Origin of the sequence: Streptomyces sp. NPDC001822 (assembly GCF_042892135.1) — a bacterium.
In the GTDB taxonomy this organism is placed as follows: domain Bacteria; phylum Actinomycetota; class Actinomycetes; order Streptomycetales; family Streptomycetaceae; genus Streptomyces.
In genome coordinates this window covers 491871-547029 of record NZ_JBIATW010000001.1, presented here as the reverse complement: position 1 = coordinate 547029, position 55159 = coordinate 491871, and the positions used below count along the sequence as shown (strand labels likewise).

The following is a 55159-nucleotide window of genomic DNA, read 5'->3' as shown; positions in this document are numbered from 1 at the left end:
ACCGGGTCGAAGAAGCTGAACTCGGTGTCCAGGACGATGGGACGCCACGGGCGGTCCGCAGGTTCGCCGGGGTGGAACCAGTAACCGATCCAGCCCTTTCCGCCCTTCGCCACGAGTCCGACGTACGTCGCCGTCTCCGTGGCAGCGGAGTCGATCGCCTGCGTCTCCGGGTCCGCGAGCTCCTCCTCGGTCGGACAGCTGGTGTCCAGGAGCGGGTGTGTCTCTCCCGCCTCCAGGACGTCGGGGTCGAGAAGACGGGTGAAGTCGGTAGGGCCGGGGCGGTTCGGCCGCCCGGGACCGACCTCGCGCGCCCAGGTCTGCATCCAGCGCGCCGGGGCACACGGGTTCCAACCGACTAAGGAGCTACGTCATGCTGGCAATCGCAGCGGCAGTACTGTTCTTCATCTCGTTCCTCATCAACGCAGCCGACATCACCACCAACGATGTCTTCTCCTCGGTCAACGTGATGCTGATCGGGCTGGGTCTACTGGCTCTCCACGTCGCCGGCATCGGCCATGGACGTCGAGTCGGCAGACGGTGATATCCGCCTGAACCCGATCGAGTCGGACGGTCTCCGCGCGTTCGCGCACAGCCCGGGTGGGGCTTGCGGGAATCGCCTCGGGGACTGTCCGACTCGTCGGCGTCCGGGGACGGTGGGACCGGCGTCACGCGACGGCCGGGTGGTCGGGCCTCTGGACGTCGCTACGCCGGGCATCGGCGACGGCATCGACCTGCATCGGCCGCCACGTCCTGAGGCGCCGCATCCGTCTCCCGGAACACGTGGCCCGCCGTTCGTCAGTGGCGCGGCGCCGGGTACGCCTTGGGGAGGCGCATGCCGCGGTCGGCCATGATGTCCCGTACGCGGTTCGGGTAGTCGGTGATGATTCCGTCGATGCCCATGTCCATGAGCGCCTCGATGGTCGCGGGGTCGTCACACGTCCACGGGATGACCTTGAGTCCGCGCCGGTGGGCGTCGGAAATCATCTTCTTGTCCGGGTAGAACCGGAAGTCCGGGTCCGCGACGGTCCCGTTCTGGGGGAAGCCGTAGTTGGGGGACAGCGCGGTGACTCCGCTGATCGATGCGGCCGCCTTCACGAAGTCGCCGTCGTAGTCGTCGGCGTCGATGCCGCCGAGCCAGGGTGACGCTCCGGGCTTGCCCACCTGCAGGAAGTCGTAGTTCGTCAGGGCCACCAGGGGGTAGCGGGGCGCGAGCTTGTGCATCGCCTTGAGCGCCCCCCAGTCGAAGGACTGGATGGTGACCTGCTTCTCGATGCCCGAGCGGTGGATCTCCTCGAAGACGCGTCGCACGAAGAGCTCGCGGGGCGCGGTCTGCTCGGGCGCCCCGGCCTCCACCTTGGTCTCGATGTTCAGCTTGATGTGCTTCGCACGGTAGTGCTTGACCAGGTTGAGCACGTCCTTGAGCTCCACCATGCGGAAGCCCTTGATCTGCTCCTGCTCGGGGAAGCCGGGCAGTTGCTGGTAGCCGCAGTCCATGCTCTTGATCTGCTCGAGCGTCAGGTCCTTGATGTACTTGCGGACGTAGGGGTACATGGGGTCACCGGGGGTGACCGGACCGGTGTCCTGGCACTTCTGGGCACTGATCTGACGGTCGTGGTTCACCACGACCTTCTGGTCCTTGGTGATCTGGGTGTCCAGCTCCAGGGTGCTGACCCCCAGGCGTATCGCCTTCCCGAAGCCTTCGAGCGACTCCTCGGTGGTCAGCCCGAGCCCTCCTCGGTGGGCCTGGAGGTCGAATGAGGCTCCGCGAGGCGGTTTGTGATCGTGGTGCTGCGTGTCCGCCTGGGCAACCGCCGGAACGGCGAGTGCGGGAAGAAGGGCCAGGACGGTCGCTGTGTGCCTCAGGGACATGTGTGCCTCGTTACGTTCGTCTTACCGGACGCCGGGAAGCCAATCCGGGGAGGTCGACCACGACACAGACCGGACATGAGAACGGCGTGAACGCCCGCGAAACGGTAACGTCCGAGCAACCCCGGGGCGATCCCTGCCCGCACACCACCGCCCGGCCTCCTGCGGCCTCGGCGGGATGCGGCATCATGGGGGCATGCGGACCCGACCTGTGCTCGTCTACGACGGAGACTGCGCCTTCTGCACGTCCTCGGTCCATTTCGCAGAACGCCGTCTGCGGCCACGCTGCGAGATCACACCCTGGCAGTTCGCGGATCTGGAGTCCCTGGGGGTCACACAGGAGCGGGCCGAGTACGAACTCCTGTGGTGCACCCCGACCGGTTCGGTGTACGGCGGCGCCCAGGCCGTCGCCAAGCTGCTGCTGAGCGCCGGCGCGGTGTGGAGCGTCCTGGGCGCACTGCTCACGCTGCCTCCGGTCCGATGGCTCGCCCACGGCGTCTACCGGCTCGTGGCCGATCACCGCGACAGCATGCCGGGCGGCACACCGGCATGCGCGGTGCCCGCGGCGCAGCGGCAGGGCACCCACGGCACGGAACCGCATAACCTCCACTGACGTACCGTCACCGTTGCGTCTCGAAATGCCGATTGGCCGGATCCGTCCCCGTCGCCCCTGGATGAAAGCACCTCCGCCCGGGGAGCAACACGTCGGACGCCATTCGACGGGAGGCACGCATGGGGACGGCACTGACGGTGGCGCTCGTCGCCGGGGTCTGCTCGGCCGTCGTCACGCGGCTGGTGCGGGCGGGACGGCGCGAGGCGACGGCGGAGGCGGCCAGGCGCTCCGAGGACGCACGGCGCCGGGCCCGGCGGTCACTGGACTCGGTCTGGGAGATGAACGACCGCGAGTTCGAAGAGTACGTCGCGGAGTTGTGCCGCCGTGACGGTTGCACCGGCGTCCGACGGGTCGGCGGGTCCGGCGATCTGGGTGCGGATGTCATCGGTTTCCTGCCGGACGGCAGGAAACTGGTCGTCCAGTGCAAGCGTTATGCGAAGCACCGGGCGGTGGGAAGCAGGGACATCCAGACGTTCAATGGCACCGCACGCGCACATCACGGTGCCGACGTGCCCCTTTTCGTCGCCTCCTGCGTCTTCACCGCCCCCGCCCGCACGTTCGCCGACACCCAACGTCTGACCCTGGTCGACGTCGACCTGCTCGGCTTCTGGAACAGCGGTACCGCGCTCTCCACCTTCCTGAACCTGGACATCGGCCGGTCCGGGACCAATCGCCGGCTGCGCCCGGACCACGACTGAACGGTTGCGGCCGTCGTGCGGACGGCGCGCGGCACGTGACGCCCGCGTGCACCCGAGTCCCCCGCACACCGCCCGGAACCACGATGTGAAATTTTAATTGCGCAAATTATCTTTCATACTTACGCTGGCACCATGCAGCCGAAGCCCTCGCCCGAACAGATCACGGATCTCTCCCGCCTGAAGGCCTTCACGAACCCCCTGAGGATGCAGCTCTACCGCCTCCTCTACGCCGCCGGGACAGCAACCGCCTCACAGCTGGCGGAACAGGTCGATCAGGCCCCGTCCCTGGTCAGCTATCACCTGCGCAAGCTGGCGGAACACGGCTTCGTCGCGGGCGCGACGGGCGACAGCACCGACGGGAGGGAGCGGTGGTGGCAGGTGGCGTCCGAGGAGGGCTGGGGCTTCCGGGACTCGGACTTCAGACAGACGCCCGAGGGGGCCGCCGTCCTCGGCGCGGTGACCCGAAGCATCATGGACAGCCGTACGGCCCTGCACCGGACGTATCTGGACCAGGCGGGCGCCTGGGGCGAGGAGTGGTCCGACGCCGCCTTCAACTCGGAGTATCTGTTCGCTCTCACACCCTCCGAACTTGCAGAGATGAACGGCGAGTTGATGGAGCTGTCCCGACGCTGGCGCGAACGCGGCAAGGCCGCGGAGGCTGCGGGCGAGACGGACGGGCGCGAGCGCGTCGCCGTGCACATGTACGGCTTTCCGTTCCGCCCCTGAACCTCCCCCGCCCCTATTCACGGGAGAAGCCGATGACTTCCCTGGACAAGGCCGCCCACGAAAGACCCGCCGGACTGCGGCCCGCGTACCGCGACGGCAACGTCCTTCGATGGCTGACGGCGTTCACACTTTCCCTCGTCGGCGACGGCGTGTACTTCGTGGCGCTCGGCTGGTCGGCGCAGAAGGCGGCGGGTCCGACCGAGGTCGGACTGGTCATGGCCGCAGGCGCCCTGCCGAGAGCCCTGCTCATGCTGGGCGGCGGGGTGATGGCCGACCGATGGGGTCTGCGCCGGGTCGTGATCGCCGCTGACGCCGTGCGGTGCCTGTTCATCCTTCTGGTCGCGGCCTTCGTGGCGATGACGGCGCCGACGGTGTGGATCCTGGTGACGCTGGCCCTGGTGTTCGGTGCGGTCGACGCGCTGTTCGTGCCGGCGGTGGGGGCGCTTCCGCCGCGGATGACCACACCGGACCAGCTCGCACGCCTGACCGGCATGAGATCCCTGTCGATGCGGTTCAGCCAGATCGTGGGACCACCGGTCGGCGGTCTCGCCATGGGATTCGGAGGCACGGCCGTCACCTTCGCCGTCGCCGGACTGCTCTTCGCGCTCTCGCTGCCCCTCCTCGTGACGATGCGGCTCCGTCCGCTCGTCAGCCGCGACGACGAGGAGGCCCCGTCGAGCACCAGCAGGGGCACCGGCCTCGTCGACGGCCTGCGCTATGTGCGCCGCCATCGCCTGATCGGCCCCCTCGTGGTGGTCACCGCCGTCAGTGAACTGGGGCTCATCGGGACGCTGAACGTCGGCATGGTGCTGCTCAACAGCGAGCGTGGCTGGGGGCCTTCGGGCTACGGATGGATCGTCAGCGGTTTCGGGGCGGGCGCGGCGGCCGGCGCGGCTCTGCTCACGATCGCCGGACGACTGCCGCGCGCGGGGATGCTCTTCGCCGCGACGCTACCGGTGGGCTGCGTGGGCGGAGCGGCCATCGCACTGGTTCCGAGTCTGCCGCTCGCCGTGACACTGGCCACGACCGTGGGCGCGGCCATGGGCATCTGCGGGGGCCTGGGCAGCGCCCTCGTACAGACCGCCGCGGACCCCGCCTACCTGGGCCGGGTGACTTCGGTCGTGATGCTCAGCGTCCTCGGCCTGGCACCGCTGAGCTACCCCCTGGTCGGTGCGGCCATCGGGGCCTGGGGGGCCGCTCCCGTCTTCGTGGGGTGCGGCGCGTTCGCCGGTATCGGCGCACTTGTCGCCCTCGGCTCGACCGCGGTACGCCGGGCCGAACTGCCGCGGGCCGAGCCCACATCGACGTGAGTGACGCGGCGGGCACGTGCACGCAGGGGCAGGCGGCGTCCGCCCGACAACGGTCGGCCGCCCACGGCGTCGGTGGTGGGGTCAGGTCGGTACCACCTCGGAACCACGTCGCACCGGCCGGGCACCGGAGTCACGGGCGATAGCGCAGTGGATGATCCGCGGGTACTTCGGTCAGGACGATGCGATGCGCGTCCGGGTCCGCGATCCACATCTCGATCAGGCCCCAGGGTTCCTGGACCGGCGGGCGGAGGATGTGCGCCCCGTCCCGTGACAGTTCCTCGTGCGCCGCGGCGCAGTCGGCAACCTGCAGCCACAGCCGCAGGGAGTCGGTGGGCGGGGTGTCCGAACGACCCGACACCTCGAGAAAGCCGCCGCCGAGGAAGTACACGGTCCCGCGTTCCGGCCCGGTGCCGAACTCCCGGTAGACCGCGAGTCCGAGTGTGCCACCGTAGAACTCGCGGGAGAGGTCCGGATCACGGGGTCTCAGCAGGATGCGACTGCTCAGTACATGCATGGTGACGACCCTACGTCGGCCGGGCTTCTGCCCTGCGGGCCTGAGCGTCCATGGGGCTCATGACGCCTCCACAGCCGCCTTGATCCGCTGTCCGAACGCGGGGGCGTCCTTGCGCGCGGCCGAAGCGGCGAAGCCGACCAGGAGCTTGCCCAGACCGTGCCCTTCCAGATCATTGAAAATTCGCACCTTCGTTCGACCATCCGCCATGGATTCGAGGTCGTAGCCGCCCTCCTTGGCGATCACGAGGTTCGACGACTGTTCCTGCCAGCGGATCCGCGTCGGCGCGACGAGTTCGCTGATCCGGAACTCCCGCTGCGTCGTCATGCCCGCGTCCTTCACGGTGCTCCGGAAGACGGTGCCCACCGCCGTCGGGCCGGCCGGTGTCTTGGAGATGCTCTGCACACGCGGGCTGAACTTCCTGTCGTTCTCGCCGTCGGCGAGAAAGGCGTATACCTCTCCGACAGGGCGGTCGATCTCCACCGTCGCCTCGAACCGGGCCATGGGCTCTCCTTCCACAGGACGGGTGCGGACGCGGCGCGGCCGACCCGTGATGGCACTGCCTCCCACAATCCGTGCTCAGCGGCGTCCCGGCAGCCGGTCAGGCGTATTGATCGTGCAATCGGGTGTCTCCGGCCCGGCTCCGGCCACCGCGGTCCGGTCCCCGCCGCCCTTCGGGGGCGGCGGCCGGGCCGGGCGTGCCCGATGCGCAGACCCTCGCGACCGCGGCTCCCCTCAGTGCGCGATGCCGTCGATCAGCTCACGTGCCCCCTGGCGCAGCAGGGCGACGGCCACGGAGGTGCCGAGCGTGGCGGGATCGAGCGGACCGGCCCACTCGTGCGCGTTGAGCACGGTCTTGCCGTCCGGCGTGAACACACAGGCCCGCAGGGAGAGGTCGCCGTTGCGGTGGGCGGTGGCGTAGCCCGCGATCGGGGAGTTGCAGTGCCCCTGGAGCACGTGGAGGAACATGCGCTCGGCCGTGATCTCCCGGTAGGTACCGGGATGGTTCAGCTCGCTCACGGCGTCGATCGTCGCCGTGTCGTCCTCCCGGCACTGCAGGGCGAGGACTCCCGCCCCGATCGGCGGACACATCGTCTCGGCGTCGAGGATCTCGCTGATCACGTCGGGGCGGCCGATGCGGTGCAGGCCGGCCGCCGCCAGGAGAAGCGCGTCGACCTCGCCCTCCGCGAGCTTCGCCAGCCGGCGGTTGGCGTTTCCGCGGAACGGGACGCACTCCAGATGCGGGTGGGAGGCGGCCAGTTGGGCCACGCGGCGGACGGAGGAGGTGCCGATCCGCGTGCCGTCGGGAAGCTGGTCGAGCGTGAGGCCTCCGGGGTGGATCAGGGCGTCGCGGATGTCGTCGCGCTCCAGGAAGGCGGCGAACGTCGTCCCGGCCGGCAGCGGACGGTCGGCGGGGATGTCCTTGACGCAGTGGACGGCGAGGTCCGCGTCCCCGGCGAGCAGCGCCGCGTCGACCTCCTTGGTGAAGGCCCCCTTGCCCTCGACCTTCGAGAGGTCGCCGAGCCACTTGTCGCCGGTGGTCCGGACGGGCACGACCTCCGTGACGATGGCGGGGTGGACGGCGGCCAGCTCGGCCCGGACACGCTCCACCTGGGCCAGGGCCATGGGTGAGTCGCGCGACACGATACGGATCAGCTCAGGGGCGGACATGGTGTCCACGATAGTGCGCCTGGCTCGAGCGCCGATCGTCCGACGCGGACCGGAGGGCCGCCCTCGGCCGCACGGGACAGCGCCGGAAGGATCGCTTACGTCGATTTCCGGCCGCGTTGGACGTGCGTCCCGAAGGCCGCCGCCGGGCCGCCGCATCTCGCATCCCGTACGGCAAAAGACCTTCTATCAGGCAGAGTTGCCGGGCCGTCGCCCCGGGAACCACTCCCGCCCCTTCCTTCCGCACCGGTTGTCCGGATCCAGCGGGTGTCCCGCACGCCTCCCGGCTGGCTGATTCCCCGCCCTGTGGTCTTGCCTCACTCCCCGTGGGCTGTCAGCCGCTCGACGGGGTACCTAGCATGGGCGCTCACGGACACCGAATTCTTCTCTTTGAACCGCGAGGGGCTGGATGAGCAACGGGGACACCTCCATTCCGAAGAACATCGATGTGAACGTGCCGAGCGTCGCGCGGATGTACGACTACTACCTGGGCGGAAAGGACAACTACCCCGCCGACCGGGTCGCGTGCGAGCAGCTGCTCGAGGTGGTGCCGAGCACCAAGGTCCTCGCGGTGAACAACCGGCGGTTCCTGCGCCGTGTCGTGCACCATCTGGCCGCCGAATACGGGATCCGCCAGTTCATCGACCACGGATCAGGCCTGCCGACCCAGGACAACGTCCACCAGGTCGCCCAGCTCGTGGATCCGGGAGCCCGGGTCGTCTACATCGACAGCGACCCCATCGTCCTGGCCCACGGCAGGGCCATACTGGAGGAGAACGACCGGACTGCGGTCATCCAGGCGGACATGCGTGACACCGAGGGGATCCTCGGCCACCCCGAGGTGACCCGACTGATCGACTTCGACGAGCCGGTGGCCGCGCTCTTCGTGTCCGTGCTGCACTGCATCCCGGACGAGGACGATCCGGCCGGACTCATCCGCAGGGTGGCGGACCGCCTCGCGCCGGGAAGCTTCCTGGTGGTGTGTCAGCTCGTGAGCGAGGACGCGGCGACTCGCGACTTCGTCACGGACTTCATGGCCAAGAGCACCGGGAACCAGTGGGGACGCGTCCGCCGCGAGGACGACGTACGGGGATTCCTCGAAGGCCTGGACGTGCTGGAACCGGGCCTGGTCGAAGTCTCCACGTGGCGGCCGGACTCGGACCTCGCGCCGAAGCAGGCGACCCGGGAGTGGATCGAGTACGGCGGCGTCGGCCGCAAGTGGTGACGTACCCCCGGACGACGCGCCGCGGCTGAGGCGGGCGCTCAGGTGTAACGCTCGAGCGCCCGCCTCAGCAGTTCTCTGCTCATCGCCGGACTCGGAGACTGAGCGCTCAGGGAGTCCAGGATCCACCGGTACTCGTCCGTGCTCTCCTGCTTGTTGACGGACGTGGCATTGGTCAGGTGCTCGATGTAGGCGACATCGGGGAGCCCTTCCATCGCGAAGCGCAGATAGGTGATTCCGTTGCCCGGAGAGGTGTGGGCGGTCACGTCGAAGGGGGCCACCTGCACGATCACGTGCGGCAGCTCCGTCATCTCCAGAAGATGGACCAACTGCTCCCGCATCACGGCGGCGCCGCCCGTGGGGCGCATCAGCACCGCCTCGTCCAGCAGCACCCAGAGCTTCGGGGCATCCCGCCGGTGCAGCAACTCCTGCCTTCTGAGGCGAAGTTCCACCCTGCGCCGGGTGACCTCCTCGGATTCGAGGGCGTGTCCGGAGCGCACCACGGCGTGAGCGTAGGCGGCGGTCTGCAGGAGACCCGGAATGTAGTGGCCCTCGTACGTACGGATGGACGCCGCGGCCTCTTCCAGGCCGACCAGGGGCTCGAACCAGTCGGGGAGCACATCGGCGTAGGTACGCCACCACCCGCGCTGTCCGGCCCTGCGGACGAGGTCGATGAACTCGTCGGTCATGGCCGGGTCGGTCACGCCGTAGAGTGCCAGGAGATCGACCGCGTCGCGTTCCTTGCACGGCGAGTGCCCGGTCTCCATGCGGCTGATCTTGGCCGTGGAGCACCGGATGCGGCCCGCCGCGGCCTCGGGCGTGAGGCCCGCCTCGCCGCGCAGCCGCCGCAGCTGCGCTCCCAGAACCAGCCGCAGCGCGGTGGGACTCGCCCCCGGGGCCGGCGCGAGCGTGGGCCTCCGTGACGGCTGCAGCGGTTCGATGCCGGGCATGCGGGCTCCTGAAGGCGGACGTATGGCGCCAGTCTGCCATCAGGAGCCCCGGGAGGGGGCCGGTCGCGCGAAGTGCGGGTGATTTTCGGCCTGTCGGAGCTGTCGGGCTTCGGCCGATGGCTCGTGGGATCTTCCCCGCAGCCGATGAGCCGTCAGCCGGCCATGCCGTCGAAGTCACCGTCCCGCACGCCGGCGAGGAAGGCGCGCACTTCGTCACCGGTGTAGACGAGCGCGGGTCCCTCCGGGTGCCGGGAGTTGCGTACGGCGACCTCGCCGCCGGGCAGCAGGGCCATCTCCACGCAGTTCCCACTGGGGTTGCTGTGATGGCTCTTCCTCCACTCCACGCCGGTCAGGGAGTTGGCGGGAACGCCGTTGTCGATGTGCTGCATGCGGTTCATCCTTCTCGGCCGTCTGCTCGGTTCCTCGCTGGCGCGACTGTCGGCGCCTACCCGCGCGGGGTGAACAGATGTCTTCTGCTCACACCCTCGGGTGCAATTTCCGATGCAATTGCACGCGCTTACGCGGACGGCGAGGATACTAGTGGCCGCCGGGCCCCCACGGCACCTCGCACCGGCCTTCATCCGGAGGGTGATCAGCGCTCATGCGTGGCCGGGGCATGTGCATCGTCGATGCGCCGAGCAGCTCGTGGGCTGGTCCCGTCCGACCGGCGCGGGGCAGGACCGTGTGGGCCAGGATCCCCGTGCCCCTGGTGTCCGACGGTCACAGTCCTGCGAGCGCCACCCATGCCTCGGCCAGCAGCGCGTGCCCGAGCGGGGTCGGATGGACCCCGTCACCCGCGATGTGTTCGGGGCCGCCCGCCGCCCGCGCCGCCTGGTTGAGCAGTCCGTCGGCGGCCAGCAGCGACGCGTCGAACTCCTCCGCCAGCCTGCGGACCGTCTGAATCCTGGGATCGAGGTCACCGCGCCAGGCCCACTGCTCCTCCCGCACCGGGATCAGGAACGGCTCAATGAGGACGAGCTGGGTGTCCGGCCTCTCCCGCACCTGCGTGAGGACGGCACGATAGTCGTCCTCGAACGCCTGGTGGGTGCTGATCTCACCGGAGTCGTAGCGGCGCCAGGTGTCGTTCACGCCGATCAGGACGGACACCACGTCCGGCTCGAGGTCCGTCGCGTCCTCACGCCACCGGGCGCGCAGATCCGAGACACGATCGCCGGCGACGCCCCGGTTGAGGAAGGTGATGCCGTCGTCCGGGCGGGCGGAACGCACGAGGTCCGCCGCCGTGCGGACGTAACCGCGACCGAGGGTGTCGCCGGGCTCCGCCAGCCGGCCCACGTCGGTGATGCTGTCCCCCTGGAACAGGACGACTGCCGAACCGTGCAGGCTGATGGTCACGCGGCGCTCCGTACGGTGGGAACCAGTGGATACGCTTCTGATTCTGCCCGCCGCAGCCCGGACCAGGCCTAACGCGCGGCGGCCGGGACGCGCATCGTGCTGAAGTCGAGCACCCGGTCGACCTCCAGCAGGGTCTCCTCGGCCACCCGCCGCACCTCGGCCGGGACGTCGCCCTGCTCCTCCACCAGCCCGGCGTAGATCGGCGCGTCGGATGCCTCTGCGAAACTCACGTGAAACTGCCTATCGATCGGTTATGCCCGCCAATCAGCGGAAACGGGAGCCGAGTGTACGCGGCGGCCGCCGGCCGCCTCCGGGCGGACCCCCGGGCCGGTCCCCGGCCGGGCGAAAACCCGGTTGTCGTCGAAGGCGGCGACTGCGAGGCTGTGCGCACCGAAGGGGTGTAGCTCAGAGGCCAGAGCGCCGGTCTCCAAAACCGGATGCCGCAGGTTCGACTCCTGCCTCCCCTGCACGAACGGTTCCCCCCACCCGGGCCGGTGGGGGGAACGTGCTCCGCCGGTCGATCACTCGATGACGAGCTCGACCTCGATGTTGCCGCGCGTGGCCTTGGAGTAGGGGCAGAAGGCGTGCGTCGCCTCGACCAGACGGCGGCCGGTCTCGCCTTCGAGGGCCTCGGGCAGCTCGACCCGCATGACGACCGCGAGGCCGAATCCGGTCTCGTCCTTGCCGATCGAGACCTCGGCCGTCACGGAGACGTCCTTGGTGTCGACCTTCATCTCACGGGCGACCTCTTTCATCGCGCCGGCGAAGCAGGCCGCGTAACCGGCGGCGAAGAGCTGCTCCGGATTGGTGCCCTCGCCGTTGCCTCCGAGCGCCGGCGGCATCGCCAGCGCCAGGTCGATACGGCCGTCCGAGCTCACTGCCCGGCCTTCGCGGCCGTTCGCGGTTGCGGCGGCGGTGTACAGCGCGTCCATGGGGAGACCTCTCTCTTCTGCTGGTGACCGTGGGCCGGCCACCGGCAGAAGAGTGACACACAATTCAATTGCACACAACTGAATGACGGGCGACAAGCTATCCTGAGGACATGACGTCACCGCCCGTTCCCGCACCCGACCTGCCGGACACCGACATGCTGCGGCTGGACCACCAGGTGTGCTTCTCGCTGCACGCGGCCTCCCGCGCCTTCGGCGGCGTCTACCGGGACGCCCTGAAAGACCTGGGGCTCACGTATCCGCAGTACCTCGCGATGATGGTCCTGTGGGAGCACGGTCCGCTGCCGGTCAAGGCGATCGGTGAGCGGCTGCACCTGGACTCGGGCACGCTGTCGCCGCTGTTGAAGCGCCTGGAGTCGGCCGGGCTCGTCCGGCGCGAGCGCAGCGCCGAGGACGAGCGCTCCGTGACCGTCCACCTCACCGACGCCGGCGCCGCGCTGCGCGAGCGCGCGCTGCCCGTCCCCCGGTCGATCCTGCGGGCCACGGGCCTGTCGGTCCAGGAGGTGCTCGCACTGCAGGAGACCCTGGGGCGGCTCACAGAATCACTCGACCGCGAGGGCTGACCGCGCCACGATGCCGGGGCAGCGGCAGCACTCGCCGGACATTCGGTGCCGAAATATGATGCAGGGACTATCGCAACGCGGAGCGGCCCATGAACCGGCGTCGAACTCCCCGGTCGGCGAGCGCCGAGGACCTGCTCAGCACCCTGCAGCATCTGACTGCCCGTGCCCGGCAGGAAGTGGAACTGCACCAGGCCCGCGTCGAGCTGGCACAGGCCCTGCAGCGCAAGATGCTGCCCGCGACGCTCCCCTCCTTCCCCGGCCTCCGGACCGCCGCCCGCTACGCACCCGCCCGGGACGGGCTGGACATCGGCGGTGACTGGTACGACGGTTTCCTGCTGCCGGACGGGGCGCTCGGGCTCGCCATCGGCGACGTCCAGGGACATGACGTCGAGGCGGCCGCCTTCATGGGCCAGATCCGGATCGCCATGCGCGCCGTCGCCAGCTCGGCCCCGGATCCGGGTGAGGTCATGCGTCGCACGAACGACCTGATCATGTCCATGGATTCCACGCTCTTCGCCACGTGCTCGTTCCTCCGCCTCGACCCCGGCACGCGGGAGCTTTGCAGCGCCCGCGCCGGCCACGTCGCCTGTGTGTGGGCGACCGCCGACGGCCGTTCGGGAGTCACCGCGGACGCGGGGGGCCTGCCGCTGGGCATAGAGCCGCACCAGCACTACCCGGTGACCCGGCGCGACCTGACTGTGGACGGTGCGTTCGTCCTGCTCACCGACGGGGTCGTCGAGGGCCCGTCACTGACGATCGACGCCGGTCTGGACCGCGTCAGGCGCCTGGTGAGCGACCACGCGCTGGCCGACGCCGAGGAGCTGGCGGACCGCGTGCTGCAGGCGGCGGTGTTCACGGGTCACGAGGACGACGCGGCCGTCCTGGTGCTGCGGCACGGCGCCGCCACGGCCTGACAGGGCCGGCGACCGGCCGAGCGTGTCATGACGGCCTGCCGCTGCGCGCGGTGTCTGATGAGGTGCGTGATCCGCAGCGAGGAAACCAGACGCCGTGCCGTGATCGTCGCTCAGACGCTGGGCATCGCCGCCGTCTACTACGGGTCCGGACACATCGGGTTGCTCCGCCAGATCCAGGTGCACGACTCGGTGGTCACTCCGCTGTGGCCGCCGTCCGGAATCGCCGTCGCGGCGCTGCTGTACCTGGGTGTCCGCATCTGGCCCGGGATCGTTCTCGGTGCCCTCGTGACGGTGCTCTCGACGAGCGACGGCCCCACCTTCTGGGGTGTCGTCGTCGCGGCGGGCAGTGCTCTGGCTCCGCTGTGCTCGTTCCTGGCGTTGCGCGCCGTGGGGTTCCGCCCGGAGCTGGACCGCCTGCGTGACGGGGTCGCACTCGTCTTCCTCGGCGCCCTCGGCGGCATGGTCATCAGTGCCACGGTGGGCACGGGGGTCCAGTGGCTCAGTGGCGCTCTCCCGTTGGATCATTTCTGGCAGGTCTGGTCGGCCTGGTGGGCGGGCGACGCCATGGGTGTACTCACGGTCACTCCCCTGCTGCTGGTCCTGCGCAGGGTGCGACGGCCCCGGCTGGACGACAGATGGGCGGAGGCCGCCGCGCTCGCGGCAGTGGCGGTCGTCTCGACGGTCATCGCGACCATGAGCGCGTTGTCCATGCTCTATCTCGTCTTCCCGGTGCTCATCTGGGCCGCCCTGCGTTTCCAGCTGCCCGGCAGCGCCCCCTGCGCGCTCCTTGTCTCCGTCCTGGCCATCGTCGCCGGGACGGAGCGGGTGGGGCCGTTCATGAATCACTCAGTGCTGGAGATCATGTTCAACCTGTGCATCCTCAACGGCTGCGTGGCGCTCACCGCACTGCTGCTGGCCGCGATCGTCACGGAGCACAACAACATCCGGCACGAGACGGAGGTGGCGTGCGAGGAGCTGGCCGCCCTCGTGGAGGAACTCTCACCGAGGCCCGCGAGGGACGGCCGGCCGGACGCGCCGCCGGACCGGCCCGGCTGAACGCCGCCGGCACTCCGCCCGCGCGCTCAGGCGGTGCGGGGGAAGTGGCGCGCCAGGAAGTCGTTCCGGAACGTGCCGGCCGGGTCGAAACGGCCGGTCAGCCGCTCGAAGTCCGCATAGTGGCCGTAGAGCTCGCGCAGCGTGCCGGGCGGAGTCGTGAAGACCTTGCCCCAGTGCGGCCTGGCCCGGTAGGGAGCAAGGGCCTCCTCAATGATCCCCAGGACGGGCGTCACCGCGTCGGTGTCGGGCACCCAGGTGAAGTGGAAGGCCACCGAGTCCCGCCCCTCGGCCGGGCTGAGCCACAGGTCGTCGCGGGCCACGGTGCGTATCTCACCGATCTGCAGCAGGTGGGAGAAGTGGTCCCGGACCCGGTCCAGGGCCTCGTACGCCGCCACGGCGTCGCGCCGGTCGACGAAGTACTCGGACTGGAGTTCGTCGCCGTTGCTGGGGGTGAATTCGAGCCGGAAATGAGGAAGGCGCGCGTGCCAGGGGCCGGGGACGCCCTGCTGCTGGGTGCAGTGCCCGGCCGCCATACCGGGCACCGGGTGCCTGGGGCCCCCGGCGAGCTCCGCCCCGTGCCACGTCTGCGGGGCCGAGCGGGGCCCGCGGCCGTCGACCTGCCGCTTGAGCCACACCTGATCGATGGCCCCGCCGTGCCATCCGGTGAACAGGCTCACGCTGTAGGCCTCGGACATCACCTCGTCGAACCGGTCCAGGAGCCTGTCCTGCGGGAGGTCCTCGTACACCCACTGCTGGACATCGAACGCGGGCACGAGGTCGAGGGTCAGACGGGTCACCACCCCCAGCGCTCCCAGGGAGACCACGGCGCCGTCGAAGTCGGCGTCCCCTCGCTCCAGGGAGACGAGGCCGCCGTCGGCGGTGACGAGTTCCAGGGCTCTGACGGCACCGCCGAGGGCGCGGTTGCCCACCCCCGAGCCGTGCGTGCCGGTGGCGCATGCGCCGGCCACGGAGATGTGGGGCAGCGAGCCCAGGTTGTGCAGCGCGAACCCGCTGCGGTGCAGATCTCCCGTCAGCTCCCCGAAGCGCAGCCCGGCGCTCACCGTCGCCGTCGCGGCGTCCCGGTCGATCTCGACCGAGCGGGGCAGCCCGGCCACGGACACGAGGTCGCCCGTGGTGTCGGCGACCGTGTTGAAGGAGTGGCCCGTGCCCAGCGCGCGCACCGCGGTGCCGGCGGCCACGATGTCCTGGAGTTCGGCCACCGTGGCAGGTGTGTGCAGTCGCTTCGCACCGAAGGTGATGTTGCCGGCCCAGTTGGTCTGCCGGGCGGCCGGGGCGTGCGCCGATTGGTCGATCATGCCTCCGGAGCTTACGCTTCGCCGCTCGGGGGCCTCAGGGCGTGCGTCCTACCGCGCCGACAGCGTGACCGGCGGCGGGTCCGCCGGGGCGGCACCGCACGGACCCTTCACACACCTGCTCCGCGTGGAGCAGGTGTGTGAAGGGTATGGCGCGCGGTCAGTACGGCAGGGGCCGGCCGGACGGTGTGCGCAGGTCGAGCGGGGGCGGCCCCGTGGGGGGCTGCGGACGGCGGACGATCTGGATGCGGCCCACGGCCACCACCTCCTCCAGGTAACCCGGTATGTGCCCAGCCGGCGGCTCTTCACACGTCGGGGACCACTCGGGACCGCGTCGGCGGGCTCGCGGATGCGGGGCGGGCGATGTGCGGAGACCCTGGACGGGTGGGGGAAGCCGAGCCTAGGAGGATCCGCCATGTCCGCGATGGACAAGATCAAGAAGATGCTGAAGGGCCACGAGGACCAGGCCGGGAAGGGTGTCGACAAAACCGGCGACATGGTCGACGACCGGACCGGGGGCAAGTACGCCAAGCACGTCGACACCGGCCAGGACAAGCTCAAGCAGCAGCTCGGCAACGACTCCGGCCGGGAGAACCCGCCCCGCACCTGAACCGTTCCAGACCGGCCGAGGCGCCGCCCGCTCCTGCAGGGCGGCGCTTTCGCTGCCGGGGCACGGAGGGACCGGACGACGGCCGCCGGCTCACGGGGCCGGGCCGGGGGCCGTCGGGGCAGCGATCCGGGAGCGGATTTCGAGCGTGTGACCGGATTACTGTTATCGTCCCCGCCGCACAGCGTCTCCCGAGTGTGGGAAGTGACGGAACAGGACCCCGGAAGAGTGAGCACAGCATGGGCGAGGCACGCGAGACGGCGTTGATCAAGGCGGCGCAGAAGGGGGATCCACAGGCGCAGGACGCGCTCGTCGCGTCCTACCTGCCGCTCGTCTACAACATCGTGGGCCGTGCGCTCAATGGTCACGCCGACGTCGACGACGTGGTCCAGGAGAGCGTCCTGCGCATGCTCCACGGCCTGCCCTCGCTCCGCTCCCCCAAGAGCTTCCGTTCCTGGTTCGTTGCCATCACCATGAACGAGATACGCGGGCACTGGCGTCAGCGAAGGTCCGGGGACATGTCCGCGGACCCCATGGAGGACGCCTACGACGTCGTCGACCCCGCCGCCGACTTCGTCGAGCTGACGATCGTCCGGCTGGGCCTGACGGGGCAGCGCCGTGAGGCCGCCGAGGCCACCCGGTGGCTGGACGACGAGGACCGGGAGCTGGTGTCGCTCTGGTGGCTCGAGACGGCCGGCGAGCTGACCCGCGCCGAGGTCGCGGGCGCCCTCGACCTGTCGCCCCAGCACACCGCTGTGCGTGTGCAGCGGATGAAGGAGCGGCTCGAAGCCGCCCGGGTCGTGGTCCGCGCCCTCACGGCCGAGCCGGGCTGCGTCCTCCTGGAGGACCTGACGGCCCGGTGGGACGGGATTCCCTCCGCCCTCTGGCGCAAGCGTCTGGCCCGTCACGCACGTGAGTGCACGGTGTGCGCGGGGCACCGGTCGGGCCTGGTTCCGGCGGAGGGGCTTCTGGTCGGACTCGCGCTGGTGCCCGTGGCGGCGTCCGTCGCGGGCCCCGCGGCCGACATCCTGCCGACGGCCTTCCTGCCCGTCGCAGGAGCCACCGCTCTGTCGGGTCCCGGACGGGCCGAGCGGCGCCGCGACGGGGCACGGCGGCGCCGGCGCACCACCGTCGTCGCGGGACTGGTGGCGGTCGGCGTGCTCGGGGCGGGCGGGGCGGCCGTCCACCTCTACTCGGACGACGACGGTGAGGGGCCGGCGACCGCGGTCTCCCCGCTCGGTGGCCCGTCCGACGCGGCCACGGCTCCGGAATCCCCTTCGGCTTCCCCCTCACCATCGCCCTCGTCCGCCTCTCCGTCACCCTCACCGTCCGCGAAACCGTCGGCGACCAGGACCCCCAGCGCGTCGCCGACCCCCCGGAAAGTGCCGAAGCCCCGTACCCCCTCCTCCGCGCCGGCGGCCGCACCGAAGCCTCCCCCGGCCGCGCCCTCGGCCGCCGACGAGGTCATCGCACTGGTCAACACCGCACGCTCGAAGGCGGGCTGCTCCCCGGTGACCGGCAACAGCAAGCTCACGACGGCCGCGTCCCGGCACTCCGCCGACATGGTGGCGCGGGACTACTTCTCCCACACCTCTCCGGACGGCACGGACCCGGGCGCCCGCATCACCGCGGCCGGGTACCGGTGGAGTACGTACGGCGAGAACATCGCGAAGGGCCAGCAGACGCCGGAGTCGGTGATGGATGCCTGGATGAACAGCGAGGGGCACCGGGCCAACATCCTCAACTGCGCGTTCAAGGAGATCGGGATCGGCAGGGAGGACTCGTCGGGCGGCCCGGTCTGGACGCAGAACTTCGGCGCCGCGCTCTGACGCTCTGGGGGGACCAGCGAGCACGTACGACGTCGTCCCCTCGCACCCGGAAGGCGGGCGCACGCTTCCCTCTTCGTCCCGCACCGGGCGCCGGCCGCGGTGCGCCGGTCCGAGCCGCGATGTCATCCGGTCCGACACGGCGTCAACAGGTGGCCGGGCTGGATCACGGTGGCCTCGGCCGAAGTGGCACGGCCCGGACCGCTGTTGCGCACCGTCAGCGTGTAGCCGATGGAAGCCCGGCGCAGCAGCACGTCGGGCCCCGGCCTTGAGATACCTCGCGCCGCGGGCGCCCGGTGCGGAGCCGGGCGCCCGGGGCGCGGTGTCAGCGGCTGATGACCGTCAGCGCGGCGCAGGTCCCGCCCACCGCGCCGACGGTGAGGACGGACAGGGCCACGCAGCGGGCCCTGAGCCGGTCGTAGCGGGCGGTGTACTCGCCCCGCAGCTCGACTGCACGACCGGCGATCCTCGTGAGGGTGTCCCGGCAGAGCGCCACCCTGTCCGTGACGTAGACGCGTTCGACGTCCTCACGCTGGGCGGTGGTGAGCCAGGGCAGTGCGTCGGTGAAACGCCGGGCCTGCCGGCGCGCCTCGTCCACCTCGGCGTTCCAGAGGAGATAGCCCTCCACCTGGGCGAGGCCACGGGCCGTCTCCTTGTCGGGTTTCACACCGTCCTCCTCTCCACGGGCCGGAGCCCCGGTCTCTATTCCTGCTTGTCCCCGGGAGCGACCGTGACGGACTCGGAGGGGAGGTTCGTCGCGTCCTCGATGGCCCGGATCCCCGGGTAGTGCAGGTCGAACGCCGGTGATTCGGACCGGATCCGCGGAAGCGTCAGGAAGTTGTGACGCGGCGGCGGGCAGGACGTCGCCCATTCGAGGGAGCGGCCGAAGCCCCAGGGGTCGTCGACCTCGACCTGCTTGCCGTACTTGGCCGTCTTCCACACGTTGTAGAGGAAGGGCAGCATCGACAGGCCCAGCACGAACGAGGCGATCGTGGAGACCGTGTTCAGGGCGGTGAAGCCGTCGGCCGCGAGGTAGTCGGCGTACCGGCGCGGCATGCCCTCCGCACCGAGCCAGTGCTGCACCAGGAAGGTGCCGTGGAAGCCGATGAACAACGTCCAGAAGGTCATCTTGCCGAGCCGCTCGTCCAGCATCTTGCCGGTGAACTTCGGCCACCAGAAATGGAATCCGGCGAACATCGCGAAGACCACGGTGCCGAAGACGACGTAGTGGAAGTGCGCCACCACGAAGTACGAGTCCGAGACGTGGAAGTCGAGCGGGGGCGACGCGAGGATCACCCCGGTGAGACCGCCGAACAGGAAGGTCACCAGGAATCCGACCGACCAGAGCATCGGTGTCTCGAAGGACAGCGAGCCCTTCCACATGGTGCCGATCCAGTTGAAGAACTTCACACCGGTGGGCACCGCGATGAGGAAGGTCATGAAGGAGAAGAACGGCAGGAGCACGCCGCCCGTCACGTACATGTGGTGCGCCCAGACGGTGACGGAGAGTCCCGCGATGGCGATCGTGGCGCTGATCAGTCCGACGTAACCGAAAATGGGCTTGCGGCTGAAGACCGGGATGATCTCGGTGACGATCCCGAAGAACGGCAGCGCGATGATGTAGACCTCTGGATGGCCGAAGAACCAAAAGAGGTGCTGCCACAGCAGTGCCCCGCCGTTCGCGGCATCGAAGACGTGTGCGCCGAATTTACGGTCGACCTCAAGGGCGAAGAGCGCCGCGGCCAGGACCGGGAAGGCCAGCAGGACCAGAACAGCGGTCAGCAGGACGTTCCACACGAAGATCGGCATGCGGAACATCGTCATGCCGGGGGCGCGCATGCAGATGATCGTGGTCACGAAGTTGACCGAGCCGAGGATCGTGCCGAATCCCGAGAAGGCCAGACCCATGATCCACAGATCGGCGCCGATGCCGGGCGAGTGGACCGTGTCGGTGAGCGGTGAGTAGGCGAACCAGCCGAAGTCGGCAGCACCCTGGGGCGTCAGGAAGCCGGCCACCGCGATGAGCGAGCCGAAGAGGTACAGCCAGTACGCGAACATGTTCAGCCGCGGGAACGCCACGTCGGGCGCGCCGATCTGCAGCGGCATGATCCAGTTGGTGAATCCGGCGAAGAGCGGCGTCGCGAACATCAGCAGCATGATCGTGCCGTGCATCGTGAACGCCTGGTTGTACTGCTCGTTCGACATGATCTGAATGCCCGGCCGAGCCAGCTCGGCCCGCATCACGAGGGCGAGGATGCCACCGAAGAGGAAGAACGCGAACGACGTGAGCAGGTAGAGCGTGCCGATCGTCTTGTGGTCGGTGGTCGTCAGCCACCGGATGACCACGTTCCCCGGCTGCCGACGCCGCACAGGAAGTTCGTCCTGATAGGCGGCATCGGCTTCCAGCGATGCTGAGGGGCCCCTCGTCGTCACTGCGGCACTCCTTCGGTCGACGGCCGATTGCTGACTCGGCGACCAGGATGGACTCCGCGCGGCGGCGACGCCTGCCATCTCCCTGTGCACTGCACCAGTGGCTGGCAAAGGACACTCCATTGGCCGACAGCCGCGATGCCGCTGTTGACGCGCCCGCTCCCTCAGCCCTCCGCCCAGGCACGCATCGCGTCCCGCGACCGGAAGTCGGCCACGTTCTTGTCGAGCGGGCGGTCGGTGTACTGGTGGATACGCCAGTCGGCCTCCACCCGCGGTTCGCCGGCCTTGCCGTAGTCCGCGATCCAGAGCCCGTCACCGGCGTACGAGCTCGTGTCGTGGGTGCGCCAGAACGAACGGTTGCAGTACAGCAGGACACGGTGGTGCGGCTTCAGTCTCTTGACCTCGCGGATGAAGCGGTCCTTGTCCGCGCTGCTCGCGCGCGTTCCCTCGCCCGTCTCCTCCCAGTCCACCGCGAGGAGGTCACCGGCCCTGTCCGGAGCCCTCTCGACGAAATGCGCGGCCTGCTTCTTGGCGTGTCCGGGCCAGAGGAAGTGATAGAAACCGACAATGCAGTCGGCGTCACGGGCGCGCTTCACCTGTTCCTTCAATCTCGGATTCACATAGGTTCGGCCTTCGGTCGCCTTCACGAATACGAAATCCACGTCGTCCGTGTCGAAGTCGGTCTGATACGCGCTGACGTCGACCCCGTGCAGCACGGGCACCACCTCCAAGTGGGGGACATCGATTCCGCTTGTCTCGTCCATACGTGCCCGCTCACGGAGCCGGCATCCTCCGTACCACCGCAGAACCGATTCAGCGGCCACGGAATAGTGTCCCGTCACTCCGGGTTGGTGAACCGGCGAGACCCTTTCACCCCACGCACTCGGCATCGGAAGGTCGGAATCATGAAGATCGGCATCATCGGGGCGGGCAACATCGGCGGCAATCTGACCCGGCGGCTCACCGCGCTCGGTCACGACGTCTCCGTGGCGAACTCCCGCGGACCGGAGACGCTCGCAGCACTCGCCGAGGAGACGGGAGCCACGGCGGTCCGTGCCACCGAAGCCGCGCGCGGCGCGGACATCGTGGTGGTGACCGTTCCGCTCAAGTCCGTCCCCGGCCTGCCCTCGGGCATCCTCGACGGAGCCGCCGAGGGCGCGGTGTTCATCGACACGGGCAACTACTATCCGCAGCAGCGCGACGGGCGGATCCCCGCCATCGAGGACGGGCTGACGGAGAGCCGGTGGACCGAACAGCAGCTCGGCCGTCCGGTGATCAAGGCGTTCAACGGGACGTACGCACAGGACATCCTCGACAACGCCGTCCCGCACGGCACTCCGGGCCGGCAGGCTCTTCCGGTCTCCGGTGACGACCCGGCGGCCAAGCAGGTGGTCCGGGACCTGATCGACGCGCTCGGTTTCGACACCGTGGACGCGGGTGGGCTGGACGAGTCCTGGCGCCAGCAGCCGGGGACCCCCGTGTACGGGAACCGGGGCGACGTCGAGGCCATCACCAAGGCACTGGCCGAAGCCTCTCCGGAGCGCACCGCCGAGTGGCGCGCCTGACGCCCCACCGCACCCGCGCGGACGGGGGTGCCCGTGCCCGGACCGGTCCGGTGACGGGCACCCGCTCCGTAGGCTTCGCCCGCGCTCCGGAGGCCGGGCCGGTGAACGCCCGCCCGACAGACCCGACAGGACCCGACAGGACCCGACAGGACCTACAGGACGGCCTTCAGGCGGCGTCGCGCGGCCTCAGTCCCGGGGAGGGAGGCTGTCCATGAACGAGCTCACCGAGAACACGGCACGGCCCGCGCCCGCCGGGCCGTAGCCGGGTGGTGAGGACAGGCCGTACTCCTCCATGGTCGAGCGGTACGCGTCGAGCAACCTGATGTGGTATTCGAGGGGCGCACCGTCGGGATTCGTCTTCCCGAGGGGTGTGGTGGGTTCCGGGCACCAAGTGGTGAAGCGCGGCGTGATCCCGTGCGACATGAAGAAGCGGAGGCCCTCGGTGGTCGACGCGATGGCTTCGTCGACGGTGGAGAAGCCGAAGGGCGCCGCCATCTCCACCCCGGCGACGAAGTTGGGAATCACGTTTCGGGCGCCGAAGACGTCCGCGGAGTCGAGGATGCGACGGTGCCACTCGTCGCGGCCGACGTAGCGCTCCTTGCCCGGGCAGTAGAGCTCGAACAGACGGCGGTCCCACACCTCGTAGTTGGGGTGGTAGATCTGCACGCCGTGGTCGTGGAAGCGCTGGACGTCGTCCTTGGGGAGCGCCTGGGCGACGACCTTGCCGATCCAGCGCCCGGGGAAGCGCTCCTCGATGGCCCGGGCGTACTGGCCGTAGAAGTCGGCCTCGTCCTTGCCCTGGAGGCGGGAGGTGATGGCTCCACCGGTGAGCGTGTAGGCGGTGGTCGTCCGCGCGGTGTCGTGACGGTCGATGATGTCCAGCGCCTCCAGTACCTCCTCCACGTCCTTCACTCCGGTGTAGGGGCGGCCCGCCGCCTTCTGCTGGCGCCAGTTGTGGTTGATGTCGCAGTACTGGCACTCCTCCTTGGCGCCGAAGTACTGGCAGACGCGGAAGACGGTGAGGTAGACCAGGTAGCCCCACTGGATGGTGGGCGCCACCTCCATCACGGACTTGCCGTTGGAGAGGGTGTGCCGGTAGTAGTCGGGCATGGGGGGCAGACCCACGTCCGAGATGCGGGCTCCGTCGAGGTAGAGCCCGAGGACGCCGTCGGGCCCGGCCGCCACACGGTAGGGCGAGGCGGGATTGACGCGCACCGACACCACGGTGCGGCGCAGGTCGTACGGCCCGCCGGTGAGCACGATCTCCTCGGGTGGCCGCCGAAGGGCGGCGGCTCCGAGCTCGGGCAGGGTGCCGTGGTCGAAGGAGAAGATGAAGTACGACTTCGGCTTCACGTCCCCGTGCTCGTTGTCGCTGAGCGCGGATTCGTCGAACGCCATGCCGCCGCGCAACAGGTCCTCCTTGATGACGGCTTCTCTCGGCACGTGGGGGAACCGCTGCATGAGCCGTTCCACCAGGCGTGTCCGCTCGCCCGTGACGGCGGCGGGGCGGATGGGGCCGAGATCGGCGGTGCTTGGCATGTACGGGCTCCTCGGGTCTGGTGTCATGAACACTGCTGCGTGTAGGCCACACTGTCCAACGAACCAGCACCGCAAGGCGTTCGCAGACCATCCGTCCGGCCTCCTTCGGGTCCTGCCGGCCGAGGACAGGAGTGTCACCATGCCCCGCACCATGTCCGTGTCGGACAGCATCCTGATCCGGGCCGAGCCCTCCGTCGTGTACGAACAGCTCAGTGATCCCACCGCGATGGGCCGCTGGAGTCCCGAGAACAGGGGTGCACGGGTGCTCGGCGAGGACCGGGGCACGTACGTCGGGATGGTCTTCGAGGGCCGGAACAAGCGCGGTTCCCTCCGCTGGACCACCCGGTGCACGGTCACCGCCGCCGACCCCGGCAGGCGGTTCGCCTTCCGCGTGCACGCCATCGGGGCACGGCGCCCGCGCCTCCGCGCTCCCATCGCGCTGTGGGAGTACCGCTTCGAGGCGGTGGACGGTGCCACACGGGTCACGGAGACGTGGACGGACAACCGGCGCGCGTGGCCGGACTTCCTCGCCGACGCGTTCGACCGGGTCGCGACGCGAGGCCATACGTTCGCCGAGTTCCAGCGTGGAAACATCCGTACGACGCTGAACCGCCTGAAGGCCGTCCTGGAGCAGGACGCCGGACTCGCTCCGGAGGACTCGCGCCGTGGCTGAGACCTGGGTCGGTCTGGAACTGGACGTACGCCACTTCGACGTGGACCGCTGGGCGCCGTACACCGACCGCTGCCGGTCGGCCGGCCTGATGCCGACGACGTACGCGGAACTCGGTGACACCCCCTCGAATCGTCGTCGGCTGTACGAGCTCAACAGGGACTGCGCCGCCGACATCCCGGGCCGGGGACTCTTTTACACGTACGAGGAGTACGTACGGGAGCGCGTCGACGTACCCTCGTTCGACCCTCGCGGAGTCGTGCTGGCCGTGGCGGGTGACGGCGCCTGGGCGGGCATGGCCGCCACCTCGGACCGGCGGGCGTCGGGATGGGTGTTCAACGAGATGACCGGGGTGCGGCGGGAGTACCGGCGCGCGGGCGTCGCCGTCGCCATGAAGGTGCACGGAATCGGCTTCGCCGAAGTGTGCGGCGTACACCGCGTGCGCACCGTGCACCACGCCGCCAACACGAGGGCCATCGCCATGAACCGGATGCTGGGTTACGTCGATGTCGATGCCGGGGAGTCCACTGTCTGACCCTGTGCGCGTTCCTGTGCGCGCCGTGCGTATCCCGTTGTCCTTGTCAGTCGCCCGTGCTCGCTGAGGACCTGCCCGGTGCGCGGGGCAGCCTGGTGGCCTCCTCCCCCTTCGCCGCGTTCACCTGGACCTGGGTCAGGAAGGCAAGACCCGTCAGATCCGCTCCGGACAGGTCGGCGGCCGCACGTCAAGGCTGGGAGCGGCGGACACCGCCGCGCGGAAGGCGGTCGTCCTCTGGTCGAAACGTCTCGGCAGGCCGCCGAGGCGGTGCGGTGCGGTGTGCTGTGCTGTGCTGCGGACGGGAGACCGATGTCAGTGGGCGGGCGCACACTTGGCCCCGGAGGTCGCACCGGCGAGAGGACGGGACATGGGCGGGGCGCGGGAGCGGGTCTTCGAGCCCGCGACGGGAGACGGCCCGGCGGCGGACCTCGGGGACACGCGCGCCGGGGAGGTGCGGACGGCCTACGAGGGGATGCTCCAGATCAGGCGTCTGACCGGCAGTGGACGCGCGGACCCCGAGGGCGTACCGGCCCCCTGGGAGCTTCACCGGCCGATGCGCGCCGTGGCGTTGGCGCTGGAAGCCGCCGGAATAGCGCCGTCCGCGGTCCGGCCGTCAGGCGAGCGAACGGCGACGGGCTATCGCGTGTGCGAGAGCGAGCAACCCGGCTCCGTGCGAGTGGAGTGGGTGGGGCCACCGAGAAGCGGGGCGGCGCACGACGAGGCGGAGGCGCTGGCCGGCTGCGCCGAGGTGCTGCGGCGGCTCGGCTGGACGGCCCTGCTCTACCGGGGGCCACGCAGACGGCGGTTCCTCGAAGTCGAACCGCCGCCCGCCACCCGCTCGTGAGCGGCGCGTCCGGCCGGCGCAGTTCCGTTGTCAGACCCATGGGGGATGCTTGACGGTCCGACACCTCTGACCGGGAGATGCTGAGATGCACGAGACAGAGATGGCCGCTGCCCAGGCCTACATCCGTTTACTGGCTGCCACCCGCGCCGCGCTCGCCGACCCGGCCGACGGTCCGCTCTACATGCCACTGCTCGCCTCGCCGATACAGGAGGCGGACGAGGCCCTGCGCAGCGCGGGCCTCACGGGCAACGAGGACAGGCTGTTCGCTCTCGTCCGGAAGCTCCAGCCGAGCCTGACCGGTTCAGATCACTGACCGGTTCGGATCACTGGCCGGCCCCGGCGACGGCCCCGCTCCCGGCCGGGAGCGGGGCCGGGTGCGAGCCCGTGCGCGTCTCTGTCAGCCGGCGTACATGAGGGGCGCGCGTCCCTATTGGCCGGTGTACATGAGGGAGCCGGGCGTGGTGAGCCGTTCACCGGTCTCCAGCCAGGTCTTCAGGCCGGAGAGGATCATCGGCCAACCGCCGTACAGCTCGTCGTTGGCGCCCTCACGCAGTTCGTCGTGCGTGACGGTGAGACGGCAGGAGTCGCCGACGGGCTCGATCTCCCAGGTGATGCGGGTGGGGCCCTCGCTCCTCACGTCGTCGCTCCAGAGCGCGACCATGCTCTGGACGAGCCTGCGCGGCGGGTCGACCTCCAGATTCCGCCCTTCTCCGAGCGGTCCGGGCGCTCCCGGCGCGCCCATCTCGAAGGCCGACCCATCGGTCCAGTCCGAGGTGATCCGCGCCCCGAAGTTGTACTGGCTTCTGATGTCGGGGTCGGTGATCGCCTCCCAGAGGCGTTCGGGCGTCGTGCGGATGTAGATCTCGAAGACCTTCTCCATGGGATTCTCCAGTCGACTCTTGAGATCGCTGAGCCCGGCGGCCCAGGGCTCCGCGTACTTGCTCACCCACCGGTCGTGGACGAGCCGGATGGGCACCGGGTTGAGGAAGTGGAGCTTCTCCCGGCCCCGCCTTCGCGTGACGACCAGCCCAGCCGCCTCCAGCAGCCTGAGGTGCTTCATGACGGCGAATCGCGTGATCTCGAAGCGGGCCTCCAGCGCACCCAGTGTCTGCCCGTCCTCGCGGAACAGCTCGTCGAGCAGTCCGCGCCGCGTGGGATCCGCCAGAGCCTTGAACACCGTGTCCATATGTCAAAAATATGTGACCTTTTGGTCACCTGTCAATCAGAGCAGGCCCTTGGGACCCATGGGCGAGGCTCGGTGAATTGATTCAAATCAGGAAGAAACTTGCTCAGCAGCTTGACTAGCAGCGAGGCCCAAATTTAGCGTACGTTGCGGATGAAACGATTCACATCCCGATCCTGCGCGGTCGCCGGATGACTCTGCTTACGAGGTGTTCATGTCTGATGTGTCGGCCGTCAAGGCAGCTCTGAAGTCTCAGGTCATCGAGACGCCGTCCTGGGGTTACGGCAACTCCGGTACGCGCTTCAAGGTCTTCGCCCAGCCGGGAGTCCCCCGCGACCCGTACGAGAAGCTCGCGGACGCGGCGCAGGTGCACACGTACACCGGGGTGGCCCCGAAGGTGTCGCTGCACATTCCGTGGGACAGGGTCGAGGACTACGCGGCGCTGACGCGGTACGCCGACGAGCTGGGGCTGCGCATCGGCGCGATCAACTCCAACGTCTTCCAGGACGACGACTTCAAGCTGGGCTCGGTCACCCACCCCGATGCGAAGGTCCGGCGCAAGGCGACCGACCACCTGCTCGAGTGCGTGGACATCATGGACGCCACCGGCTCGCCCGACCTCAAGCTGTGGTTCTCGGACGGCACCAACTATCCGGGCCAGGACGACATCGTGGGCCGCCAGGACCGGCTGGCCGAAGCGCTGGCCGAGGTCTACGCACGTCTCGGCGCCGACCAGCGGATGCTGTTGGAGTACAAGCTCTTCGAACCCGCCTTCTACACGACCGACGTCCCGGACTGGGGCACCTCGTACGCGCACTGCCTGAAGCTGGGGCCGAAGGCCCAGGTGGTCGTGGACACCGGACACCACGCGCCCGGCACCAACATCGAGTTCATCGTCGCCTTCCTCCTGCGGGAGGGAAAGCTCGGCGCCTTCGACTTCAACTCCCGCTTCTACGCCGACGACGACCTCATGGCCGGTGCCGCGGATCCCTTCCAGCTGTTCCGGATCATGCACGAGGTGGTCAAGAACGGCGGCCTCCGGCCCGAGACCAACGTCAACTTCATGCTCGACCAGTGCCACAACATCGAGGCCAAGATCCCCGCGGTCATCCGCTCGGTCACCAACGTGCAGGAGGCGACCGCGAAGGCCCTGCTGATCGATGCCGAGGCGCTCGCCGACGCACAGCGATCCGGCGATGTGCTTGCCTCCAACGGTGTGCTGATGGACGCCTTCAACACGGACGTGCGTCCGCTGCTCGCCGACGTACGCGAGGAACTCGGCCTGGCACGTGACCCGTTCGCCGCCTACATCGCCTCCGGCAACCAGGAGCGCATCGCCGCCGACCGTGTCGGGGGCCGCCAGGCCGGCTGGGGTGCCTGAGTCCCGCCCCCGCCCTCCCGCACCCGCCGCCCGTACCGTCTCCCGAAGGAAACCTCATGACGTCCGCGACGCACTCCGAAGTCGCCGCGCTCCTGGAGCGCGCCCACCGGATCGGCTCCGATCCCCGCAACACCAACTACGCCGGTGGCAATGCCTCGGCCAAGGCGACGGAGGCCGACCCCGTCACCGGCGGCGAGGCCGAGCTCCTCTGGGTCAAGGGATCGGGCGGTGACCTGGGAACGCTGACCGAATCCGGGCTCGCCGTGCTCCGGCTCGACCGGGTACGGGCGCTCAAAGCCGTGTACCCCGGGGTAGAGCGCGAGGACGAGATGGTCCGGGCGTTCGACTACTGCCTGCACGGGAAGGGCGGCGCCGCTCCGTCCATCGACACCGCGATGCACGCGCTGGTCGATGCCGCCCACGTCGACCACCTGCACCCGGACTCCGGCATCGCCCTGGCGTGCGCCGCCGACGGCGAGAAGCTGACGGCCGACTGCTTCGGAGACAAGGTGGCCTGGGTGGGGTGGCGCCGGCCCGGCTTCCAGCTCGGTCTCGACATCGCCGCGGTCAAGGAGGCCAACCCGCAGGCGGTGGGAGTCGTCCTGGGCGGCCACGGCATCACCGCCTGGGGCGACACCTCGCAGGAGTGCGAGCGCAACGCGCTCTGGATGATCCGCACGGCGGAGACGTTCCTGGAGGAGCACGGCAGAACCGAGCCGTTCGGTCCGGTCCTGGAGGGACGGGAAGCCCTGGACGAGCAGGCCCGCCGGGAGCGCGCCGCCGCGCTCGCCCCGGTGATCCGGGGCCTGGCCTCCACGGACCGCGCACAGGTGGGGCACTTCACCGACGCGCCACCGCTGCTGGACTTCCTGTCACGCGCGGAGCACCCGAGGCTGGCCGCCCTCGGCACCTCCTGCCCGGACCACTTCCTCCGCACGAAGGTGCGCCCACTCGTCCTCGACCTGCCTGCGGATGCCCCTCTGGAGGAGGCGGTGGCCCGGCTGGAGGTGCTCCACGAGGAGTACCGGGAGGCCTACAGGGCCTACTACGAGCGGCACGCCACGCCGGACTCCCCCGCCATGCGCGGAGCGGACCCGGCCATCGTGCTGGTGCCCGGTGTCGGCATGTTCTCGTACGGAAAGGACAAGCAGACGGCCCGCGTCGCCGGGGAGTTCTACCTCAACGCCGTCAACGTGATGCGGGGCGCCGAGTCCGTCTCCGCCTACGCGCCCATCGAGGAGTCCGAGAAGTTCCGCATCGAGTACTGGGAGCTGGAGGAGGCGAAGCTCCGCCGGATGCCGAAGCCGAAGGCCCTGGCCACGCGGGTCGCGCTCGTCACTGGCGCCGGATCGGGCATCGGCAAGGCCATCGCTCACCGGCTGGTCGTGGAAGGCGCCTGCGTCGTCGTGGCGGACCTGAACGGCGAGAACGCCGCAGCTGTGGCCGAGGAGCTCGGAGGCGCGGACAGGGCCGTCGCCGTGACGGTCGACGTCACCGCCGAGGAGCAGATCGCCGATGCCTTCAAGGCCGCGGTCCTCGCGTTCGGCGGGGTCGACCTGGTCGTCAACAACGCCGGGATCTCCATCTCCAAGCCGCTCCTGGAGACCACGGCCCGGGACTGGGACCTGCAGCACGACATCATGGCGCGGGGTTCGTTCCTGGTCTCACGCGAGGCCGCGCGGATCATGACGGCGCAAGGGCTCGGGGGCGACATCGTCTACATCGCTTCCAAGAACGCCGTGTTCGCCGGCCCGAACAACATCGCCTACTCGGCCACGAAGGCGGACCAGGCACACCAGGTCCGCCTGCTGGCCGCCGAGCTGGGCGAGCACGGCATCCGGGTCAACGGTGTGAATCCGGACGGCGTGGTGCGTGGGTCCGGCATCTTCGCGGCGGGCTGGGGGGCACAGCGCGCGGCGACCTACGGCATCGAGGAGGAGAAGCTGGGTGAGTTCTACGCCCAGCGCACGATCCTCAAGCGCGAGGTGTTGCCCGAGCACGTCGCCAACGCGGTCTTCGCGCTGACGGGTGGGGAGCTCACCCACACCACCGGCCTCCATGTTCCCGTCGACGCCGGAGTGGCAGCGGCGTTCCTGCGCTGAACCGGTGTCACCCTGCCGCGCTCCGACGCCTGTTCGACGGCGTCCGGAGCGCGGCGTCCGTTCGGATCGGATGAGAGTTCCATGTCTGCGACTTCACGACACGACCCGGTCTTCGCCGCGGTGGACCTGGGGGCCACCAGCGGCCGGGTGATCACCGGCAGGGTCGGAGCCGACGAGCTGGTGCTGACCGAGGCACATCGCTTCGCCAACACCCCCGTGCGGCTTCCCGACGGACTCCGCTGGGACGTACTCGCCCTGTACCAGGGCGTGCTGGAGGGGTTGCGGGCCGCGGCGCGCACGGGCCCCGTGGCCTCGGTGGGCATCGACACCTGGGCGGTCGACTACGGCCTTCTGGATTCCGACGGGGCACTCCTCGGAGTCCCGTTCCACTACCGCGACGACCGCAACACGCCCGCCGCCGAGCAGGTGCTCACGCACATCGGCGCGCAGGAACTGTACGGGATCGGTGGTCTGCAGCACCTGCCGTTCAACACCGTCTTCCAGCTCGCCGCGCACCGGGAGACCGCCCAGTGGGAGGCGGCCAGGACATTGCTCCTGATGCCCGACCTGCTGGTGTACTGGCTGACCGGGACGGTGGGCGCGGAGGTGACCAACGCGTCGACGACCGGTCTGTTCGACGCACGGACCGGGACCTGGTCGGACGCGCTGATCCGGCGGCTCGGCCTGGACCGGTCGCTCTTCCCACCGCTTCGTGAGCCGGGTGAGCGTGCCGGCACCCTGCTGGCCCACGTCGCCGGACTCACCGGGCTTCCGCTCGGCACGCCCGTGACCACGGTCGCCTCCCACGACACCGCGTCGGCGGTCGCCGCGGTCCCGGCCACGGAACCGGGGTTCGCCTACGTCTCGTGCGGTACCTGGTCGTTGGCGGGTCTTGAGCTGGACTCGCCGGTGCTCACCGAGGCGTCGAGGGCGGCGAACTTCACCAACGAGCGCGGGATCGACGGCACGGTGCGCTATCTCCGCAACATCATGGGCATGTGGCTGCTGGAGGAGTGCCGCCGTACGTGGGAACGGGACGGTGCGGCGACATCGCTTTCCGGTCTGCTCGCGGACGCGGCTCGTGCACGGCCGTTCGCAGCGGTGATCGACCCCGACGACGCCGTCTTCCTCGCACCGGGGGACATGCCCTCACGGATCGACGCCGCTCTCACCCGGACGGGACAGGCTCTGCCGGAAGGCCGGGGCGGCTACGTGCGATGCGTGCTGGAGAGTCTGGCGCTGGCCCACCGCAGGACGCTGCGCGAGGCCGCCCGGCTGGCCGGCCGGGACCTGACCCGCATCCATCTGGTCGGGGGCGGCTCACGCAACGAACTGCTGTGTCAGTGGACCGCCGACGCCACCGGGCTGCCGGTCACCGCGGGGCCGGCCGAGGCGACCGCGCTGGGCAACGTGCTGCTCCAGGCACGGGCACACGGACTGGTCGGCGGACCGGCGGACATGCGGCGGCTGGTCGCCCGCACCCAGGAGCTGCGCCACTACGCCCCACAGGGCGACATCGCGGCCTGGGACGGAGCAGCCGACCGGCTGTCCGCGCGCGTGTGAGCCGAGGTCGGTGGTACCGGCGTGAGGCAACGGGTCGGCGGACGCATGTGAGGTGGCGGGTTGGTGGTACGGGTGTGAGGCGGTCGGCCGGTGGCACACGTGACCAGTGCTCAGGGGTCACGTGTGCCACCTCGGCCGCCGTGCACGGCCCGCGCTTCGAAGCACACCGCGCGGCGCACCGTCGCGCAGCGCGCTTCGGACGGTTCGGACGGTTCGGACGGTTCGTACGGTTCGGACGGTTCGGACGGTTCGCCCCGGTCAGGAGACGGAGAGGCCGAGTTCCTGATCACCCAGCGGCTCGAAGTACCGGGCGACGTCGTCCGCCGTGACGCCGGAGAGCGCTGCGGGGTCCCACCGCGGATCACGGTCCTTGTCGACGATCCGGGCGCGTACGCCTTCCACCAGATCAGGACCCGCGAACGCCCGGCAGGAGACGCGGAATTCCTGGTCGAGCACGGCTTCGAGGCTGCTCAGCTCCTTCGCGCGGCGTACGGCGGCCAGGGTCACCTTGAGGGCCGTGGGTGAAACGGTGTGCAGGGTGGCGACGGTCTCCTTGGCCGCGGGCAGCCCGCTGTCCGTCAGCCGGTCGATGATCTCCTCCACGGTGTCCGCCGCGTAGCAGTCGTCGATCCACTCGCGCTGGCCCGCCAGCTCCCCTTCAGGGGCGTCGGTGGCGCACCGGCGCACCGCTTCCGCGACCTCGTCGGGCGTGGTGCACCGCGACAGTGCCTCGGTGAGGCCGGCGAGGCCGTGCGACGGGACGAAGTGGTCGGCGAGCCCGCACAGGACGGCGTCGGCGGCGCCGACGGCGCGCCCGGTCAGCGCCAGGTGCGTACCCAGCTCGCCCGGAGCCCGGGACAGCAGGTAGGTGCCGCCTACATCCGGGACGAACCCGATAGCGGTCTCCGGCATGGCGACCCGCGAACGCTCGGTGACGACGCGTACGCCCCCATGTGCCGACACCCCGACCCCGCCGCCCATCACGATCCCGTCCATGAGGGCGACGTACGGCTTCGGGAACCGGGCGATCCGGGCGTTGAGCCGGTACTCGTCCCGCCAGAAGTCCACGGAGGCGCGACGGCCCGCGCGGGCGTCCTCGTAGATCGACCGGATGTCACCGCCCGCGCAGAGACCCCGGTCGCCGGAACCCCTGATCACGATGGCCACGACGGCTTCGTCACCGGCCGCACCGGTGAGCGCGTCGTCGATGTGGCGCACCATGCTGTGGGTGAGCGCGTTGAGCGCGCGGGGGCGGTTGAGGGTGATGTGCAGTACCCGGCCCTCGGTGTGCAGCAGGACTGGCTCGTCGTCGTTCATGTGTGCGCTCCGGTCAGCCGTGGACGATCTCTGCGTGCCATTCTGCGACGGCCCGTGCACGGCTCACGCGCCGGGTCTCCTGTGAAACCGCTGTGGCACTCACGCAGCGCGGGCTCGACAATTGACTCCTACGGGCCGCGACGTCCGGCAGCCCCGCCGGACAACCTCCGGAGCGCGCATGACCGACTCTTCACGGCGAGCAGACGACTCCGCGTCGCGGCTCCGCTTCGACGGTCGCCACGCCGGCGAGACGGGGACGGAGGAGCGTCTCGCCCTGAACCGTACGGGCAGCTTCGAGTGGGATCTGGACGCCAGGACGCTGGACATCGACGATTCCGGCCTCTTGGTCTTCGGGCTGGACCCCTCGACGTTCGACGCACAGCCGTCGACGGTGATCGATCGGCTGGACGCCACGGAACGTGCCCGGCTCGACCTCACTATCGAGGAGGCCATCTCCGGCGGAAGTGGCTCCTACAGCATCCACTTCCAGGTACCCCTGGAGGACGGGACCCTCCAGTGGACGCATGTGCAGGCGCGGATCCTGCGGGACGAGGACGGCCGGGCGCACCGCGTCATCGGTGTGGTGCGGGACGCCACGGCCGAAGTCACCCAATCGGCCTTCGTGCTGGATCTCGAAAAGCGGCGCAGGCGCCGGACCGACATCGTCGAGAGCACCACGACCGCCCTGTCACGCGCGGTCACGGTCGACGACGTCACCGCCGCGCTCACGGGCCCGGGCGGCCTGGTCGGGATAGGTGCGGACGGGCTGGCTCTGGGGCTGGTGGACGATTCCACGCTCCGGATCATCGCGCTGAGCGGGGACTCGGTCGAGGTCCTGGAGGGGCTGGGCTCCGGGCAGCTGGACGCCGCACTCCCCCTGGGCGACACGATCCTCAGCGGACGCCCACGGTTCATCACCTCGCTCGCTTCGCTGATCCAGCGCTATCCGGTGCTCCAGCCGCACATCGGTGAGCTGAACTTCCGCGCCGCGGCCTACCTCCCCCTGGTCGCCCAGGCCCGCCCCCTGGGCGGCCTCGCCTTGTTCTACCGTGACCGCACGGTGTTCAGCCAGGACGAACGCATCCTCTGCCTGGGCCTCGCCGCCATCGTCGCCCAGTCATTGCAGCGGGCCATACTCTTCGACGAGGAGCGCGAATTCGCCACAGGGCTCCAGTCGGCCATGCTTCCGCGCCGCATCCAGGAGATCGAGGGCGGGGAGATCGCGGTCCGCTACCACGCGGCGTGGAGCGGACGTGAGGTCGGAGGCGACTGGTACGACGTGATCACCCTCCCCAAGAACCGCTATGGGGTCGTGGTGGGCGACGTCCAGGGTCACGACACGCACGCCGCCGCGATCATGGGCCAGCTGCGCATCGCACTGCGCGCGTACGCCGCCGAGGGGCATCCTCCGGCGACCGTCCTGGCCAGGGCCTCGCGGTTCCTGTCCGAGCTGGACACCGACCGGTTCGCCACCTGCACCTACGCCCAGGTGGACCTCGCGACGGGCGCGGTGCGCGTGGCCCGCGCGGGGCATTTCGGACCACTGATCAGACACACCGACGGAAGGGTGGGGATCCCACAGGTACGCGGGGGGCTGCCGCTGGGCATCTCGTCGGAGTTCTGGGACGAGGAGTTCCCCGAGACCCGCCTCGACCTGGTGCCGGGCGAGACCTTCGTCCTCTACACGGACGGGCTCGTGGAGGAACCGGGCGCCGATGTCGATGCGGGGGTAGCGGCACTGATCCATGAGGTGAGCGAAGGGCCCGACGGTGCCGAAGCCCTGGCCGACCATCTGTCCGACCGGCTGTGGGAACGCTGGGGCTCCGGGGACGACGTGGCTCTTCTGGTCCTGAGGCGCAGCCCCGACCTGGGGTCCCCACGTGCTCCGAGGCTGCATCAGTACATCCACCAGGCCGATCCCGAAGGGCTCTCGGAGGCCCGGTCCATCGTGCGCCAGGCACTGGCGGACTGGGGGCTCGCCTCGCTCGCGGACGACGCGGTACTGGTCACCGGCGAGTTGCTGGTCAACGTCCTGCTTCACACGGAGGGCGGGGCGGTGCTGACGCTGGAGGTACTGCCCGAACCGGTGCGGCGCATCAGGCTCTCGGTGCAGGACCGCTCAAGCGTCTGGCCGCGGCGCCGCGCGCCCGGGGAGACGTCGACGACCGGGCGCGGTCTGCTGCTGCTCGACGCGGTGGCCGAACGCTGGGGCATCGAGCCGCGCGGGGAGGGCAAGGCCGTCTGGTGCGAGATCGGCCGGCCACCCGAACCCTGACCCTGGCCCACCCGCCCTGGACCACCCGCGGCAAAACGCGGAACGGGCGGAACGCGACGGGGGCGGAACGCGACGGGGGCGGAACGCGACGGGGGCGGAACGCGACGGGGGCGCACCGCATCAGGATCGATGCGGTGCGCCCCCGTCCGGCCCCAGGCGTACGACCGCCCTCGGACCGCGGTGCTGGGGTACGTCAGTTCTGCGCGGTGCGGCGCTTGCGGACGGACCACAGGATGCCGCCGCCGGCGAGCAGAACCGCGAGAGCGGCTCCACCGATGACGGGCGTGGCGGACGACGAGCCGGTCTCGGCCAGGTCCGGAGCGGTGCTGCTGGACTCGGACGGCGCGGGCGCGGCCTCAGTGGCGGTCTCGCTCGGCGTGGCGCTCGCCTCGGGCGCCTCGGAGACCGGCGGCTTGGTGGCCGGCGGCTCGGTGGGCGCGGCCTCGGTCGGCGTCGGCGAGGGGGTGGTGCCCTCACAAACGGGGGCCTGCTTCGTCTCGTCGACCGAGAACTTGTCGTTGTCGCCGGCCTTGACGACCAGGCGGACCGTCAGCTCCTTGTCGTGCTCAGGAAGCTGCAGCGGCTTGTCGGTGCTGAAGCTCCGACCGAACTTGGTCGTCGCGAGCAGCTCCTTACCGTCCACCACGGAAACGGTCACCTCGTTGGTGACCTTGTCCGAGTAGGCAGTCAGGTTGAGCGTCACCTCGGAGCAGGTCACGGCCCAGGTGGGGGTGTGAGCTGCGGCCGGTGCGGCGGAGAGAACTCCGCCTGCCAGGCCGACAACCGCAGCGGCCGCGACTACTCCCGCGCCCCGCAACGATCTCCTGGGTATGGTCATGGATTCTTCCTCCATATGAGTTCATCGCTGATTAGCGATGGGCGCACAGTACTGCCCCACGCAACCGTGTGCGCACGCGCCCCATGCATCACCGACTTCTCAACGACACCCAAACCACCGCCACTTGCGACATGCCGGACACAGTGGAATCCGGACGATGCCATTCCGAACAGCACGCCACCACGCGTGGACGGCCCGCGGGCCACCCGCGAAATACGAGGCGAATCAGCACGCCCGGTGATGACCCATCACGGTTCGGGTGTTGATTCGTCGTGTTTCGGCAGGAATTTCGCACCCCAGCGGGAGGTCATCACTCCATGACCCGAAGATGGCTTGAAGCCACCGTGACGACCAGCTCGGAGAAGCACCATCCGGAGGGTTCTCAGAGCGCCTTGTGCATGATGTGCAGTCCCACGTACCCCTTCGCAGGGTGGTTGAATCCTTCGGGGAGGGTTCCGATGACCTCGAAGCCCAGGGAACGGTAAAGCCGTACTGCGTGGACGTTCGTCTCCACCACTGCGTTGAACTGCATCGCCCGGTAGCCCGCCGCCCGTGCCCAGTCCACCGTGTACACGCAGAGCGCACGGCCCACACCCTTGCCGGAGTGCTCGGGGTCGACCATGTAGCTGGCGCTGGCGATGTGTGAGCCGTTGCCCATGTGGTTCCGGTTCATCTTGGCCGTGCCGAGCACCGTCCCGGTGTCGTCGACCGCAACGACCGTACGAGCCGGATCCGCCACGAGCCACCAGCCCCGCGCCTCCTCCTCGGCCTGCTCCTCGGCCAGTTCGAGCGGATAGGTGAAGGTCTCGCCCGCGGCGACGATGTCACGGAAGAACGGCCAGATCAGGGGCCAGTCCTCACCCGTTGCTTCTCTGATCAACATGCGCGCCAAGATGCCCCCACGAACGTCCGGCGCGCAACCCGTTATCGCTCTACCGTGCGGCGCTCCCCCATCCGATCCGGGCGAGGATTCTCCGCCCGCGACCGCGGCTCGGGCGGGGACGACGGCCGGTGCTCACCCCGGTGAGTCGCTTGGCGGCCCCCTGGCGACGGGCACCCCGGCCCGCACCGGCGACGTACGGTCCGAGAGCCGGCCCCGACTCACCCTCTGCTTCCGTCCACGGGGCGGCGCAGGTGTCCGGGAAGAGCTCCAGGTCAGGTGCCGGGACCGGAAGAACGGTCCCATGGTGCGCCTGCGGGTTCGTTCGCCCGGACCCACCGCGCCGCACCTTCAGGTCCGGATGGACGGACCCACTGCGCTGCGCCTGCGGGCCGCGGAGTAAGGCCTGACTGCGGTGGTCGTCCTGCGGTCCCGGGACGTGGCCCGGGCGCGGAGCCGGCCGGAGGTCCCTGGCCCGGTCGAGCTCCAGCGTCAGATTGACTCGTCGCCAGAGGATCTCGTCCGGATCGTCGGCGAGCGTCAAGCGCGCCATGACCTCCCTGCCGGACACGGATCCCGGCCGCCCGAAAGCGGGTGCATGCTGCAAGCGGGCCAGATACGCGCGCTCGTAGGGGTCGTCCACCACCTCGGCGAGCTGCACCGGGTCCAGAGCGGATGCCTCAAGGGCCGCGCGGGCCCAAGGGTCCCGGGTCTGCTTCAGCAGCCGGTCGATCCTGCGAGTGCGCCAGTTGCGCGCACGCCGGTCGGTGCCCGCCTCCAGCATGGTCCGCATCCCTGTCGGGGTCCGCCCCGAGAGGAGCGCCGGCTGCTGTGCGGCGAACGCCAGGAGCTCCTCGACGAGATAGACCCAGACGACCGCGCGATAGCGGTTCAGGTAGAACGCCACGGGCGAGACGCATCCGACGCGCGCCAGCCCGGTGAAACGGACCTGCGTGACGCCGAGCAGCGCGGCGCCTTCTGCCGTGCCCGCCGTCCGCACCTTCTCCCGCAGGGCTGCTGGGAACCCCGGCCGCGCGCGGAGACGCTCGATCTCCTCCACGCCGATCCGTGGTCGCGCGCTCCCGGCGACCGGCCCGGTGGTGATCAGCCCCAGGTGGACGGCGAGATCGAATTCACCGCGCTTCAAAGTCAGTTCCTGAGCCGCCCGTGCCGCCGACACCCATGCCGACGGTGCACCGCCCACGCTGTCCGCGCTGCGGGTGCTGTCCGCACTGCCGGTCCTGCCGGTGCTATCAGCGCTATCAGCGCTATCAGTGCGAGCGTCTCCCGATACGGCCATGACCGTCCTCCCCCGTGAGGTCGAATACTCTGTGTGACCACGCTAGCCGGGAGAGGCAGATCCTGCGCGAGCCTGTGGACAACTCCGGTCCGCCCAAAGAACGCGCAGGTCAGAGGCGGTTCATGCGCTCGGTCTCATGCCGCACCGTCACGCCCAGGTGCTCGCCCACCCGGTTGACCATCAACGTCATCTCATACGCGACCTGACCGACGTCGGCCTCGGCCGCGCTCAGCACGCACAAGCAACTACCGTCCCCCGCCGCCGTCACGAAGAGCATCGCCTCGTCGAACTCCACCATGGTCTGGCGGGCTCTTCCCGCTCCGAAGTGGCGTCCCGATCCTCTTGCCAGACTCTGGAGGCCGGACGAGACCGCCGCCAGATGCTCCGCGTCCTCCCGTGCCAGACTGGTGCTGGCTCCCGTCACCAGGCCGTCGTTCGACAGCACGAGGGCGTGCTCTATGTGCTCCACCCGGCTGGTGAGTTCGTCGAGAAGCCAGTCAAGTCCCCGGTCCAGCGCCATGTGCTCGTCCTCCCCGTTCATCCGGTCCCCGCGTCCTGCGCAAGCCTCGCGCACGGTCTCCGTGCGGGCAAGCGCCCCCGACCCCCAGAGGTGCGGCTTCGCGCCATGGCCGGCGTGCCCGTCTCCGCAGGGGGTGTCCGGCGCGCCACCGGGGTTCCGGCTGCGTGCGCCCGCCCGGGCGTCACTCGGGCCCGGACCCCTGGCCGACCGATTCCAGCAGCCGGGCCGTGTGCACTCGGCCGGCGTACTCGACCATGCGGATCAGCACTTCCTTTCCCGAGGCGCGGTCGCGGGCGTCGCACAGGACCACGGGCGTCCCCCGGTCGAGATCGAGGGCACGTGAGACGTCCTCCTCGCCGTACGTCCGGGCCCCAGGGAAGCAGTTGACGGCCACGACGAACGGGATACGGCGGTGCTCGAAGTAGTCGACGGCTGGGAAGCAGTCCTCAAGCCGCCGCGTGTCGGCGAGCACGACGGCCCCGAGGGCACCCTGCGACAGTTCGTCCCAGAGGAACCAGAACCTGTCCTGGCCGGGAGTGCCGAACAGGTACAGGGACAGGCCGGACCGGATGGTGATCCGTCCGAAGTCCATGGCGACGGTCGTGGTGGTCTTCCGGTCGACCCCGCCCGTGTCGTCCACGGACTGCCCGGCCTCGCTGAGGAGTTCCTCGGTGCGCAGGGGCCGGATCTCGCTGACCGCGCCGACCAGAGTGGTCTTGCCGACGCCGAATCCGCCGGCGACCAATATCTTGAGGGCGAGGGCGGTGGAGTCCCCGGCTTCTTCCCCAACCGTGCTGTCCACGTGCTCGGATGCCATCGATCACTTCTCTCGCGAGTGCCGTCAGTAGGGGCGACAGCATGACGTCCGGGGGCTGTCGCCGATGAAAGTGAGCGGATTCTGACTTATCTGTCCGGATCGCTTGCTCCCCTGTCCGAACCGGGTCGCATACCGTCCGGTGTCTGTGCTGCGGACGACCGCAACAGGCGCGCTCACAAGGCCCTGAGGCCGTCGATCACTTCACGCAGAACGCGCTCGTCGGGCAGCTGTGCGGGCGGCACGGGCCTGCTGACCCGCACGCAGCCGGCTTCGAGCAGATCGCCGAGGAGCACGCGCACCACACCCACGGGAAGGTCGGCCTCGGCGGCGAGTTCCGCCACCGACTGGGTCTCCTCATGGCACAGCACGAGCAGGGCCCTGTGCTCGGGGCCCAGGAGCGAGTCCCCCCGGCCGGGACCCGCACCGTCCGCCACCACGAGGGCTATCAGGTCGAAACGCACCCCGCTCGGTCCCGGCTCGGTCCTTCCTCCGGTGACCGCGTAGGGGCGCACCAGGGGGCCCGCCTCGGCGTCGTACCACTGGCTGCCGGGCGGCGTCCCTGGCACACCGGCGGGCGGGGTGCCCTGTGACCTGGCGGACCAGCCACCGGGCGGAGCGGCAGTCGACGTGCCGGGAGCGCGGCCGCCGCGCGAGGCTCCGTATCCGTCGCCGGGCAGCGCTCCGTAGCCGCCGGCCGGCCCCGGCCCGGTCCCGTCCGTCCGCATCCGGCGGCCTCAGCCCGCGGCCGGCGGGCCGGCAAGCCTCGCCGGGCTGGCGAGGTGCTCGCCCACCCTCTTGACCAGGCGGGCCATCTCGTACGCCACGAGCCCGATGTCCGCGAACGCCGTGCCCAGGACGGTGAGGCACGAACCGTCCCCGGCCGCCACGACGAAGAGGAAGCCCTCGTCCATCTCGACCATGGTCTGGCGGACGCCGCCGGCGCGGAAGTGCCGCCCGGCACCTTTCGCGAGGCTGTGGAATCCGGACGCGACGGCCGCCAGGTGTTCCGCGTCCTCACGGCTCAGATCCTGTGACGCCCCGACCGCCAGACCGTCGCCCGACAGCACGACGGCGTGCCGGATCTCCGCGATCCGCGCGACGAGGTCGTCCAGGAGCCAGTCGAGTTCGCCGGAGCGGCGTGAGGACCTTCCGGGCCTCTCGTTCACGATCATGTCTCGTCTCCTTCTGTGTGCTGCCGGAACGGGGATACGGGCCTGTGGGCCGCGTGGTCCCGGTCGTTGCTCCCGGGTGCGGTCCCGCCCCCGCGGAGCCATCCCTCGCGGTAGGCGGTCATGCGGTCGCGGGCCTGTTCGGGGCTTCGTCCGACCGGGGTCACGGACCCACGGGGCTCGGCCCCGGGCTGCTCGCGCAGTTGGGGTACGAGACTTGCCTGCCGGACGCGCCGCGGGAGTTCACCGTCCTCGTCGACGGGGCGCACCCGTCGGGGCGGCGTGGTCAGAGGGCCGGGGCCGGTCCGCGGCCCGGACGGCGCCCGCGGTTCGAGGGCCGGTACGGCGACGGGGGCCGGGAAGGCGGAGGGGCTCGGCCGGTGCGAGACCGGCCCCCTACGGCCGTCATCGTCCCTCGCCACCGTCGTACTCTCCGCCCCGGCGTCCGCGGAACCCGCCGGCGAGCCCTGCGGGAGCCCGCCCTGGAGCAGTGCGGTCGGCAGAAGCACCACGGCGGTCGTGCCCCCGTACGCGGACGGGCGCAGCTGGACCCTGATGCGGTGACGGGCCGAGAGCCGGCTGACCACGAACAGGCCGAGTCGGTCACTGTCGAAGAGATCGAGCGTCTCGGACTGCTCGATGCGTCGGTTCGCCTCGTCGAGCAGGTCCTCCCCCATGCCGAGTCCGCGGTCCTCGATCTCCAGGGCGTAGCCGTTGCCGACGGGTTCCCCGCTGATCCGGACCTTGGTGTGCGGCGGCGAGAACTGGGCCGCGTTCTCGACGAGTTCGGCGAGCAGGTGGGTGAGGTCGGCCACCGCCGCGCCCTTCACCCCGGCCGCGGGCAGCGAACGTACCTCCACGCGGGCGTAGTCCTCGATCTCCGACACCGCCGCGCGCACCACGTTGGTGAGGGGTACGGGCCTCCGCCAGGCACGCCCGGGAGCGGCGCCGGACAGGATGATCAGGCTCTCCGCGTGCCGCCTCATGCGGGTGGTCAGGTGGTCGAGGCGGAACAGGTCGCCGAGTTCGCCCGGATCGTCCGCACGGCGCTCCATCCCATCGAGGAGGGCGAGTTGGCGGTGGACCAGGACCTGACTGCGGCGGGCCAGGTTGACGAACACCCCCGAGATCCCGCTGGCCAGCTCCGCACGCTCGACGGCCGCGTCGAGCGCGGCACGGTGCACGGTGTCGAGTGCTTCGCCCACCTGCCCGATCTCGTCGTGCGACGGACGGCCCCGGGGTGCCTCGGCCCGCACGTCGATCTCCTCGCCGGCCCGCAGGCGCTGCATGGCCTGGGGCAGCTTGCGCCGGGCGATCTCCAGAGCGCTGTCCCTCAGGCCGACGAGCTCGACGACGAGCGCGCGGCCGATCCGTACGGAGATGACCAGTGAGGCGACGACGGCGAGGAACCCCAGAAGCACGGCCGCCCCCGCCGGGCTCGACAGCGCGCGTGCGAAGGAGCCCGGCCCCTCGGCTGTGCGGCCGCCCGTGCCGGCGCCGATGGCGTGCATGCCCACGCGCACCTCGGCCGCGTCCCGCTCCCAGGCGGCGGCTGGCACCGCCTTCGCCGCGCGGCGGCCCGGAGCCGCGCCCAGCACTGCGTCCTCGGCCGCCGTGATCCGTCGGTAGGCGGCCTGTCCGGAGAGCTCTCGCCAGGCCTTGCGTCCAGCGACGGGCAGGTCGGCACCGGCGGCCTCCGCCAGAGTCCGGCGCGTCGCCACCGCACCGGTGAACAGGCGCAGCTGCTCACCGCCGAGCGTTCCGGTCAGTCCGGCCTGCGCCAGCAGGGCTTCCTCACGGGCGAGCATCTCCTCGCTGCGCGCGAGTTCCAGCAGGACACGGGTCTCCGATCCGAGTTCGGCGTCCTGGATGCCGGTCAGGGCACCGGTGACGCCGAAGCCCGCGGCGATGGTCTCGGTGTAGGGCGTGTAGGCATCGGCGGCACGGGATGTCTTCGGTCCGGTGGGGTCCATGACGCGGTCGCGCACCGTGGTCAGCCGCCGGGCACGGTCCAGGAACGCGGTGAGCCGCGCAGCGGCTCCGGAGGGCAGTACACCGGCGTCGGCCACGGTGTGGCCGTCGCCCAGGCTCAGCTCTCCCAGCGCGGCGTCGGTGCGCTCGGCGCGCTGCTGGAGCGCCGCCGCATGCCCCGTGCCGGGGGCGGTCAGCTGCCGCAGCGCCGCGGTGCGTTCGTCCTGCAGGGCGGCGACGACCCCGGCGACCGGGACGCGCGCGAGGCTGTCCATCCGCTGGATCTCGCGCGCCCGTGCCAGGTCCTGCGCAGTGGTGACGGTGGCGAACCCCCACAGGGCGAGGAGGGACACGACGGGCACCATGAGCAAGGAGATGATCTTGGCTCGAACCGTCCGGGGACGCAGTGAGGCGCGCGCCGCCCCGTGCCGAGTGGCCTCCGGCTGCGGGGCCGCGTGCTCCGTCGGTTCGTCCGCGGGTCGGCCGGCGTGTGCGCGCCTTCCGCGCGGCGGTGTCGCGGGCCGGCCGGTGTCCGGACCCGGCTCCGGGTTCGTCGGGCGGGGTGTGCGCATGGCCTCCTCGTTCCGGGTTGGAGAGGTCGGGGCCCGATCGCCTCGGGCGAACGGTGAGCGGGAACCGCGGAGTGGGCGGCGGGTTGCGGTCAGCGGGCAGCCGCCGCAGGACGTTCGCTGCCGGTTCCGTCGAGAGTGGCGGCCCGGTGTTCGCGGGCGGCCGGTGAGAGGGCCACGAAGGCCGAGGTGAGGAAGAGGTACGACCCCAGGCCGACCGCCAGGGGGAAGATGAACTGCATGACCGTGGCCCCGGAGAGCTCCGACACCGACGGATCGACGCGGACGCCGACCGCCAGCATGCCCGTGTAATGCATGCTGCTCACCGCCGCGCCCATGACCAGCGACGCGATGGCCACCGCTCCGGGCGACTTGATGTGGAGCGCGGCCCAGAGCGCCGCGGTGGCGGCGACGACCGCGATCACGATGGAGACGGTCACCAGCAGGGGGTCGAAGACGACTGTTCCGTGGAGCCGGAGTGCCGCCATGCCGAGGTAGTGCATGCTCGCGACGCCGAGCCCGGTGGTGAGGCCGCCGACGAAGAGGGCGCCGGCCCGGTCGCGGCCGTAGCCCACGGTGAAGACTCCGGCGCCCACGACGAGCATGGCGACCAGCAGGCTGAGCAGGGTGAGCGGTACGTCGTAGCGGATGTCCGTGCCGGTGACGCCGAAGCCGAGCATGGCGACGAAGTGCATCGTCCAGATGCCCGTCCCGATCGCGGATGCCGCTGTGAGCAGCCAGTTCCGGCGCGATCGGCCGCTGGTGCCGAGTGCGCGAACGGTGCAGCGCAGGCCGAGCGCGGCGCCGACGCACGCCATCGCGTACGACAGCACGGGTGTCAGCCAGCCGAAGGTGGCGTGGTCCAGGTGTCCCATGAACCGGGGACGCTAGTGCCCCCGAGGGCGTACGCCGGGCGCTCATTTCGAAAGGTGCTGAAATATGACAACGAAATGTTCCTGAGCGATCGGACAGCGTTCGAACGTGCGCGCCGCTACGGGTCGTTTCGTTCGGCTCCGGCGTGCGCGATCATGTCCGCATGGCCGACGACCACACACACGTGCAGGAGTTCTTCACCGTACGGGCGGCGGACTGGGACAGCCGCTTCCCCGACGACGGCCCGGCCTACGCCGCGGCCGTCGGTGAGCTGGGCCTGCGGCCGGGCGACGCCGTGCTCGACGCGGGCTGCGGCACGGGACGGGCCCTCCCCGCTCTGCGCGCCGAGGTGGGACCCGGTGGCACCGTGCTCGGAGCCGATCTGACGCCCGCCATGCTGGGAACGGCGCAGCGTGCGGGCCGGGCCGCGAGCGGGGCACTGCTCCTGGCCGATGTCGCACGGCTCCCCCTGCGCCCCGCAACCCTCGACGGGGTGTTCGCCGCGGGGCTGATCTCGCACTTCACCGACCCCGGTCAGGGGCTCACCGAGCTCGCCCGTACGGTGCGGCCGGGGGGCCGGCTCGCCCTGTTCCATCCGGTCGGGCGGGCGGCACTGGCCGCTCGGCACGGCCGCGCGCTCTCGGACGACGACCTGCGTGCCGAGCCCCGCCTCGCGCCCCTGCTGGCTGCTTCGGGGTGGCGTCTGGAGTCGTACACCGACGAGGACGACCGCTTCCTCGCGCTGGCCGTGCGAACCGGCTGAACGGCCCCTGCCCGCGCAGAGCGGAACCCGACGCACGTACCGTGGCCGGCGGGGCGGCTGTTCCGCTTGTCAGGGCCTCGACGACAGGGTTACCGGGTGGTTAAGGTGCGCCGACGGACCACGCGATGAGGGATGAGGGTGGGTGCTGTGGCAGGGACGGACGACACGGGCGCCGACGACGACGCACTGTTCGTGCTGACGGCGGTACTGCTGACCCCCGCGCAGTTCCCCAGTGTGCTCGGCGACGACTACGTGGCGGCGTGCGCGGAGCTCGGACTGGAACCGTACGCCGAGGGCTACGGTCTCGTGCTCGGCCAGGACAGCGGGGGCGCCCGCTGGACGGTGGTCGTCGATGACGTGTCACTGGTGGCGGTCGCCATCGCCTCGTGGGACTGCGGGATGGAGTACGACCTCTCCCCCGACGACCGCTCGGTGGTGTGCGCCCTGCCGGGGTGGCCGCTCGCGCTGGCGGTGGCCGCGCCCGGAGTGCCCGAGCCGCACGACCCGCCCCCCGACACGAGCTCCGAGGAGGAGGGGCCTGCTGCGCTGGCACCCCCGGACACGGAGGCCTGGGGAGCTCCGCAGCGACGCCTGGGGGCGGACGAGATAGCGCTGCAGTGGTCGGCATGGCGGGACCGGATAGACGACGAGACCGCCTTCGGCAGGTCGGGCGACACCGAGCCGTCCGGCACGGCGTCCTCCGCGGAAGCCATGACCGGAGACGCGGTCGACGACGGTGGCCGAGGTGACTCCGGCGCCGCAGGCGGGAGGCATCCCGGCGTGCGCGCGGCACTGGAAGCGGCGCGGGCGTACGTCACCGCTCCGCCCCCTCCCGGCCGGATCCGGTCCGCCTTCGCTCCCGGCGGGGCGCGCACGCTACGGGTGGACGGCCCGGGCTGGTCCCTGGTCGCCAGGACCGACGACATCGCGTTCATCCTGCTCGACGAGGAACCGGGCGAGGTCATGACCGTGGGCCGGGGCCCCGAACTTCCGGGGCTGCTGAAATCACTCGACGAACTCGCCGTCCGGCCGAACTGACCGACGGACCGTGCGGCGAACTGACCGCCGGACCGCGCGGCCAGGCGGGTTCGCCCCTGTCTACACGGCACCTCCACCGGCCCGCGACCGTCCGGGGCCCCCGTCGGTGCGTGGCCCCGGACGGTCGCGCCCCTACACGCGCTCCAGCGGCCGGTGCGGCTCGGCCGGGAGCTCGGCGCGGACCGGATCGCCGGGCCGCACGATCCCGCCCGTCACGACGACGCCCATGATCCCTGCCTTGCGGACCACGGTGCCGTCGTCCGCCCGGCCGACGACCTGCTTGAGCAGCCCGTCCCGGAAGTGGTCGATCTGCAGGCACGGGTTCCGCAGCCCCGTCACCTCGACGACCGCCTCCTCGCCGAGCCGGAGCAGGGTTCCCACCGGGAGCGAGAGCAGATCGATCCCGCTGGTGGTGACGTTCTCCCCGAGATCGCCCGGGGCCACCTCGAACCCGGCCTCCCGCAGCTCGTCGAAGAGCTCCTGGTGGATGAAGTGGACCTGACGCAGATTGGGCTGTGTCGGATCCTGTGCGACGCGCGAGCGGTGTTTGACCGTGACACCGGCGTGTACGTCGCCCTCCACTCCGAGCCCGGCCAGCAGCGTGATGCTGTCCCTGTTCGGCTTGGTGAACGAGTACACGCCGTTGCTGCTCACTGCGGTGACCTCGGTGTTCAGCGTCCTATCTCCTTGCGACCGATCTTGCGGAGCCTGCGCCTCTGAGACGGGTCGAGCATGAGGTAGCCCGCGGTCGGCACCCCGATGAGCACCAGCAGCGACCACCAGAAACCGATGAACGGAATCAGGACGACTGCCGCGACGACTCCCCCGATGGCGATCTTTGCACCGTTCGACATGATCCGTGCCTCCTTCGCGGCCCGAGCCGCTCCTGATGTGTGAACGCGTGTGCGCGCCCGTCGGTTCCGCGTCCGGGGCACAGGTCCCGGCGTCAGCGCAGCGGCTCTCCGACCTCGTGCATGTGCCGCAGGGCCTGCCGGTAGGACTCGACGAGACCGGTTTCCGCGTACGGCATCCCGATGGACGCGCAGTGGGCCTTCACCAGCGGCTGGGCCAGCCGCAGGTGAGGACGGGGCATGCTCGGGAAGAGATGGTGCTCGATCTGGTAGTTGAGCCCGCCGAGGAACCAGTCGGTGAGGACGGCCCCGCGCACGTTGCGCGAGGTGAGGACCTGGCGCTGCAGGTGACCCCACCGGTCGCCGTCCGGGTCGGGCATCTCCATGCCCTTGTGGTTCGGGGCGAAGGCCATGCCGAGGTGCAGGCCGAAGAGCGCGTGGTGCGCGAGGGCGAAGAGGACGGCCTTGCCGGGGGACATCGTGCTCAGCAGCAGTGTGGCGTAGAGGGCGAGGTGGCCGGCGAGAAGAAGGCCGGAGAGGGCGCGTTCGCGGACGGGCTGGCGCCGCAGGAACTGGAAGCCGTAGATCTTGAGGGCGATGCCTTCGAGCAGCAGCATCGGAAAGAAGAGGCGTGCCTGGTTGCGGGTGAGCCGGCGGGCGAGGCCCCGGCGCTGCGCGGCCTGCTTCTGGGTCCACACCAGGGCGCCGACGCCGACGTCGGGGTCCTTGTCGATGTGGTTGGGGTTGGCGTGGTGGCGTACGTGTTTGTCGTTCCACCAGGCCTCGTTCATCCCCAGGAGCAGGTTGGCGTGCACGAGTCCGACGATCCGGGCGGTCCGGCGGTCGCCGGATATCTGGGCGTGTCCCGCGTCGTGCCCGAAGAAGGCCGTTCGGGTCCACAGGACGGCCAGCGGCAGGGCGAGGACCAGGGTCCACCAGGTGTCGCCCAGGAACACCATGCCGGTGATCACTGCTCCGAGGGCGGCCAGGTTCACGGCGATCCCCCTCGCGTACCAGCCGGTCCGCCGTTCGAGGAGGCCCTGCCCCTTGACGTCCTTGAGGAGTGGCGCGAAATCACTGCCCGCGGCCTTCGGGCCCGCCGTGCTCTCCGCTTCGTCTCGGGGGTATGGCGCAACGGTGGCTGCTACCGCCTGGGGCATGACGTCTCCGGTTTCTGGGCCTCGGCTCTGACCTGGTAAAACGTACGGAGAGCAGGCCTGTGGCAGCCATGGCGCCATCACCCCGCCGGAGTGGGGGGAATACCCCGTGTCCGGTGGTGGGGTGAGCTCCACCCCGAGCTTCGGCGGGCAGGGTGCAGGGGTCAGCGGGCAGGGTCCAGGCGTCGGCGGACAGGATCCAGCGCGTGGGGCACCGTGCTCTCCTCCCGGAACAGTCCGCGGGTGAGGTAACCTCGGCGACCCCGGGTTCACTAGTCAAGTTTGAGGAATTCGACATCGCTGTGCACAGGCTTCCTGCGGCAACACTCGACGAGATCACCGAACTGTCCCGCTGCTCCGCGGTCTTCCTCCCCGCGGACCCGGCCCGTGCCGGCCTGATCGCGTTCTGGGAGCCGGACGGCAGCGCCCCTCCCGGCGACCTGGGCAGCCCAGGGGAACTGACCGTGGTCGGCAGTGACATCCGCCCCCATGTGGTCCCGGCGCGGCTCCTGCCGGTGAAGGAGGCACTACCGGTCCTGACACGGGCGCGGGTCGGCGCGGATGCCTCACCGTCGGCCGCGTTCTGGGGCGCCGCAGGCGTGCTCGCGCTCCAACTCGTCGCGCGCGGGCTGCTGCTGCCGGGGCTGAGCACCACGGACCGCGACGCCTGGCGTGCCGGTCCCCTGGCCGCGGAGGATCTCGAACGGATCCGGGTCCTGGCGGCTTCGATGCCGCCGCCCGCACACGCGGTTCCCCTGGACGCGGCGGCCGACCCGCTCCTGCTGCCCGAACCGGAGTCTCTGCTGCGGGCGTTCCTCGATGCGGTGGTGGACGGGCTGCCCCGGACCCCGGCGGCCCGTGCGGTCACGGGCTCGCCCGCGTTCGCCGGGCGAGAGGCCCGGCACCTGCCCGGGCTGCGGCCGTGGGCGGCGGACGTGGCGGCCGGACACGACGCGGGCGTACGCCTCTCGTTGCGGGTCGAGATCTCCGGGCTCACCGAAGCGGAAGCCGGGGAGGGCGGCTCCGGCGGGGCGCCGTCCTTCCGCGCCGTCCTGCAGATCCACAGCGTCCGGGACCCCTCGCTGGTCGCCGACGCGGCGGACGTGTGGACGGACCGCTCCCCCGCCGCGTCCCTTCTCGGTCCGCGCGCCCGGATGGACGCCCTGCTCGCCCTGCGCCGGGCGGCGCGTGCATGGCCACCGCTGGCACCGCTTCTGTCCGCCACGGTGCCGGACGCGGTCGAGCCGGCGGACGAGGAGGTCGCGGAACTGCTGGGTCCGGCTGCCCGGGCGCTCGCCGCGACAGGCGTACAGGTGCACTGGCCGAGGGACCTGGAGCGGAAGCTCACCACCCGGGCGGTGATCGGCCCGGCGGAGGACAGCGGGGCGGTGATCGGCCCGGCGGCGGGCGGCGGGGCGACGCAGACCCGGCCGGGTACGACGGCTCCGTCCTTCCTGTCCCCCGAGGCCCTGCTGGCGTTCGACTGGTGGTTCGCGCTGGGCGACCAGAAGCTGACGCGGGAGGAGTTGGACCGGCTGGCGGAGGCCGGCCGCCCCCTGGTCAGACTGCGGGACCGGTGGGTGCTCGTCGATCCCGAGGAGGTCCGCCTCGCGCGGCGGACCCAGGACCGCAAGGTCGCACCGGTCGACGCGCTGAGTGCCGTGCTGACGGGCACCACCGATGTCGACGGACGCCGGATCGACGTGTCCGCGACGGGCTGGCTGGAACAGCTGCGCGCACGCATCGCGGACCCCGAGTCTTCGACGGCACAGGCGGTGGGTCAGCCCGCGGCGCTCGACGCCGATCTGCGCGACTACCAGCTGCGCGGCCTGAACTGGCTGGTGACGATGAGCTCGCTCGGCCTCGGCTGCTGCCTCGCCGACGACATGGGGCTCGGCAAGACCATCACTCTCATCGCGCTGCACCTGCACCGGCAGGAGTCGGGAACGACGGCGGGGCCCACGCTCGTCGTCTGTCCCACCTCCCTGATGGGCAACTGGCAGCGGGAGATCGAGCGGTTCGCCCCGGGAACCCCGGTGCGCCGCTTCCACGGCCCTTCGCGCTCACTGGAGGGCGTAGCCGTCGGCGAGTTCGTCCTCACCACCTACGGCACCATGCGGCTGGACGCGGCGCGGCTGGCACAGGCCTCCTGGGGCATGGTCGTCGCCGATGAGGCGCAGCACGTCAAGAACCCACGCTCGGCGACCGCGAGGCAGCTGCGGACCATCGGAGCGGGTGTGCGCGTCGCGCTCACCGGAACCCCGGTGGAGAACAACCTGTCCGAGCTGTGGGCGATCCTCGACTGGACGACACCGGGACTGCTCGGGAAGCTCGGTACGTTCCGCTCCCGGTACGCGAGCGCGGTCGAGAGCGGGAACGATCCCGCGGCCGCCGCGAGGCTCGCCTCGCTCGTCCGGCCGTTCCTGCTGCGCCGCCGCAAGTCCGACCCGGGCATCGCCCCCGAGCTGCCCCCCAAGACGGAGACCGACCGCACGGTGTCGCTCACGCCGGAGCAGGCGGGACTGTACGAGGCGGTGGTCCGCGAGACGCTCGCCGAGATCTCCGGGGCGGACGGCTTCGCGCGGCGCGGGCTGATCGTGAAGCTGCTGACCGCGCTCAAGCAGATCTGCAACCACCCGGCGCAGTACCTCAAGGAGGAACAGCCGCGGATCGTGGACCGGTCCGGGAAGGTGGAGCTCCTCGACGAACTGCTCGACACGATCCTCTCCGAGGGTGCGAGCGTCCTGGTGTTCACGCAGTACGTCCGCATGGCCCGCCTGTTGGAACGGCATCTGGCGGCCAGGGGCGTGCCGGTCCAGTTCCTTCACGGAGGGACGCCGGTCGCCGAACGGGAGAGCATGGTGAACCGCTTCCAGGCCGGCGCGGCACCGGTGTTCCTCCTGTCACTCAAGGCCGCCGGTACGGGGCTCAACCTGACCCGGGCCGGCCACGTGGTGCACTTCGACCGCTGGTGGAACCCGGCGGTCGAGGCGCAGGCCACCGACCGGGCGTACCGGATCGGGCAGACCCAGCCGGTGCAGGTGCACCGGCTGATCGCCGAGGGGACGATCGAGGACCGGATCGCCGCCATGCTGGCGCGCAAGCAGGGGCTGGCGGACGCGGTGCTCGGCGGCGGCGAGGCCGCCCTGACGGAACTGACCGATGCCGAGCTGGCCGAACTGGTCGAGCTGCGAGGGGGCGCACGATGAGTGGGAGCACCGAGCCGGAGCGTACGTTCGCCGCGCTGCCGCCCGCGCAGGGCCGCGGTTTCGCGGCGTCGTGGTGGGGGCGGGCATGGCTGAAGGCTCTGGAGGACACGGCGCTGGACGGGGCGCAGCTCAAGAAGGGCCGCAGGCTCGCCCGGGAGGGACGGGTGGGCGCGGTGTCCGTGCGGCCCGGCCGGCTGACCGCCGTCGTACAGGACCGCGACTCGGCGGCGTACCGGAGTGATGTGCTGCTCCAGGAGCTGGGCGACGAGGAATGGGACCGGTTCCTGGACATGGCCGCCGAACGGTCCGGGCACATCGCGGCGCTGCTCGACCGCGAGATGCCGACGCATCTGGTGGAGGACGCGGCAGCCGCCGGCGTCGACCTGCTGCCGGGCATCGGCGACCTGGATCCGGAGTGCGGCTGCGAGGCCTGGGACCACTGCCCGCACACGGCCGCTCTGTGCTATCAGGTGGCGCGGCTCCTGGATCAGGACCCCTTCGTGCTGCTGCTCCTGCGGGGGCGTGGCGAGCGACGGCTGCTCGACGAACTGCAGGCCCGGAGTGTGGCGCGGGCGGTCGGTGCGGTGGGTCCCGGGGCGGACGCGGGGGAACCCTCCGACGGCCCGGCGCAGGGAGTGCGCGCCGACGAGGTCTTCGCCGCAGGCGACATATTGCCGCCCCTTCCCCCGCCACCGGATCCGCCGGAGGAACCGGGAGCGCCACCGTCGCTGGACATCGAGACGGCGCCCGGCGGGGACATCGACCCGGCCGCACTGGGCTTCCTGGCGGCGGACAGCGCCGCCCGGGCCCTCGCCATGCTGGTGGACGCGCTCGCCGCGGGCCACGCGCTCCGTCCTCCGGCCGCGGAACTGACGCCCGGTGAGGACGCCGTGCGCATGGCGGCCGAGGGCCTGCCGGGTGCACCCGCGATGAGGAAACGCCTGGCGTCCGCCGCGGGCAGAGAGGCTTCCGGACTGGACGACGCCGTGCGGGCCTGGCACCACGGCGGGAGCGCGGCACTGGACGTCCACGACGAGGAGTGGCGGCTCGGTCCGGAGGACCTGGCGCGAGCGGAGGCGGGGCTCGCCGCGGCGTGGGAGGAGGGCGGGGCTCCACGGTTCCGCGCCGTGAACAACCGCTGGACCGTGACGGGTTCGGGTGTGCAGCTGCGCTACGGGCGCGACGGGCGCTGGTGGCCGTACGGGAAGGAGCGCGGCCGGTGGGTGCCGGCGGGGCCCGCGGACACCGACCCGGCCGCCGCCCTGGCCGTCGTGACCTCCGGCTGAGCCGAGGCCGCACGCGGGGGCACGCGCTGTGCCGGTACGGGGAACCGTGGGCCGGCGCGGCGCGTCCTTCAGCCGTACGTCATGATCAGGTCCCACCCACAGGAGTGCCGATGCGGCGCAGAAGGATCCTTCAGGGAGCGGCGGTCACCGCCACGGCGGCCCTCCTCCCGGCGTCGGTCCGCGCGGGTGCCGCACCGACCGCGGCCACGGACTACGCGCAGGCGCAGTGGTTTCCTGCGTCCCGGGCCAACCGCACGTCCGCGAACAGGCCCTCGGACCATGCGGTCGACCGGATCGTCATCCATGTCGCGCAACAGGGTTTCACCGAGACCGTCGGCATCTTCGCGGGTCCGGCCCAGCGGGTGTCCGCCCATTACGTGGTGCGTTCGGGGGACGGGTTCGTGGCGCAGTGCGTGCGCGAGCGGGACATCGCCTGGCACGCGGGGAACTGGGACTACAACACCCGCAGCATCGGCATCGAGCACGAGGGCTGGGTGGACCAGCCCTCGTACTTCACGCGGGCGATGTACGAGCGGTCGGCGCTCCTCACCGCGGACATCTGCGACCGCTACGGCCTGCCCAAGGACCGCGCGCACATCGTCGGCCATCACGAAGTGCCGGGCAGCGACCACACGGATCCCGGCCCCGAGTGGGACTGGGAGCGCTACATCCGCCTCGTCAATCTGGCATCCGGTACCCGCGGACGGTGACGGGGCCGCCCTCCGTCGGGGCGGGAAGACCTGGGGTCCGCCGCCCGGTCATTCCGCCGGCCAGTCACCGGCGCGCCGCTCCCCCGGCGAACTCCGAGGGCTCCGCGCCTGCGCGGTCGGAGGTGGGCCTGCGCGGTCGGAGGTGGGCCTACGCGGTCGGAGGTGGGCCTTCGCCGTCGTCCGTCTTCCTTGTCGGCAGTCCGTCGCGGGCGCCACCCGCAGCGCCGTCCCCGCCCGAGACGCCCTCCACCGCCGCCGTGTCGGCCTCTTCCGCCATCACCGGTGCCATGGCCCCGCCGCCCCGCAGGCGTTCGAGGTCGGAGGCGCGCACCTGGATGACCACCAGGGCGATCAGCGCGGCGACGACCGAGAAGACGGCCGCGACCACGAAGGCCTGGGAGACGCCCGAGGCGAGAACCTGGTCGCCCCAGGGCGGCGGAAGCTCACCCGTCCTGCGGAACTGCAACTGCTGGGCCGGGGTCGATTCCGCCAGGAAGCCGGGAAGCTGGTCCTTCGCCTCGTTGCGGCTGGCGGTACCGAAGACGGTGACCAGGATGGACAGGCCCAGCGATCCGCCCACCTGCTGTGTGGCGTTGAGAACTCCGGAGGCGGCCCCCGCTTCCCTGGAGGCGACACCGGAGACCGCCATCAGCGTGAGCGACACGAACTGCATGCCCATGCCGAAACCGAAAACCAGCAGGGGCCCGAGGATGCTCCCCAGATAGGTGCTGTCGACATCGGTCAGGGTGAGCCACGCGAGTCCGGCCGCGGCGAAGATCGCACCCACCACCAGGAAGGGTTTGGGCCCCCACCTCGGCAGCAGCTTCGAGGCGATGCCCGCGCTGACGGCGATGATCACACTCACCGGCAGAAACGCCAGTCCCGCCCGCAACGGGCTGAAGTCGAGGATGTTCTGGACGAAGAGGGTCAGGAAGAAGAACATCCCGAAGATCGCCGCGGACAGGCTGAGCATCATGCCGTAGGTGCCGGCGCGATTGCGGTCGCGGAACATGTGCAGGGGTGTGATCGGCTGTCTGGACCGGCTCTCCACCGCCAGGAAGACCCCGAGGAAGACCACGGCGCCCGCGAAGGCCCCGATGGTCAGCGCATCGGTCCAGCCGTCCTCCGACGCCCGGATGAAGCCGTACACGAGCAGCACCATGCCGAGCGTCGAGGTGAGCGCACCGAGCAGGTCGAAGTGTCCCGGGTGGCGTTCGGACTCCTTGATGTAACGGGGCGTAGCCACCGCGATCAGCAGGCCGATGGGGACGTTCACGAAGAAGACCCACCGCCAGTCGAGCCACTCCACCAGCACGCCGCCGGCGAGCAGCCCGATGGCGCTCCCGCCCGCCGACACTGCCGCGAACACCCCGAAAGCCCGGTTGCGCTCGGGCCCTTCCCGGAAGGTCGTGGTGATGAGGGAGAGGGCCGTCGGTGAGGCGATCGCGCCTCCCACCCCTTGCAGTGCGCGCGCGGCGAGCAGTTGCCAGGAGTCCTGCGAGAGGCCGCCGAGGAGCGACGCCAGCACGAACAGCAGGACACCGAAGATGAACACCCTGCGGCGGCCGAGGATGTCGCCCAGCCGTCCGCCGAGCAGGAGCAGGCCGCCGAAGGTGAGGGTGTACGCGTTCACGACCCACGAGAGGTTCTCGGTCGAG

54 protein-coding genes, 1 tRNA gene and 1 pseudogene (1 of these 56 running past the window's edge) are annotated in these 55159 nt (G+C 70.6%); 26 read left to right on the top strand and 30 right to left on the bottom strand.

Annotated features, from left to right (window positions below; all coding sequences use genetic code 11):
• Positions 1 to 370: 370 nt before the first annotated feature.
• Complete coding sequence (locus ACFYY2_RS02600) at positions 371 to 541, top strand: hypothetical protein (protein ID WP_327111647.1); 171 nt, start codon at positions 371 to 373, stop codon at positions 539 to 541.
• 254 nt (positions 542 to 795) lie between these two features.
• On the opposite strand, the gene ACFYY2_RS02595 is transcribed toward ACFYY2_RS02600, so the two are convergent.
• Positions 796 to 1869 (bottom strand): glycerophosphodiester phosphodiesterase family protein, encoded by a 1074-nt coding sequence (locus ACFYY2_RS02595; RefSeq protein WP_388735964.1) that lies wholly within the window; start codon positions 1867 to 1869, stop codon positions 796 to 798.
• Positions 1870 to 2062: 193 nt separating this feature from the next.
• On the opposite strand from ACFYY2_RS02595, the gene ACFYY2_RS02590 reads away from it, so the two are divergent.
• The 4 genes from ACFYY2_RS02590 to ACFYY2_RS02575 all read left to right on the top strand — a co-directional run bounded on the left by ACFYY2_RS02590 (position 2063) and on the right by ACFYY2_RS02575 (position 5213).
• Entirely contained in the window at positions 2063 to 2479 is a 417-nt protein-coding gene (locus ACFYY2_RS02590; protein ID WP_388735962.1) for a thiol-disulfide oxidoreductase DCC family protein, read from the top strand.
• A gap of 119 nt (positions 2480 to 2598) precedes the next feature.
• Positions 2599 to 3177, top strand: a complete 579-nt coding sequence (locus ACFYY2_RS02585) for a restriction endonuclease (RefSeq protein WP_388735959.1) — start codon at positions 2599 to 2601, stop codon at positions 3175 to 3177.
• Between the two features lie 132 nt (positions 3178 to 3309).
• Complete coding sequence (locus tag ACFYY2_RS02580; protein ID WP_388735957.1) at positions 3310 to 3903, top strand: ArsR/SmtB family transcription factor; 594 nt, start codon at positions 3310 to 3312, stop codon at positions 3901 to 3903.
• 32 nt (positions 3904 to 3935) lie between these two features.
• Complete coding sequence (locus tag ACFYY2_RS02575; protein WP_388735955.1) at positions 3936 to 5213, top strand: MFS transporter; 1278 nt, start codon at positions 3936 to 3938, stop codon at positions 5211 to 5213.
• A gap of 130 nt (positions 5214 to 5343) precedes the next feature.
• Here the strand turns inward: ACFYY2_RS02575 and ACFYY2_RS02570 are convergent, their stop codons facing one another.
• From ACFYY2_RS02570 to hemC, 3 genes are all read right to left on the bottom strand, one after another.
• Entirely contained in the window at positions 5344 to 5727 is a 384-nt protein-coding gene (locus tag ACFYY2_RS02570; RefSeq protein ID WP_388735953.1) for a VOC family protein, read from the bottom strand.
• 57 nt (positions 5728 to 5784) lie between these two features.
• Positions 5785 to 6228, bottom strand: coding sequence for an SRPBCC family protein (locus ACFYY2_RS02565; RefSeq protein WP_388735950.1), 444 nt, complete (start codon positions 6226 to 6228; stop codon positions 5785 to 5787).
• A 231-nt stretch (positions 6229 to 6459) separates the two neighbouring features.
• Complete coding sequence (gene hemC, locus ACFYY2_RS02560; RefSeq protein WP_388735948.1) at positions 6460 to 7395, bottom strand: hydroxymethylbilane synthase; 936 nt, start codon at positions 7393 to 7395, stop codon at positions 6460 to 6462.
• Between the two features lie 406 nt (positions 7396 to 7801).
• On the opposite strand from hemC, the gene ACFYY2_RS02555 reads away from it, so the two are divergent.
• Positions 7802 to 8617 carry an SAM-dependent methyltransferase gene (locus ACFYY2_RS02555; RefSeq protein WP_388735945.1) on the top strand — a complete coding sequence of 272 codons (816 nt, stop codon included), beginning with the start codon at positions 7802 to 7804 and terminating at the stop codon, positions 8615 to 8617.
• Positions 8618 to 8655: 38 nt separating this feature from the next.
• Here ACFYY2_RS02555 and ACFYY2_RS02550 read toward each other — a convergent pair whose 3' ends face one another.
• From ACFYY2_RS02550 to ACFYY2_RS02535, 4 genes are all read right to left on the bottom strand, one after another.
• The gene (locus ACFYY2_RS02550; protein ID WP_388735942.1) at positions 8656 to 9564 is read right to left on the bottom strand and encodes a helix-turn-helix domain-containing protein; all 909 of its coding nucleotides are present in this window, start codon (positions 9562 to 9564) and stop codon (positions 8656 to 8658) included.
• Between the two features lie 152 nt (positions 9565 to 9716).
• Positions 9717 to 9953 (bottom strand): DUF397 domain-containing protein, encoded by a 237-nt coding sequence (locus ACFYY2_RS02545; RefSeq protein WP_388735940.1) that lies wholly within the window; start codon positions 9951 to 9953, stop codon positions 9717 to 9719.
• A gap of 331 nt (positions 9954 to 10284) precedes the next feature.
• Positions 10285 to 10917, bottom strand: a complete 633-nt coding sequence (locus tag ACFYY2_RS02540; RefSeq protein WP_388735938.1) for an SGNH/GDSL hydrolase family protein — start codon at positions 10915 to 10917, stop codon at positions 10285 to 10287.
• Positions 10918 to 10985: 68 nt separating this feature from the next.
• A complete protein-coding gene (locus ACFYY2_RS02535) occupies positions 10986 to 11147 on the bottom strand; it encodes a hypothetical protein (protein ID WP_388735935.1) in 162 nt (53 codons plus the stop codon).
• Between the two features lie 164 nt (positions 11148 to 11311).
• Between ACFYY2_RS02535 and ACFYY2_RS02530 the strand changes: the two genes are divergently transcribed.
• A tRNA-Trp gene (locus ACFYY2_RS02530) sits at positions 11312 to 11384 on the top strand.
• A 54-nt stretch (positions 11385 to 11438) separates the two neighbouring features.
• On the opposite strand, the gene ACFYY2_RS02525 is transcribed toward ACFYY2_RS02530, so the two are convergent.
• Complete coding sequence (locus ACFYY2_RS02525) at positions 11439 to 11849, bottom strand: organic hydroperoxide resistance protein (protein ID WP_388735932.1); 411 nt, start codon at positions 11847 to 11849, stop codon at positions 11439 to 11441.
• Between the two features lie 110 nt (positions 11850 to 11959).
• On the opposite strand from ACFYY2_RS02525, the gene ACFYY2_RS02520 reads away from it, so the two are divergent.
• The 3 genes from ACFYY2_RS02520 to ACFYY2_RS02510 all read left to right on the top strand — a co-directional run bounded on the left by ACFYY2_RS02520 (position 11960) and on the right by ACFYY2_RS02510 (position 14400).
• On the top strand, positions 11960 to 12430 hold the full coding sequence (locus ACFYY2_RS02520; RefSeq protein WP_388735930.1) for a MarR family winged helix-turn-helix transcriptional regulator: 471 nt from the start codon (positions 11960 to 11962) through the stop codon (positions 12428 to 12430).
• A gap of 89 nt (positions 12431 to 12519) precedes the next feature.
• The gene (locus ACFYY2_RS02515; RefSeq protein WP_388735927.1) at positions 12520 to 13344 is read left to right on the top strand and encodes a PP2C family protein-serine/threonine phosphatase; all 825 of its coding nucleotides are present in this window, start codon (positions 12520 to 12522) and stop codon (positions 13342 to 13344) included.
• A 66-nt stretch (positions 13345 to 13410) separates the two neighbouring features.
• Complete coding sequence (locus tag ACFYY2_RS02510) at positions 13411 to 14400, top strand: MASE1 domain-containing protein (RefSeq protein ID WP_388735925.1); 990 nt, start codon at positions 13411 to 13413, stop codon at positions 14398 to 14400.
• Between the two features lie 26 nt (positions 14401 to 14426).
• Here the strand turns inward: ACFYY2_RS02510 and ACFYY2_RS02505 are convergent, their stop codons facing one another.
• Positions 14427 to 15716, bottom strand: coding sequence for an FAD-binding protein (locus ACFYY2_RS02505; RefSeq protein ID WP_388735922.1), 1290 nt, complete (start codon positions 15714 to 15716; stop codon positions 14427 to 14429).
• A 412-nt stretch (positions 15717 to 16128) separates the two neighbouring features.
• Here ACFYY2_RS02505 and ACFYY2_RS02500 point away from each other — a divergent pair, with 412 nt between their 5' ends.
• Positions 16129 to 16323 carry an antitoxin gene (locus ACFYY2_RS02500; protein WP_388735919.1) on the top strand — a complete coding sequence of 65 codons (195 nt, stop codon included), beginning with the start codon at positions 16129 to 16131 and terminating at the stop codon, positions 16321 to 16323.
• 236 nt (positions 16324 to 16559) lie between these two features.
• Complete coding sequence (locus tag ACFYY2_RS02495; RefSeq protein ID WP_388735916.1) at positions 16560 to 18149, top strand: sigma-70 family RNA polymerase sigma factor; 1590 nt, start codon at positions 16560 to 16562, stop codon at positions 18147 to 18149.
• Positions 18150 to 18471: 322 nt separating this feature from the next.
• Here the strand turns inward: ACFYY2_RS02495 and ACFYY2_RS02490 are convergent, their stop codons facing one another.
• The 3 genes from ACFYY2_RS02490 to ACFYY2_RS02480 all read right to left on the bottom strand — a co-directional run bounded on the left by ACFYY2_RS02490 (position 18472) and on the right by ACFYY2_RS02480 (position 21292).
• Positions 18472 to 18813, bottom strand: a complete 342-nt coding sequence (locus tag ACFYY2_RS02490) for a hypothetical protein (RefSeq protein ID WP_388735914.1) — start codon at positions 18811 to 18813, stop codon at positions 18472 to 18474.
• Between the two features lie 35 nt (positions 18814 to 18848).
• Positions 18849 to 20579, bottom strand: a complete 1731-nt coding sequence (ctaD, locus tag ACFYY2_RS02485) for a cytochrome c oxidase subunit I (protein ID WP_388735911.1) — start codon at positions 20577 to 20579, stop codon at positions 18849 to 18851.
• Positions 20580 to 20740: 161 nt separating this feature from the next.
• Complete coding sequence (locus ACFYY2_RS02480) at positions 20741 to 21292, bottom strand: GH25 family lysozyme (protein ID WP_388735908.1); 552 nt, start codon at positions 21290 to 21292, stop codon at positions 20741 to 20743.
• On the opposite strand from ACFYY2_RS02480, the gene ACFYY2_RS02475 reads away from it, so the two are divergent.
• Positions 21284 to 22141, top strand: coding sequence for an NADPH-dependent F420 reductase (locus ACFYY2_RS02475; protein ID WP_388735905.1), 858 nt, complete (start codon positions 21284 to 21286; stop codon positions 22139 to 22141). The two genes, ACFYY2_RS02480 and ACFYY2_RS02475, sit on opposite strands and share 9 nt — an antisense overlap.
• A gap of 186 nt (positions 22142 to 22327) precedes the next feature.
• On the opposite strand, the gene ACFYY2_RS02470 is transcribed toward ACFYY2_RS02475, so the two are convergent.
• Positions 22328 to 23680, bottom strand: a complete 1353-nt coding sequence (locus tag ACFYY2_RS02470; protein ID WP_388735902.1) for a radical SAM protein — start codon at positions 23678 to 23680, stop codon at positions 22328 to 22330.
• Between the two features lie 139 nt (positions 23681 to 23819).
• On the opposite strand from ACFYY2_RS02470, the gene ACFYY2_RS02465 reads away from it, so the two are divergent.
• Positions 23820 to 24353, top strand: coding sequence for an SRPBCC family protein (locus ACFYY2_RS02465; RefSeq protein ID WP_388735899.1), 534 nt, complete (start codon positions 23820 to 23822; stop codon positions 24351 to 24353).
• Positions 24346 to 24885: a GNAT family N-acetyltransferase gene (locus ACFYY2_RS02460; RefSeq protein ID WP_388735897.1), complete on the top strand. Its 540-nt coding sequence runs from the start codon at positions 24346 to 24348 to the stop codon at positions 24883 to 24885. Before ACFYY2_RS02465 ends, ACFYY2_RS02460 begins: the two co-directional genes overlap by 8 nt.
• Before the next feature lie 46 nt (positions 24886 to 24931).
• Here ACFYY2_RS02460 and ACFYY2_RS02455 read toward each other — a convergent pair.
• Positions 24932 to 25063 (bottom strand): annotated as a pseudogene (locus ACFYY2_RS02455) (pentapeptide repeat-containing protein); the annotation flags it as partial.
• A gap of 189 nt (positions 25064 to 25252) precedes the next feature.
• Between ACFYY2_RS02455 and ACFYY2_RS02450 the strand changes: the two are divergent.
• Positions 25253 to 25729 (top strand): hypothetical protein, encoded by a 477-nt coding sequence (locus ACFYY2_RS02450; RefSeq protein ID WP_388735894.1) that lies wholly within the window; start codon positions 25253 to 25255, stop codon positions 25727 to 25729.
• Positions 25730 to 25814: 85 nt separating this feature from the next.
• A complete protein-coding gene (locus tag ACFYY2_RS02445) occupies positions 25815 to 26042 on the top strand; it encodes a hypothetical protein (protein ID WP_388735891.1) in 228 nt (75 codons plus the stop codon).
• A 114-nt stretch (positions 26043 to 26156) separates the two neighbouring features.
• Here ACFYY2_RS02445 and ACFYY2_RS02440 read toward each other — a convergent pair whose 3' ends face one another.
• Positions 26157 to 26915, bottom strand: a complete 759-nt coding sequence (locus tag ACFYY2_RS02440) for an ArsR/SmtB family transcription factor (protein ID WP_388735888.1) — start codon at positions 26913 to 26915, stop codon at positions 26157 to 26159.
• Between the two features lie 211 nt (positions 26916 to 27126).
• Here ACFYY2_RS02440 and rhaI point away from each other — a divergent pair, with 211 nt between their 5' ends.
• The 3 genes from rhaI (at position 27127) to ACFYY2_RS02425 (ending at position 31958) form a co-directional block, all read left to right on the top strand.
• Positions 27127 to 28293 carry an L-rhamnose isomerase gene (gene rhaI, locus ACFYY2_RS02435; protein WP_388735885.1) on the top strand — a complete coding sequence of 389 codons (1167 nt, stop codon included), beginning with the start codon at positions 27127 to 27129 and terminating at the stop codon, positions 28291 to 28293.
• Positions 28294 to 28349: 56 nt separating this feature from the next.
• Complete coding sequence (locus ACFYY2_RS02430; protein ID WP_388735882.1) at positions 28350 to 30395, top strand: bifunctional aldolase/short-chain dehydrogenase; 2046 nt, start codon at positions 28350 to 28352, stop codon at positions 30393 to 30395.
• Between the two features lie 81 nt (positions 30396 to 30476).
• Positions 30477 to 31958: a rhamnulokinase family protein gene (locus ACFYY2_RS02425; protein WP_388735880.1), complete on the top strand. Its 1482-nt coding sequence runs from the start codon at positions 30477 to 30479 to the stop codon at positions 31956 to 31958.
• A 258-nt stretch (positions 31959 to 32216) separates the two neighbouring features.
• On the opposite strand, the gene ACFYY2_RS02420 is transcribed toward ACFYY2_RS02425, so the two are convergent.
• On the bottom strand, positions 32217 to 33275 hold the full coding sequence (locus ACFYY2_RS02420) for an enoyl-CoA hydratase/isomerase family protein (protein ID WP_388735877.1): 1059 nt from the start codon (positions 33273 to 33275) through the stop codon (positions 32217 to 32219).
• A gap of 178 nt (positions 33276 to 33453) precedes the next feature.
• On the opposite strand from ACFYY2_RS02420, the gene ACFYY2_RS02415 reads away from it, so the two are divergent.
• Positions 33454 to 35550: a SpoIIE family protein phosphatase gene (locus tag ACFYY2_RS02415; RefSeq protein WP_388735875.1), complete on the top strand. Its 2097-nt coding sequence runs from the start codon at positions 33454 to 33456 to the stop codon at positions 35548 to 35550.
• A gap of 193 nt (positions 35551 to 35743) precedes the next feature.
• Here ACFYY2_RS02415 and ACFYY2_RS02410 read toward each other — a convergent pair whose 3' ends face one another.
• The 9 genes from ACFYY2_RS02410 to ACFYY2_RS02370 all read right to left on the bottom strand — a co-directional run bounded on the left by ACFYY2_RS02410 (position 35744) and on the right by ACFYY2_RS02370 (position 44489).
• On the bottom strand, positions 35744 to 36388 hold the full coding sequence (locus ACFYY2_RS02410; protein WP_388735872.1) for an LAETG motif-containing sortase-dependent surface protein: 645 nt from the start codon (positions 36386 to 36388) through the stop codon (positions 35744 to 35746).
• A 382-nt stretch (positions 36389 to 36770) separates the two neighbouring features.
• Positions 36771 to 37271 (bottom strand): GNAT family N-acetyltransferase, encoded by a 501-nt coding sequence (locus tag ACFYY2_RS02405; RefSeq protein WP_388735869.1) that lies wholly within the window; start codon positions 37269 to 37271, stop codon positions 36771 to 36773.
• Positions 37272 to 37320: 49 nt separating this feature from the next.
• Positions 37321 to 38415, bottom strand: coding sequence for a DUF6397 family protein (locus ACFYY2_RS02400; protein ID WP_388735866.1), 1095 nt, complete (start codon positions 38413 to 38415; stop codon positions 37321 to 37323).
• Between the two features lie 262 nt (positions 38416 to 38677).
• Positions 38678 to 39088, bottom strand: a complete 411-nt coding sequence (locus ACFYY2_RS02395; RefSeq protein ID WP_388736814.1) for a roadblock/LC7 domain-containing protein — start codon at positions 39086 to 39088, stop codon at positions 38678 to 38680.
• Between the two features lie 181 nt (positions 39089 to 39269).
• Positions 39270 to 39905, bottom strand: a complete 636-nt coding sequence (locus ACFYY2_RS02390; RefSeq protein WP_388735863.1) for an ATP/GTP-binding protein — start codon at positions 39903 to 39905, stop codon at positions 39270 to 39272.
• 173 nt (positions 39906 to 40078) lie between these two features.
• Positions 40079 to 40471: a DUF742 domain-containing protein gene (locus ACFYY2_RS02385; RefSeq protein WP_388736812.1), complete on the bottom strand. Its 393-nt coding sequence runs from the start codon at positions 40469 to 40471 to the stop codon at positions 40079 to 40081.
• A gap of 168 nt (positions 40472 to 40639) precedes the next feature.
• Positions 40640 to 41077 carry a roadblock/LC7 domain-containing protein gene (locus ACFYY2_RS02380; RefSeq protein WP_388735860.1) on the bottom strand — a complete coding sequence of 146 codons (438 nt, stop codon included), beginning with the start codon at positions 41075 to 41077 and terminating at the stop codon, positions 40640 to 40642.
• Entirely contained in the window at positions 41074 to 43617 is a 2544-nt protein-coding gene (locus tag ACFYY2_RS02375; RefSeq protein ID WP_388735857.1) for a nitrate- and nitrite sensing domain-containing protein, read from the bottom strand. Before ACFYY2_RS02375 ends, ACFYY2_RS02380 begins: the two co-directional genes overlap by 4 nt.
• Before the next feature lie 89 nt (positions 43618 to 43706).
• Positions 43707 to 44489 carry an MHYT domain-containing protein gene (locus ACFYY2_RS02370; protein ID WP_388735855.1) on the bottom strand — a complete coding sequence of 261 codons (783 nt, stop codon included), beginning with the start codon at positions 44487 to 44489 and terminating at the stop codon, positions 43707 to 43709.
• A 161-nt stretch (positions 44490 to 44650) separates the two neighbouring features.
• Between ACFYY2_RS02370 and ACFYY2_RS02365 the strand changes: the two genes are divergently transcribed.
• Together ACFYY2_RS02365 and ACFYY2_RS02360 are read left to right on the top strand one after the other, a co-directional pair.
• The gene (locus ACFYY2_RS02365; protein WP_388735853.1) at positions 44651 to 45250 is read left to right on the top strand and encodes a class I SAM-dependent methyltransferase; all 600 of its coding nucleotides are present in this window, start codon (positions 44651 to 44653) and stop codon (positions 45248 to 45250) included.
• Between the two features lie 147 nt (positions 45251 to 45397).
• The gene (locus tag ACFYY2_RS02360; protein ID WP_388735850.1) at positions 45398 to 46288 is read left to right on the top strand and encodes a hypothetical protein; all 891 of its coding nucleotides are present in this window, start codon (positions 45398 to 45400) and stop codon (positions 46286 to 46288) included.
• Positions 46289 to 46420: 132 nt separating this feature from the next.
• Here ACFYY2_RS02360 and ACFYY2_RS02355 read toward each other — a convergent pair whose 3' ends face one another.
• From ACFYY2_RS02355 to ACFYY2_RS02345, 3 genes are all read right to left on the bottom strand, one after another.
• On the bottom strand, positions 46421 to 46963 hold the full coding sequence (locus tag ACFYY2_RS02355) for an MOSC domain-containing protein (protein WP_388736810.1): 543 nt from the start codon (positions 46961 to 46963) through the stop codon (positions 46421 to 46423).
• The gene (locus ACFYY2_RS02350) at positions 46960 to 47142 is read right to left on the bottom strand and encodes a hypothetical protein (protein ID WP_388735848.1); all 183 of its coding nucleotides are present in this window, start codon (positions 47140 to 47142) and stop codon (positions 46960 to 46962) included. The genes ACFYY2_RS02355 and ACFYY2_RS02350 overlap by 4 nt, the downstream gene beginning before the upstream one ends.
• A 92-nt stretch (positions 47143 to 47234) precedes the next feature.
• Positions 47235 to 48299, bottom strand: coding sequence for a fatty acid desaturase family protein (locus tag ACFYY2_RS02345; RefSeq protein WP_388735846.1), 1065 nt, complete (start codon positions 48297 to 48299; stop codon positions 47235 to 47237).
• 299 nt (positions 48300 to 48598) lie between these two features.
• Between ACFYY2_RS02345 and ACFYY2_RS02340 the strand changes: the two genes are divergently transcribed.
• The 3 genes from ACFYY2_RS02340 (at position 48599) to ACFYY2_RS02330 (ending at position 53501) form a co-directional block, all read left to right on the top strand.
• On the top strand, positions 48599 to 51505 hold the full coding sequence (locus ACFYY2_RS02340; protein ID WP_388735844.1) for a DEAD/DEAH box helicase: 2907 nt from the start codon (positions 48599 to 48601) through the stop codon (positions 51503 to 51505).
• A complete protein-coding gene (locus tag ACFYY2_RS02335; RefSeq protein WP_388735841.1) occupies positions 51502 to 52791 on the top strand; it encodes an SWF or SNF family helicase in 1290 nt (429 codons plus the stop codon). The genes ACFYY2_RS02340 and ACFYY2_RS02335 overlap by 4 nt, the downstream gene beginning before the upstream one ends.
• 110 nt (positions 52792 to 52901) lie before the next feature.
• Positions 52902 to 53501, top strand: coding sequence for an N-acetylmuramoyl-L-alanine amidase (locus ACFYY2_RS02330; protein WP_388735838.1), 600 nt, complete (start codon positions 52902 to 52904; stop codon positions 53499 to 53501).
• 148 nt (positions 53502 to 53649) lie between these two features.
• Here ACFYY2_RS02330 and ACFYY2_RS02325 read toward each other — a convergent pair whose 3' ends face one another.
• Positions 53650 to 55159: the 3' portion of an MFS transporter gene (locus tag ACFYY2_RS02325; RefSeq protein ID WP_388735836.1), read on the bottom strand. It continues 164 nt past the right edge of the window; only the last 1510 of its 1674 coding nucleotides appear in the window; the start codon falls outside the window, past its right edge; its stop codon occupies positions 53650 to 53652.

Coding starts and splice junctions, on each gene's coding strand:
- ACFYY2_RS02350 (WP_388735848.1), bottom strand. CDS start 47,142: ATGTCGAACGGTGCAAAGATCGCCATCGGGGGAGTCGTCGCGGCAGTC.
- ACFYY2_RS02465 (WP_388735899.1), top strand. CDS start 23,820: ATGCCCCGCACCATGTCCGTGTCGGACAGCATCCTGATCCGGGCCGAG.
- ACFYY2_RS02500 (WP_388735919.1), top strand. CDS start 16,129: ATGTCCGCGATGGACAAGATCAAGAAGATGCTGAAGGGCCACGAGGAC.
- ACFYY2_RS02430 (WP_388735882.1), top strand. CDS start 28,350: ATGACGTCCGCGACGCACTCCGAAGTCGCCGCGCTCCTGGAGCGCGCC.
- ACFYY2_RS02515 (WP_388735927.1), top strand. CDS start 12,520: ATGAACCGGCGTCGAACTCCCCGGTCGGCGAGCGCCGAGGACCTGCTC.
- ACFYY2_RS02505 (WP_388735922.1), bottom strand. CDS start 15,716: ATGATCGACCAATCGGCGCACGCCCCGGCCGCCCGGCAGACCAACTGG.
- ACFYY2_RS02545 (WP_388735940.1), bottom strand. CDS start 9,953: ATGCAGCACATCGACAACGGCGTTCCCGCCAACTCCCTGACCGGCGTG.
- ACFYY2_RS02570 (WP_388735953.1), bottom strand. CDS start 5,727: ATGCATGTACTGAGCAGTCGCATCCTGCTGAGACCCCGTGATCCGGAC.
- ACFYY2_RS02495 (WP_388735916.1), top strand. CDS start 16,560: ATGGGCGAGGCACGCGAGACGGCGTTGATCAAGGCGGCGCAGAAGGGG.
- ACFYY2_RS02555 (WP_388735945.1), top strand. CDS start 7,802: ATGAGCAACGGGGACACCTCCATTCCGAAGAACATCGATGTGAACGTG.
- ACFYY2_RS02420 (WP_388735877.1), bottom strand. CDS start 33,275: ATGAACGACGACGAGCCAGTCCTGCTGCACACCGAGGGCCGGGTACTG.
- ACFYY2_RS02520 (WP_388735930.1), top strand. CDS start 11,960: ATGACGTCACCGCCCGTTCCCGCACCCGACCTGCCGGACACCGACATG.
- hemC (WP_388735948.1), bottom strand. CDS start 7,395: ATGTCCGCCCCTGAGCTGATCCGTATCGTGTCGCGCGACTCACCCATG.
- ACFYY2_RS02370 (WP_388735855.1), bottom strand. CDS start 44,489: ATGGGACACCTGGACCACGCCACCTTCGGCTGGCTGACACCCGTGCTG.
- ACFYY2_RS02445 (WP_388735891.1), top strand. CDS start 25,815: ATGCACGAGACAGAGATGGCCGCTGCCCAGGCCTACATCCGTTTACTG.
- ACFYY2_RS02405 (WP_388735869.1), bottom strand. CDS start 37,271: ATGTTGATCAGAGAAGCAACGGGTGAGGACTGGCCCCTGATCTGGCCG.
- ACFYY2_RS02425 (WP_388735880.1), top strand. CDS start 30,477: ATGTCTGCGACTTCACGACACGACCCGGTCTTCGCCGCGGTGGACCTG.
- ACFYY2_RS02410 (WP_388735872.1), bottom strand. CDS start 36,388: ATGACCATACCCAGGAGATCGTTGCGGGGCGCGGGAGTAGTCGCGGCC.
- ACFYY2_RS02345 (WP_388735846.1), bottom strand. CDS start 48,299: ATGCCCCAGGCGGTAGCAGCCACCGTTGCGCCATACCCCCGAGACGAA.
- ACFYY2_RS02600 (WP_327111647.1), top strand. CDS start 371: ATGCTGGCAATCGCAGCGGCAGTACTGTTCTTCATCTCGTTCCTCATC.
- ACFYY2_RS02595 (WP_388735964.1), bottom strand. CDS start 1,869: ATGTCCCTGAGGCACACAGCGACCGTCCTGGCCCTTCTTCCCGCACTC.
- ACFYY2_RS02335 (WP_388735841.1), top strand. CDS start 51,502: ATGAGTGGGAGCACCGAGCCGGAGCGTACGTTCGCCGCGCTGCCGCCC.
- ACFYY2_RS02440 (WP_388735888.1), bottom strand. CDS start 26,915: ATGGACACGGTGTTCAAGGCTCTGGCGGATCCCACGCGGCGCGGACTG.
- ACFYY2_RS02550 (WP_388735942.1), bottom strand. CDS start 9,564: ATGCCCGGCATCGAACCGCTGCAGCCGTCACGGAGGCCCACGCTCGCG.
- ACFYY2_RS02590 (WP_388735962.1), top strand. CDS start 2,063: ATGCGGACCCGACCTGTGCTCGTCTACGACGGAGACTGCGCCTTCTGC.
- ACFYY2_RS02415 (WP_388735875.1), top strand. CDS start 33,454: ATGACCGACTCTTCACGGCGAGCAGACGACTCCGCGTCGCGGCTCCGC.
- ACFYY2_RS02565 (WP_388735950.1), bottom strand. CDS start 6,228: ATGGCCCGGTTCGAGGCGACGGTGGAGATCGACCGCCCTGTCGGAGAG.
- ACFYY2_RS02575 (WP_388735955.1), top strand. CDS start 3,936: ATGACTTCCCTGGACAAGGCCGCCCACGAAAGACCCGCCGGACTGCGG.
- ACFYY2_RS02580 (WP_388735957.1), top strand. CDS start 3,310: ATGCAGCCGAAGCCCTCGCCCGAACAGATCACGGATCTCTCCCGCCTG.
- ACFYY2_RS02365 (WP_388735853.1), top strand. CDS start 44,651: ATGGCCGACGACCACACACACGTGCAGGAGTTCTTCACCGTACGGGCG.
- ACFYY2_RS02380 (WP_388735860.1), bottom strand. CDS start 41,077: ATGATCGTGAACGAGAGGCCCGGAAGGTCCTCACGCCGCTCCGGCGAA.
- ACFYY2_RS02450 (WP_388735894.1), top strand. CDS start 25,253: ATGGGCGGGGCGCGGGAGCGGGTCTTCGAGCCCGCGACGGGAGACGGC.
- ACFYY2_RS02395 (WP_388736814.1), bottom strand. CDS start 39,088: ATGGCGCTGGACCGGGGACTTGACTGGCTTCTCGACGAACTCACCAGC.
- ACFYY2_RS02585 (WP_388735959.1), top strand. CDS start 2,599: ATGGGGACGGCACTGACGGTGGCGCTCGTCGCCGGGGTCTGCTCGGCC.
- ACFYY2_RS02390 (WP_388735863.1), bottom strand. CDS start 39,905: ATGGCATCCGAGCACGTGGACAGCACGGTTGGGGAAGAAGCCGGGGAC.
- ACFYY2_RS02470 (WP_388735902.1), bottom strand. CDS start 23,680: ATGCCAAGCACCGCCGATCTCGGCCCCATCCGCCCCGCCGCCGTCACG.
- rhaI (WP_388735885.1), top strand. CDS start 27,127: ATGTCTGATGTGTCGGCCGTCAAGGCAGCTCTGAAGTCTCAGGTCATC.
- ACFYY2_RS02525 (WP_388735932.1), bottom strand. CDS start 11,849: ATGGACGCGCTGTACACCGCCGCCGCAACCGCGAACGGCCGCGAAGGC.
- ACFYY2_RS02375 (WP_388735857.1), bottom strand. CDS start 43,617: ATGCGCACACCCCGCCCGACGAACCCGGAGCCGGGTCCGGACACCGGC.
- ACFYY2_RS02330 (WP_388735838.1), top strand. CDS start 52,902: ATGCGGCGCAGAAGGATCCTTCAGGGAGCGGCGGTCACCGCCACGGCG.